This is a genomic window from Pedobacter sp. SYSU D00535, assembly GCF_017355855.1.
Taxonomy (GTDB): domain Bacteria; phylum Bacteroidota; class Bacteroidia; order Sphingobacteriales; family Sphingobacteriaceae; genus Desertivirga.
Genome location: NZ_JAFEWD010000013.1, coordinates 57,672 through 115,342, shown reverse-complemented (window position 1 = coordinate 115,342; position 57,671 = coordinate 57,672). Strand labels below are relative to the sequence as shown.

The window sequence follows — 57,671 nt, the reverse complement described above, 5'->3', positions numbered from 1 at the left end:
CGGGCCAACACATTCGAAGCCAATCGGTTGAACGACCGAACAGAATTTAAAAAAGAATATAGCAATTAAAAAACCGTGACGGGTTCCCGGGGTTTAACTTATACCTTAAAATTCAGCTATGACTGAGGATAGTAAAGCCAAGGCATTTGCCGAAGCAGTCGACAGCCTACCTATAGAACCTAAAAAAAAGTTAGGCTTAACCGATGCCATTGCATTAATCATAGGGATTGTAATTGGAGCGGGAATTTTTCGTACACCCTCCCTTGTAGCTGCCAACTCGGCCGACGAAACTGTTTTTTTCTCTGTCTGGATTGCTGGAGGAGTGATCTCACTCATTGGGGCCTTGTGCTATGCTGAGCTCACAACCGCTTTTCCAAACACCGGCGGCGACTATCACTTTATTTCAAAAGCATACGGCAAAGATCCCGCATTCTTTTTTGCTTGGGCTCGTATAGCAATTATCCAAACCGGATCTATAGCCTTACTCGCCTTCATTTTTGGCGACTATGCCTCTCAGGTTTTCAATATTGGCACCTATTCTTCTATTGCTTACGCTGCTCTTGCAATTATTCTCCTTACACTCATTAACGTGTTAGGGGTACAATTTGGGAGCGGAACGCAGAAGCTTTTGACCAGCCTCGAAGTAGCTGGCCTGCTATTGGTAACAGTAGCGGGCCTTTTTTATGCTGATACCTCCACCCAGGCACAAGGTGTCAGCGGGGCGACTACGGAAAACTCAATAGGCATGGCAATGGTGGTAGTTCTGCTAACCTTTGGCGGTTGGAACGAAGCAGCCTATTTGTCGTCTGAAATGAAGGCAGGCAGCAAACAGATGGTATGGGCGCTGATCATAGGCATTATTGCTATCACCATCATCTATCTTCTTATAAACGTTGCCTATGTAAATAGCCTCGGGCTTGCAGCAATGGCAAAAAGTGAAGCAGTGGGCACCGAAGTAATGAGAGGGAGTTTCGGAAATAGAGGGGCTTTGCTATTGGGAGTTCTTGTTGCCGTCTCCGCCTTAACCTCTGCAAATGCAACGATTTTCACTGGTGCCCGCACCAATTATGCTGTTGGCCGCGACTTCAAAGCCTTCTCGTGGCTGGGGAACTGGAACTATCAGAACTCAACGCCTGTTAATGCTTTTTTGATTCAGGGAATCATATCCCTCGCATTGGTAAGTCTCGGCTTTTTTACCCGTGACGGTTTCGAAACAATCGTAGAATATACGGCACCTGTTTTCTGGTTTTTCTTCTTATTGGTAGGACTGTCGGTGTTTGTGTTGCGCCGTAAAGAACCCGGAAGAGAAAGGCCATTCAAAGTCCCTTTATATCCCCTTACTCCGCTTATATTCTGCCTCACCAGCGCCTATCTACTTTACTCGAGCATTGTTTATACTGGCTTGGGCGCCCTGGTAGGACTCGCTGTACTGCTTGCCGGGCTGCCGGTTTACTACCTGTTCCTGAAGCAAAGAGAGTCAAAGGAAAAACCAAATCATTTACCTGATAAATAATAATACCATGAAAACATCAAAAATTCTATTTGCGACCGTTCTGTTACTGATCTTTGCAAAAGCAGATGCTCTGGCCCAGGTTCCCTATGTCCCCACCCCGCAAAATGTGGTGGACGCCATGCTTAAACTTGCAAAAGTAACAAGCAACGACGTGCTGTTTGACCTGGGGTGCGGAGACGGACGTATAGTCATCACTGCGGCAAAAACCTACGGAACCAGGGGTACGGGCGTCGACAACAATCCCGAGCGAATTAAAGAAGCAAACCAAAACGCGAAAGAAGCAAACGTGACTGATAAGGTAAGATTTGTGGAGGGAGATTTGTTCAAGACAGACCTGAGGCAGGCATCAGTAGTCACCCTCTACCTGCTACCCAGCGTAAACATGCAGCTTAGGCCACTATTGCTGAAGCAATTAAAACCTGGGTCCAGGATCGTATCTCACGCTTTTGATATGGGCGACTGGAAGCCAGACCAAACACGGGAAGTAGATGGAAAGATGATTTATCTGTGGATCGTGCCGAACAAATAATCCTAGGAATACTTAAAGGCGCACCTTCGGTGCGCCTTTTTTTCACTCTCACTGCTAATAGTAAGAATCTATCCGACGAACAACTCTACTTCGACTGAGCTTGAGGCGACACCTCCTTAGAGCCTCTGGACCACCTTTGAGCGATGATGGCCGCAAAGCAAAGTTGCATAGCATGATACAGCATCAGCGGGAGCAACACCAGCCCCGTAGCGTTACTGTCGCTAAACAAGGCTTTCGACATCACTGTCCCATGAACAAGCGACTTCTTGGAACCGCAAAAAATAGCGGTAATACGATCTTCCTGAGAAAATTTGAGCAGCCTCGACAGTACCGAAATAAGATAAAACACCAGGAAAAACAGCCCAGCCATCGCGACAGCAAGAAAGAGGAGTTCATGAAACTTCAGGTTTTCAAAAAGATTCTGGGAGAAGGATTCTGCAAAAGACGTGTATACGATGATGAGAATAATGCTCTGATCATAGTACTTTAAACGTTGTTTGTTTCGCTCAGCAAACCCACCCCACTTTTTATTCAACAGAAACCCGAGTATAACGGGGATCAGCACCTGAACAGTCAGTTTAGTGATAACGTCAGGGAGGTTGCTGGCGCCGTTCTCTTGCTGTAGAGCGATACTCATCCAGACTGGAGTGAGGAAAATACCAAGTATCCCTGAAATACTTGCGTTGAAAATAGCACCCGGCAGGTTACCACCTGCTACAGAAACCATCACCACGGAAGAGGAGACCGTGGATGGAAGACTTGCGAGAAAGAAGGTTCCAAGCCATAAATATTCATCCCCTCTGAAAAACGGCTTTACCAGTAGAATCAGTAGCGGAAACAGCAGAAATGTGCTCAGTTGTACCAGAATATGCAGCTTCCAGTTCGTCAGGCCTGACACCAGTTTGGCTTTACTCAAGCGCAGTCCGTAAAAAAAGAAAATAAGTGTTACTCCCCAGCTTGCAATCTGGGGCAGAGCCAAAGGCGAAGTTTCCAGCCCTCCCTCGGGCCACAAGCGGGCCAGCAGAATCATCACCAGAATACCTGCGATAAAGTAATCAAACCCGATTTTTTTAAGAAAAGCAGAGATGCCTCCTAAGCCTGCAAGCGTTTTCGTATTCATTCGTTATTTATGGGTGCCTGTTTACGCACGCCTTTTTGTATTTAAAATCCAACAGGTACTCTACTTGGCTGACAAAAGCACTAGCTTATAATCCGGCTTCCCGTCCAAATCCACCTCGTAGGTAACCATCCCAGGCCTCGAGTAATCTCTTGCAAGCCCTGCGGCAATTGTTGCAGGATACTGTTCTTTCTTCAGACGGTAGTTATGGGAAAGCATTACAAATCATATCTTTTTCATAGTTTTTCTTTGTTTAACAAGGAAGTAAAAGAAAAAGATTGTAAAAAGAAAAGGTCGCAGCACTAGGCCACGACCTGTATAGTAAGATCTCTATCCTCTACTGGTTAGCCGTTCCTAGAAGACTTTCTTCTTGTTCACAACCACGTTCTTTAGTTGGAAGTTATCTATAATAGACGTGTTTATATCTACAAACTTTTTCGCCGTCACGTCGATGTTCTCGAACCTAAAGTCTGATAACTTGTAACCGAAGCCTTTAGAAGGCTTGACTTCTTTCGCCGCTCCCACGTTAAAAAAGTTTTCGCAATCCAACTTTATATTACGCATAGTAATATGGTGACTTGTTGATGTTCCTGATACTTCCTCTCCTTTCAGGTCGAAGAACTGGGTCCAGGGCCGAATGAAAATGAAGTTGCCAATATCGTGGCCTTCGATGTCTTCTACCAACACATACTCGTAATTTTGAGGAGTGTCCGGCCGCATCTTCAGCCAAAGCAGGCGCTCCGCATGGTTCACTTTGATGCGTCTCAGAATAATATTGCGATCGTGGAGCGACTCACTTCCGAAAGTCAGCGCACCATGACAGAATCCATAAGTGCAGTCTTCAATGATAATATTATGATTAGCTCCGTTATTAGGATCCTTATCGGCACGAGGACCTTTACCGCCTTTAAGCGCTACAGCGTCATCGTTTACAGACATATAGCAGTTTTTAATCAGAACATTCTTACAGGCATCAATATCAACAGCGTCCGTACTCGGAGCTTTTACGGGTTCTTTAGGCGAGTAAATGTACAGGTCCAAGAGCTTTACATTTTCTGATTTATACAAATGTGTAGTCCAAAATGGGGAGTTTATCAACCTCACTCCCGAAAGCTGAACATTTTTACAATTGGATATATACACAAGCCTGGGTCTCATCTCATCCATATTAGTACAATTTGGATTAAAAGCGCGTCTAAGCCAGAAAGACCTCCAGTAGCGCAGTCCATTGCCATCAATAGTTCCTTTGCCGGATATTGTAAAGCCGTCAAGGCCATCCGCATTTACCAGTGCAGCAAAGTATTTCAGGGTTTGCCCCTCCATACGCGTCATCACCAGGGGAAAGTTGCTGATATCATCGCTGCCTTTCAGACGGCCGCCTTCTTCCAGATGCAAATGCGTACCCTTTTTGAAAAACAGCGAGCCGCTAAGAAAAGTTCCTTTTGGAATAATCACTACGCCACCGCCGTTCTCATGCGCTCTGTCGATCACAGCCTGCAGAAGTTTCGTCTGGATAACGGTACTGTCGTTAACAACGTTGAAATCTGTGATCCGGTAGTGTTTCCCCAATTTGTTGATGTCCGTCGGTTTGTTTTGGCGGAACCATTCTGGTATCGGTGTTCCATCCGGAAATACTTCCTTTGCCAAAGCTGTAAAGTTCAGCGTAATGGAAACAATAAGCAGCAGTGCAAGCCTCAGTTTTTGCGTAATCATTAAGTTCTTCTTCTTGTCTAAATTGGTTAAGGAATATTTTTAATTCCGTTGCTAAATATCGGCCAAATTTATAAAATGAGAAAGTATCGTCGGAGAATGATGTGTAATAACATCGTTGCTCACCTGATGTCTTCACTCTATCTCTTTCATTAGGTTCTCCTATATCATAAATAAGGCGAAATAATTTTGGAACAATCATTCCAATTTGTACTTTTGGAACAATCATTCCAATATTACATGATGAAAAGATTTCAAGGACAAACCGTAGTTATCACAGGTGGCAATAGCGGCATCGGGTTCGCAACGGCCAAGGCGTTTAAGGAGCAAGGCGCCCAGGTTATTATTACAGGACGCTCTGCCGAGAAGGTTGAGGAGGCAGCCTCCAAATTGGGAGTTAATGGTGTGGTCGCGGATGTGGCCGACCTTTCGCAACTGGACAGCCTTGTAGAACAGGTGCAGGGAGCCTATGGACAGGTTGATGTATTGTTTGTAAATGCGGGAATTTTCGTGCTTGAACCGGTAGGTGCAATTAGCGAGCAAAACTTCGACGACCTAATGGATATCAATTTTAAAGGCGCTGTGTTCACTACCGAAAAATTTCTACCAGTTTTAAAAGATGGAGCGGCAATAATTGCTCTATCTTCTATCGCTGCATACACCGGATCACCCAATTTGGCTATTTATTCAGCATCGAAGGCCGCCCTGAACAGTTACGTGAGAACCGCCGCTATCGAGCTTTCGAAAAGGAATATACGAATCAACGCTGTTAATCCCGGACCAACAAGTACGCCTATCTTTCAGAAACTCGGTTTTCCTGAGGAGCAGACCGCACTTATAAAAGATCATGCAAAATCTCAAATCCCCCTCGGTAAACTGGGAGAGCCAACGGACATAGCTGAATTAGTGACCTTCCTTGCTTCCAGTTCTGCCAGCTTCATAACGGGGGGCGAGTTTAATATTGATGGTGGGATGCTCATTAAAACCTGATGCACTTATAGTTCTAAAGTGTATTTTTGAGACATTTACAGGAGCGGAATGGCAAGAAATAAGCAATTCGACGAGGACGAAGTATTGCAGAAAGCGGTACACATTTTCTGGTGCCAGGGCTACAATGCAACTTCGATTGATGATATAGTTAAGCACCTGGGTATCAACAGAGCCAGCTTGTATGATACGTTCGGAGGCAAGAAGCAGCTGTTTCAAAAAGCCGTCAGTAGATACGTCGAGGAAAACACCCGGGCGCTGAACGCGCTACTTAGCACCTCCTCCTCGGTAAAGGAAGGTATCCGGACCTTGTTTAGCATAGCTATTGAGCAGGCAGTTGCGGACCCTGAGCGCAAAGGCTGCCTGGTGGTAAATACCTCAACAGAACTGATGCCTAGCGACGAGGAAATTGGAAGCCTTCTATCCCTGAATAAAGTAAACTTTGAAGCCATTTTGACTGAGTATTTGAAACGAGGTCAAGAATCAGGGGAGATTAACAGCAGTAAAGATATCCAGGCTACTGCCGCCTATCTGGTTACGTTCTTCAACGGCCTGAAAGTCTCGTCAAAAGTAAACCCTACCAAAGCTTCCTTATCTGCTACCGTCGAACTTGCTTTGTCTGTTCTGGACTAGAGACAACTTCTCAGTGAATAAAGCAATCGTTTTTATTCACTGAGAGTTCGTATGAGTCTTCCTAATCAAATATTCGATTGCTTACCCTTGCCCTGTGCAGATCCTTTTGCAGGATACTCAAGTGAGCCCTTCAACTCGTCAATTCGGTCAGGATCAAACTTTGGTATCTGGATTTCTCCGGCAGCGCGCCATTTCTCCACCTGGGCTTCGACTTCGGCCTTTCTTTCTTCCGGCAGCTCCTCATCCCGGCTCAGGTAAACAAGCTGCGAGGGCAGAGCAAAGGCAGTTCCGCTGGCACCTACTACGTCCATCATCCGTAAAAGCAAATCTTCCTGAATCTCGAGAAACTCGTCGAAATCAAGCGCCTTGATGTACGCATAAACTTCCAGCTTCAGCGCATCCGCTCCAATTTCCACAAAACGCACCCGGGCGGGGGAAGGGTCTACCTTAGGATGAGCGTACAAAATGCTACGCAATTCCACCAGCAGGTAGCGGATTTGTTCGGGGTTGGTTTCAAATCGCAGCCTGAAGCTGGGATTGAACAGGAACTGATCACGCGTAGCAAAGGTCTCAATTTTCTCGGACGAAAAATCTCCGTTGGGAATGGTTACCATCGTGCGATTAATGGTGCGGATACGGGTAGATCGCATCCCAATTTGTTCAACAGTACCGGATATATCTCCAACCTTGCAATAGTCGCCCACCCTGATGGGCTGGTCGGCAATGAGTGTAACACTCCCGACAAAGTTTTCTACAGTTTTCTGTGCTCCCAAAGCCAGGGCAATACCACCTATCCCCAGGGCCGCTAAGCCTGTAGTCACGTCAAAACCCAGTGTGTCGAGCACAAGAATAATAGCCAAAACGATCAGTGCTACTTTTGCTGTCCTTCGTAAAAAAAGTATAGCGGAGACGCCCGCCTGATTTTGATGGTGTGATAGGCGTCGCTCGAAGAATCGGGTAGTGACCCCGAGTAGCTGCCACAGCAACAGCATTACAGCAATGATGGCCACAATTACCATAATGTTGCTTGATCCCTGACGTAAAATAATGGAGATCCCGGACTCTTGCATCCCTGCGGAAAACAACCAAATCGTGATATAAATCCTTATAGGGAGCGCAAAGGCTTTAATAATGCCTGCAGTTGGTTCAACTTTGGCTTTGGGATAAAAAAAAGGAATTAGAAAGAGTGCAAGATGGGTAATGCCCCAGGCTAAAAGATAAGCGATAAGCAATAGCAGAATGGCGCCCAGCCAATGAGAAACTGGCACCCCTCCCCATTTAGTTCGATCGAGAACGGGTGGTGAAATACGATCGATGAACGGAGCTATAGGAGCTTCCTCCACTAGAAGAGGTACTCGCTGGATAGTTTCTGAGGAGACCAGCCAAACTGGCGCACCCGTCGTGTCTTGTGTTTTTTCCAGTAAGATATCAAATTCCTCGTTGTTTATAGAGGCTGTTCCCACCTTCTCGAGGCTGGGACCCAGATTGTCGTCATCTGCTCCTGCAGGATCATCACTAATCATTGAATAAGGCAGGATATGCCCGCTGTTATCGAGCAGTCGTTGAAGAGAACGAGCCAGTGCCTCCCTGTTCTGATTTCTTTTTAATGCAGAATCGATTCGCAGGTACATAGAAGCCCGGGCATAGTTTTCTGAAGCTACCGCTGCAATAAAACCCTCTACCGCTCCCCTGGGAGTGCGGCGACCGAGGGAATCGGGTAACCAGGCAGGCTCAGCATTAGCAGAACTGCTGGTATCATTTGATAGCAATTCTGCCTGCCCCATGGTATCGGCGGCAAAAGCGAATAAAAAGAAACTTAACAAGCAGTAGGGGGTAATTATCCTACGAAAAAAATTCTTCACAGATCTAATGTTTAATGTTCCACACGATTGGCGATGGGCAAGGTGTAGAGCTCAGCTTGCCATCCTGTATCAATTGCTCATGGAACAGCTTCCACGGCCTTGCTGTTTCAAAAAGGAGTCTTTTTCGAATAAGAAATACTTTAACAATCAAAAAGCTTCCCCTTGGGTTGAGGACATTGCAAACAGAAATAACGTTACTTTATCTTCACGATTCCCTTTCTGTATAGATCGAGTGATGATTGCAAAATCCGGACGATAGTTTTAAAATGTAAATCTGTTTTCGAATTAACTCTCAAAATTTTCATCCGCGAGCGGCTCCCTTGTTCCAACTCCGGATCTTCAAGATACTTCCCCTCCACCATCAGAACATAGGGTTCCCCGGTGTTTTTATCGGTCCACAAATAGCAAAAGTGCTTTCCACGATAGCAAAAACATGGCATCCCATACTTTCGAGTTTCTGTAATGTTCATGTCCTGATCCAGAATCAAGGTTCGCAAGGCAAGCAGGCAACTCCTCACCGGTTCTTCCTTTTTAAAATAGAAATTATGAAGTTCCTCGATCATAGTAAAATAGGTTGATAAGCCTGCATGCCGTCTATAACCTTGATTCGATTTAAAGTAAATTTACTCGTTTACCAGCCTCCTTATTCTAATTTTTTTGGCTGCATAATTATGTAACCAAATGGTTTTATATTTGCAGGTATAGTACCAGATATGGAGTTAAGACGAGATGCTTGTGTTACAGAACCTTTGCTTTAACCGTAGACTTAGCGGTCGCATTTATTTTCATTTTTACATCTCCCACGGCCATGCTCATGTTTAAAATCATGTCGCTAGTAGTATCTGTAATATAATTTAAAGGAATATCATAGATCATTTTACCAGTACCAGAGCCTGTTGCAGTCGAATTAGCCTGCTCTGCTTTCATATCCAAAGTAATAGCCTGGGTATAGTCAAAAAAAGCCTGCTTTTCTTTGACTTCTTTCAAGGTATAATTAATCTTAACCACCAGGTTCAAGCTGTTGGCTCCGGCTGGTACAATCATGGGCAACTCCTGGGTAAAAGTATCTCCCTGCTTCATCGGTTTATCGGGAAACTGAACAGCATTTAGCAACTGAGAAACCATTTTCTCTATCGCCTCTTTCATCTCAGCAGAAGAACTGCCCTCTATCGCTTCAACACTCAATTTGCCGCTTTCGGTGGCATAACCCTTAATCTTCAGACCGCTAAACTGATTCGGTTGTTTCATTTCCTTTCCCTGCATGTTCATTGTTACATCCATCTTATTGTAGCTGATGGTCAGTGGAATCCGCCTGTCAGCAGTTAGTTGGCCGGTTTGGGTAGAAAGGCTCATCTCCTGAAGCATGTCCATTTGCATGGGAAGCTCTAGCCCATTCGATAACATTTGATTCCGTTTTGCGGTATCACCGAGAAAGTCCATCTCCATTTTCATATCGTTCACCATCTCGGTGGTGTACGTTTTATTGGGTAAAAACTTCATCCGAAAGTCCACCTGTTTTTGCGAAAAGGCTGAAAGGCTGAAAACGGCGGCGAGCACAAAAATCGATACGGTTCTGGTTAATTTCATGAGTTAAATATCTGAATTAATCTGTGAACTACTATGCACAGTTACATGATTTCTATTCCACTTATTGTTTTGTCAGAACCTTTAGCAAATCCGCATTCCTCCTATTTAACCGGAAGCTTCCACTTCTCAATCAACTGATCATTAAGACCACCCTCTCTGGCATTGGGTGGTACGAAGTAGGTTCTGCGATCTAAAAGTATTCAGAAAGATAACTGGATTGTCGCCCCTCGAGTATAAAAACAAGTACAACAAAGAGGCAGTGAACGAGTAAGTGTATGGCACAATGACATTGGGTTACAGAAAGCAACCAATAAGCGGAGGTCTGCTATTCAGGGCCGGTGTATCGCCAATTTTTACAAAAGATAGTTTTATCCCCTATTGGCCCTATATCGCCTTCGGCTATGCTTTCTGAGGAATAAAGATCTATCACACTTATCCTGCTGGCAGTCGCTGTATTTCTTCTGCGACTTGATACTGCCCGACTTCAAAGCCGTACCGTCCTGTAGCGGGTGTATTACTGCCCGCGGTTTGCTTTTTTCACAATCGATCTGACCTCCTTGTCGAGCTGCTCGGAACTTTGCCGTAACATTGACACAACGTTCCTCAGCTCATCAGACATTTCCATTTGCTCTATGAGCGAAACCAGTCCCAGAACATTAGCCAGGGGAGCTCTGACCAGATGAGCTTGATCAAAGGCGACCTCGTTCAATGCTGTTCTTTCATATGTTTCTCAGCCTCAGTCTCCAATTTCTTTCTCAGCAACTCGTTTTCATACTTTCTTCGATGGTCTACCCGCATTTTATCGCTGCACTAAACAAAGCAGGGAATGAGTTTGAGGCTCCCTGTATATTCAATTTATTCCCAATGCTTCCCGGTGCAATTTCAGCAAGGGTTCTACAAAGAGCTGATAGTAAAACTTTCCACCTTTGCTTAAGCTGTTGACATAGGGCTGTCACCTTGGCACCGCACCTTTGCTGTGTAAACTTTTGCACATGGAAAACCTGAATATAGTTCTCGGGGCTACCGGGCAGGTAGGCTCCTATCTCATCAATGAAATTAAAAGAAAAGGTCACCCGGTAAGAGCAGTGGTGAGGAATCCAAAAAAACTGCGGGACAGGACTATCGAGACCAGGATAGCCGACCTTTTTGATGCTCGACAGCTTATGGAGGCATTTAAAGGCGGAACAACTGTTTTTATTTTAACACCTGAAAATCCGGCTTCCCATGACATCATCGGTGAAACGCAACAAATCGTAGATAACTATAAACTAGCTATTCAAGCCGCAGGAATTAAAAAAGTGATAGGCCTTTCTTCTGTAGGTGCACATGCCGACGGAAACACGGGTAATCTAGTGATGTCTAAACTATTAGAAGAGGGTGTTAGAGACGTAGATGCAGAAATAATAATTGTGCGGCCATCCTATTATTTCAGTAACTGGTTAGGTTACCTGGAAACGGTTAAACAATACGGCCTGCTACCATCTTTTTTCCCTGCTGGTTTGAAAATCGAGATGAATTCGCCCCTCGATTTGGCGAAGTTCATTGCGGAGAAAATGATTACCCCTTCAACTTCGACCCACCAAAAACTTTTTGAACTAACGGGACCTCAAAAATACAGTGCGGCCGATGTCGCGAACACCCTTTCGACATTACTTAATAGAAATGTCACGGCTCAATCAATACCGAAAGAAAAGTGGAGCGAAACACTGTTGTCTGTGGGTTTTTCTGAAAATTCGGCAAGAAATCTGGTAGACATGACCCAAGCGGTTATCGACAACAAAACGGTCCCGGAATATGCCAGCGAAACCATTAAACTTCCCACAACTCTCGCATCGTTTTTAGAGCAACAATTGAAGCAGTAAAGGAGATGGAGTGTGAAGCAGATCGAAGACCAGCAACAAAAAAGTAACCTTTTCAACTACTCCTCGTTGAATCGGGTATGGACCAATTATTTACGATTGTTTATTTGAGTAATGCAACCGAGGCATTAAGCTCTGAGGAATTAAAAGACATACTAACGGTAAGCCGCGCCAACAATTCGAAAATGGGAGTTTCGGGAGTACTGATCTATTGTGACGGCAATATTCTTCAAGTTCTGGAGGGTTTAGAAGAAAATGTGTTGAAGGTTTATGATAAAATTAAAACTGACCCGCGGCATACGGACTTGATAATTCTTCAACAGCGTGGTATTTCCGGCCGTAGTTTTGAAGATTGGTCTATGGGCTTCAGAGCAAGCAGTAAAGCGGAATTTGAGCAGATTGAAGGCTATCTTAATCTTCGAAAGCAGGTCGAAAACAACGGTAACGACAGTCTGGACCAGGTGAAGACTTTACTGGTAGATTTCATTAACAACAACCGTTAAAGACGCCTATTGGCGCCGAATTTGCTTTTAATCCCCCGCAATTAACAATAGCGGGTTCTTCGACAGCCCGTCATGTTTAGTATCTGATGCCGGAAATCGGCTGCACTAATTCATAATAGGTGCCTTTGATACATTGAAAGATGGATTATTATTAATTCTTTGTTTCCAGACTAACTATTTGCTGAAGATCAAAAGAATGCAATAAACTCAAATAGTTACAACGCGTTCTGCAGGTTAACTTTTAAAACCGTACCTTCGCAAACTCCTGAACCAAAAAGGATTCAGAGGTTTAAACAACAAAACAGGCTTTTGCCTGGTTCCCTTCTTTTAATAAAATCATTGAAAAAGATTACCGATTACAGAAAGCTGTTTGGAGTAGCAGACGACGCAGGATTGCAGGAGTTAAAAACAATTTATCGCCAATTGATGAAAAATTGGCATCCGGATAAGTTCCAGGATAGTGAAGAAAGTAAGGCTGCGGCTGAAGAAAAGAGCAAGTCAATCATCGAAGCTTATCATTTCCTGGTAAGCATCGCTCCGGAAACGAAAGAAAAAACAGCTTCAGCATATGCCCTTACCATTGCTTCTGCTATTCTTGATTTCCAATACCGAGCACAAACGCTAACAATAAGCTTTGCAGATGGCAACGAATATGAGTATTTTAATTTGCCTAAAAATGTATATGTAAAGTTCATTAATGCGGATTCTCCCGGACGTTTTTTCAGAAGACATATTTCCGGTAGTTATCTTTACAGAAGTACATCCAGATTAGCAGCTACAGCTTAAGTATTTATGCCAAAAGTCGCCCATAAATTCAAGCATATTTTACCCCACGAGGGCACCGAAATTTTGATCCTCGGCACTTTTGTCCCTGAGGGTGAAGAGGATACCGATTTCTTCTACGGAAGACCCCGGAATTACCTGTGGCATTTATTGCCTATTTGCTGGAAAGGGCAGTCTTTGAAAGAGGCTCCATTAAGTGAAAAGCAACATTTCATGCAGAAACGCAAGATCGGCTTCGCTGATCTTATTGATGCACTTGAAGTACCGGAAGGTGAAGAAACTAACACAGACGATGCATTTGTCGATACGCATGTACAGCAATGGAATGACATTATTTCGATCATCGACTCGCTGCCTGCACTGAAATCAGTATACTTTACCCGGAAAACCTTCAATGGTATTCCTAACCTCAAGGTACAAATGGCTGTGATAGCAGCACACTGTAAGCAAAAAGGCATCCGGATTTGTAAACTGGAGACCCCGGCCCGACATTTTAGTGTTGAAAAGCAGCAGCAGTGGATCGATACTATTGTTAAGCAGACAACTTGTTTGAAAGTTTGAGTTTGGGATTTAAAACAGCTTAAGTGCAGGAGAATTAAGGGTGAGACTGGCCCGCAAATTGCGCGGAAAACATCAAGGGGTAAGCGGTTTACCACTATATAAAATAAAAACTACATCACGCGCGTCTAACGATGCGTATTAATTAAACTATGGCAAGATCAACAGAAACATTCAGTAAGAAAGAAAAAGAGAAAAAAAGATTAAAGAAAGCTAAAGACAAGAAAGAGAAGGCCGAAGACCGTAAAGCTAATTCTGATAAAGGAAAAAGCCTAGAGGAAATGTTTGCCTATGTAGATGAGAACGGAAATATCACCTCCACTCCTCCTGATCTGAGCAAGAAGAAGAAAGAAATCAACTCTGAGGATATACAAATTGGCGTGGCCAGACAAGAACCGATACCTCACGATACCGTTAGAAAAGGTACTGTGACGATGTTCAATGAGTCTAAGGGCTTCGGATTTATCAGAGACCAGCAAACACAGGAAAGTATCTTTGTTCATATTAACGGACTCATCGACCCGATCAAAGAGGGCAATAGTGTCACGTTTGAAACCGAGCAGGGTCTTAAAGGACTAAACGCTATAAAAGTTAAAAAAGCCTAGGTAATCATGGTACCAGGCTGGCGCACGCGGGGCCGCGTGTGCTATTGCTTGTGTCAATGTTCTTAACAAAGCTGCATCTCCTTGTCGCCGCAGGAGACTTGGTATTGTTGTGGCCACCTAAACGGTTTGAGACCGAAAATTGAACGCCCCTAGTTCCCTGTCTGATCTTTCTAGCGATATAGACTTCCATAGCCCGCATCCATAAGCTGCCTTTTCGCCCGGGTTTCTGCTTCCCTAGACCATCCCTAGCATCTAGTAACAGATCCAAACTGGCTTTCTGATTGTGCAAATGGTTTAACTACTTTTGATGCATGAGTAAGGTCTATCAAAACGTTATTGCTCCGGGAGACGTTGCCGGATTATTGATCGCTGTGAACGAGACGGTAAAATTGTTCTTCACCCATTATCCTGAACAGCTTCCTGAAAAGTCGATGATCTTTATTCCTAAATACATGATTGGTTTCCTGGTTAAGGGCATAAAGGAGACGCAGCTGTCTCCGCCGGCAACTCACTTCCAGGAACCTTTTAAGAACGGAGGATCCTTCTACTTCGGACTCCCTATTTTTTTTAATCACGAGGACTCTATTGTGGTAATGGCAGAAGATGCCCTCAGCTATCCGGAAGATAATCAACCGATGATCAAGCTCTATTTTGACGACAGAACGGCACATACCGCTTAATCCAGCATTGAATATCCCGGTCACTTTCGCCCTCGAAAACAGATCGGATAACTACTCGAGGAAGAGCGAACATCTACTCAACTGATCAGACGATATGTTATTCATATAGCTTTACATGCTGGACTTGCTTACATTTGAAAATAATCCATCTCGATTCCAATGAGCGAAGGCACCATCCGTTTAAATAAATACATCAGCGAAAGCGGGCTATGCTCGCGCAGGCAGGCAGACAAATACATTGAGAACGGAAACGTATCTATTAACGGCAAGAAAGCAAAAATCGGGGATCAGGTATCACCCAGCGATCGTGTGGTTGTAAATGGAAACCTCATAGAACCCAGAAGATCAGAGGACGCAATTTTTATTGCCTTCAACAAACCTGTAGGAGTAACAAGCACAACCGAAGAAAACGTAAAAAACAACATTGTAAGTTATGTCAATCACAGCGAACGCATCTTTCCTATCGGTCGCCTGGACAAGGACTCGCAGGGACTGATTTTTCTTACCAGTAATGGCGACATTGTCAACAAGATCCTCAGAGCCGGCAATAACCATGAAAAAGAGTATCTCGTCACTGTAGACAAGCCGATCACCGATCATTTTATTGAATCAATGGCTGTTGGCGTTCCTATTCTGGGGATCATGACCAGAAAGTGCACCGTCACCAAAGAAAGTACCTTTGTATTCCGGATAATACTAATTCAGGGTTTAAACAGGCAGATAAGAAGGATGTGCGAACACTTCGGATACCAGGTTACCAAACTGGAGCGCACAAGAATAATGAATATCAGTCTTAAGGGTTTGCCTTTAGGCGAATGGCGGGAGTTAACCGAAGAAGAAAAGGCAGGAATCTTTAGGCTCATAAAGAACTCTAAAACTACGGAAGAGGCTTCGAAACCCACGGGCTCTGCAAAGAAAACAGATCGGCAGCAGCCTGGTAAGAGTTCAGCAGGTACAGCTAAACAGGGAAGATCGAGGCCGGCTACGAAAAGCTTCAGCAAAAGTGATAAGCCGGCAGGGGCACATGGAAAAAGCAAACGTCCTTCAAAGAATCCAGGCAAAAACGTGAAGAGCAGAGCCCCAATCAAGGGAAAGTCGTCAAAACGTGGATGACAAGCTCCAAGAGCGCTTTCCCACGTTAGCTGATACGAGACTAAAACAAAAGCCCAACCTCTTTCGAGACTGGGCTTTGTTCTTTAAAGGCCACCGTTCCCCTTCTAGGGCTTTCGTCTGGCTTACTTCATCGGCGTGCTAACTGATTGTATCGATGTTATTCCCCAGATTTCGGTAATTGATCTTTTCCTGAGGATTGGTACCATTAAGGAATTCTTCCACGTTAGTATAACCATCTCCATCGGTATCCAGAGCGCCGTCTTTCACGTTTTTCGGATCAAGCTTATATTTAATTTCCCATTGATCAGGCATACCATCGTTATCGCTATCAACAGGCACTTGCGCCGGATTGAATGTTAAGTTCGGATAACCTCCCACTTCAGATATATCTTTAATGATACCGGTTGCTGTCATCGGTTTTCCTGTACGCACCATTTCTGTAACACGAGTATCCACCGCATCACGCTTCGGTAAGGTAGCACCTGCTTTTGCCAGTACAGACTCAAAAGCTGCCTGCGCTGTTTGATGCGGTGCAACTGGCCAACCTACAAAGGGCGTATTTACACGGGCCAGATTCTCGGGTCCACGCATACCAGCCCAGTTATTGTTGGTTGCTTCCTGGTTGCCATGCATAATATTGCCCGCCACATACCACTTTCCGGGGCGATTAGCTGCTTTAGGATACCAATCTCCTTCTTTCCACGCACTTCCAGGGGAGTACATGCTCCGCTGTTCGATACGCGCAAACACTCCCCGCATGTTTTCATTGGTAGCAGGCCCTGGTTTAAAATAGTTATTGATGAGGTTGATCTCAGAAGTTTCATCGCCACCATCTACAGAACGATGACGCCAGTTGAAGACAACATTGTTCCGGAAGTCAAAAGGACCTGACATTCCAATGGAAGGGTTGCGCGCAGTATTGCTGGCAAACAAGTTGTGATGGAATGTAGAAGGATTTCCTCCCCAGGTTCCGCCGAAGGCATGCCCTCGGGCATCCAAAGCTTCGCTGGAAATGGACCATTGTATCGTCACATGCTCTGCCGGATCTTTTATTTGTGTCTTTCCATCTAAGGACGGTCGCATGGTTCTATACATCGACATATTTTCATCCATTCCCCAGCTTGTAGAACAATGGTCGATAATCACATGATGTTGTGGGTATCCCCCGATATTATCATCACCCTGCCCACCGGTGGGGACTCCACGGCGTACCCGCAGGTGCCGGATAATTACATTGTACGTATTAATATTAAGTGTACCAGCAATACAGATACCATCACCAGGGGCGGATTGACCAGCAATAGTAATATCTGGATGATTGATATTTAAATCATTCGCAACTTTTAGCGTGCCCGCGACGCGGAATACCACAATACGTGGTCCTTTTGTCTCTAAAGCAGCGCGGAGGCTACCAGGACCGCTATCGTTCAAATTAGTAACAGCGATAACTCTTCCTCCACGGCCTCCTGTGGTAAACATACCGCCTCCCCATGCCCCGGGAAATGCAGGGATTACAGCTTCGGGCAACCGCGGAGGATGCGGAGGAATTTGTCCGGCTTCGGGTTGTCCATTTTGTGCGAGTACGTCCAGACCTGGACCTAAAGAAGCAAGCAAAAGCAAGCTAGCGCTGAAAATTTTATAGGATCTTCTCATCATCGGTTAATTCTTGATAAAATATTATCATTAGTTTATAATCACTGCTAAATGTATATTAAAGTGGTTTGAAATGAGTGTAACAATTACGTTTAACAAGACAAATTAATTGGATACGACCGGCGGTACGCCGCTCTTTCTCTACTAGAAACTTTGAATATCCTATAGTTTCGGGGATCATAAAGAAGTGTTTTTCTAGCTGCATTGTCGGGTAACAAATAGCTTGGAAATTAATCTTAGCTAAAACTCTTATGAATTCTACTATAGTTAAGAATGGCCTTACCATTGAGTATTCATTGGTAGGATCAGGAAACCCGGCCCTCGTCTTTTTTAACGGCTTTAGGATGCCTTTAGACAGCTGGGATCCTGTGGTCAAACAGCTTTCTCATTCCCACACTACCCTGCTATTTAACAGGTTCGGCATTGGTAAAACCTCCAGAATAGATCTGCCTCATACCGGGAGCAGGGTATTAAGCTTAGTGCAGGATTTGTTAGAGACTTTAGCTATAGAACCGCCTTACATCTTAGTTGCACATTCTCTTGGCGGATTGTTTGCTAACCTTTTTGCGAGGATACATCCGACAGAAGTTGCGGGAATTGTGTTTGTGGATAGCACCCACCCAGAGGAAAAAACAGCACAAACGGCGTTGAAGCCCCCTGCTTTGATTACACGAGCCGTTGAAGGCTTAAAACGGGTCGAAAAGCTGTTTGACCCCTATAAATACTCGGAAGACGAGCACTACGAAGATACCATCGCGGAGATCGACAAAAGCAGCCCTTTTCCTGCAATCCCCATTACTGTAGTGACAGGAACAAAGAAGTTGCCCTTTGTGCCACAACGTAGCTTCCAAATTCATTTGCATTATCAGGAAAAATTATTGGAGCTCTCTCCCTATTCGAAGCAAATTCGGGCGAACAACAGCGGTCACTTCCCGCAGATTACCGAACCGAACCTTGTAAAAGTTGCTATCGAAGAAATGCTAAGAAGGGTAAATCCGTAAAATAGAGGTTTGTTTCGCTATGGCTTGTAAGTCCTTAACATCATCTTATCGGCAGCAACTTAGAACATTTCTCATTATCACAAGGAGCAATTCGATATCAGCCTGGTCAGCCTAACCTTTCCCATAAGCTTCCCGTTTTATTCACCCGACGCCACCGGGATAGTTGCTTTTATTGGAGATCAGATCTCATCTTCCCCTCTGGGAGGCGGATAGTCTCCCTTAGCAAGTATTCCAGTATCCTCCAGGTATTCATTATACTCCTTCTGCACGCACTGAAGACTACTGATTACCTGCTCAACATCTTTCCTTGCTTCACTATTCTCAATGTAGTTCAAAGCATGCTGAAGCTTTTGTATGTTGTTGTTCAACTGCCCATCTTCCAGCAAACAGCATTTGATATAATCCAGCAGGTACAAATCCACTGTGTATCGTAATCCTGATTTCCGAACCGAACCCAGCAAACTACTGATTTCCTCTCCCGTTAAATACTTCTGCCCTTTATTTTCTTCTTTCATGTTCTTAAGGTGTCAAGCAATCTGTCTTTCAACAACCTCCAACTATTTCTTTTTGTTTCATTGTTGCCTTCAGCTGCCAGAAAACCCTACAGGGTAGCATGAACTAATATTGCTATTCCGCCACTATACTTTCCGAATCGATTAATTCCTGTTTATGGGGAAGCGCCTTATCTCCCATCACTCTTCATATTATCACCATCCTTAAAATGCAGCCTTCTAAAGATTAATCCGGACAGGATAGTCAAGATACCGACTACCAAAAAAGTATATCGGAATGCGTTATGAATGTCGTTATGAATTAACTTCACATCCCCCTCAAAGATTTTCAGCACAATCAATCCGAAAGCAACACCGAAACCGATGGCTAACTGCTGATTCACGGAAACGAGTGAATTCCCACTACTGGTATGGTACTGTCGCAAGTCGGCAATAGAGATGGTGTTCATGGCAGTAAACTGGATGGAGTTGAAGAAGCCAAGAATGGCGATGATAGGCATGTACCAGTAAATAGAAGAATGGGCCGGAGGTATTGCCATACTACAAATTAGTATACCGATGATGAATGTATTAGTCATTAACGTACCCCGGTAGCCAAACCTGTTCAGAATTTTGATGACGGCAGATTTTCCAAACATGGCGGTGATAGCCATCGGAGCAACAATCCAACCAGAAGTTACAGCGGACCGGCCATAGGCAATCTGGATCATCATGGGTAGTAACAAGGGAATAGAGCTGATGCCTAGTCGTGTAGCGAGATTACCTAAAATTCCTACCCTGAAGGTCCTTACCTGGAACAGGCTCAACGGAAAAATAGGGTTATCGTCACTGGAAGCGTGGCGGTAGTAAAAATACAACATCAGAAATCCGGATAACAACATTACTAAGACCGGCGTTACATGCACCGTATTGCCAAACAGCTCCAGGGCAATGGAGAGCAGCAAGGAGGCAGCGGCAAAGATCAGGAAACCCTTCAGATCAAAATCGATGATCTGGGACTTGTAGTCGGGCATGAACCGCAAACTTAGGGCAATACCTAAGAGAGCGATCGGGATATTGATTAGAAAAATCCAGTGCCAGGATAAATAGTCCACCATATAGCCCCCTACCAGCGGCCCGAGAACAGGTCCGATTAATGCTGGAATAATGGCAAAATTCATAGCCCTGAGCAACTCATGCTTGGGAAAAGTTCTGATGAGTGCTAATTTCCCGACGGGAGTCATCAAACTACCACCCAGGCCCTGTATCATTCTTGCAACAACCAATTGTGGGAGGCTCTGCGCCAGCGAGCAGATGAGCGAGCCTGCACCAAATAAGATTAAGGAAAAAATAAAGACTTTCTTGGTACCGAATTTATCCGAAAGGAATCCGCTAACGGGCATGAACACAGCCAGGGTAAGTACATAGCTGATAATGGCATTCTGCATGTCGAGGGGCGATTCGTTCAAATCCCTGGCGATTGCGGGCAGCGACGTGTTCAAAATGGTCGAATCGAGCATTTGCATGAAGATGGCAGTCGCCAGAATAATGGGGAGTAGTTTTTTAGTCAATTCGGGTGTCTGTACTGATTCCTTCAAATCCATATCCATGTTGTTCAAGAATGCGCGATGCAGGGAGTATGCAAAAGGCGTTCCTGATTCCTCCAGTGAGGTGAAGGGAAAGAATTCAGGCCGGATCAGTCTCTGATGCTGCCGGCTAGGTTGTATCGATTCTTTCTATTACATTTATAAACATGGCGCAAGGACGCAGAGAGGAAATATATGATCTTAGGCCGGCTAGTCGGGACTAGATAAAAGGTATTGCAGATCCTACTAGATAAAATTAACCAGTAAACTTTAAGTTATGAACCAGAAAACCTTTACTAACAAGTACTTTCTCTTAAGCCTTGTCCTTATCACCTTTGCCTCTACCCTAAGGGCGCAGGAGAAATTTAAGTTAAGCAGTGCAGCCTTTGAACATGGTAAAGCGATCCCCGCCGAGTACACATGTGTTGGGAAAGATATATTGCCGGCTCTTAGTTGGAGCAACGTTCCTAAGGGCACAAAAAGCTTTGCAATCATCATGGACGATCCCGACGCACCCAAGGGCACCTGGGTGCATTGGGTAATCTACAATATACCGGCAAATTTAACGCTGTTGCCAAAAGGCAGTGCCGCTGCAGATGTTAAAGCTAAGGACGGGGTAAATAGCTGGGGATCGACAGGCTACAATGGTCCTTGCCCTCCCAATGGCACCCATACTTATGTCTTCAAGATTTTTGCTCTGGATAGTGTTCTGGACACATCCGACATGACCAAAGATCAGCTTCTTGAAGCGATGAAAGGCCGTGTGATTGCCCAGGCGCAACTTGATGGAACATTTGAAAAGCCGTAGGTGGGAGTAGCGCTTTTCTGGGAATTCTTTCTTCTATTGGCACCACTACTTCCCTTGAAACACCTCCTCTGCTATATTTGAAAAATGAAAAGAGCAATAGTTGCGATCTCTGCCCTCCTTCTCTTCACCTCCTTTACAGAACGTAGTATATTGAGCTGGATGGCAATCGGCGATTCCATCACTTATCTGAATGACCATCTTGCAGAAACCGGGAACAGAATCACTAAAGGATATATGACGCGGGTGACTGAAAAGCTTCGGCATATTAGGTTCAAGAACTACGGCCATAGCGGCTGGACAGCTTCCAGAATGGCGAATGCTTTCGACAAGCAGGGTATTGAAAAAGCAGATATTTACACGATTTATTATGGGACTAACGACTGGAACAGCTCTGTTCCTATTGGTAGCCTCGACGATTACCGGGGCAATACCGGCGCTAAAACCCTGTACGGCTCCTACCGCTTGATGGTAGACAAAATCCGAAAATTGAACTCCAATGCTAAAATCCTCTTAATCACCCCAATGCAACGGGTCGATTTTGTCTCTATGAAAAACTTTAAAAACAATGCTAAAGGCTCCTATGCTCCCCGAAACGGCCGCTTTTTGTCTGAATACGCGGATGCCATTCTGGAAATTGCAAAAATTGAAAAGTTTGACGTGGTGGATCTGTATTACAAAAGCGGAATGAACCTGAAACGAATGGTGAAATTCAAGCGATTGAAAGACCCGACCACCGGAGAATATAAGAACTTCAAATACCCAGCATTTATCGATATCCCTTTCAACCCTGAAACGGACGACTATCCTTATCCTGTAGAAGCAATTGACCTTACCTATGATGGTCTCCACCCCTCAGACAAAGGAATGGCTGTGATTTCCAAAATGCTGGTGAAGGTGATGAAAAAGTACTAAAAGGTCAACTCGAAGGCGAACCGCAGCAACTTAAGCGAGGAACAACGCACCCGTTTTTCATAAAGATTTAATATCTGCTGCTATCAGGCTTAGATCATTATTCAGCTGGTGACCACCCTTTTCGACCTCCCGCACGGTTGCATGTGGTAACTTCTGCGCATAAGTCTCCAGGTGTGAAAAAGGCACCTCTTCATCGTCGCGGCTGTGATAAAGAAAAACAGGTACATTTACAGGTAGCCTCGAAGCGAAGCCCTCCTGCAGTTTAAGCCCCTGCTTCCAATCTTCCTCCCCAGCCCAAAATGGTGCAGCAATCAAAAAAACACCTCGAATCGCTTTTTTAATGGTCCTTTCGGAAAGACACTTGAGTATAAATGACGCGCCCAATGAGTGCCCGACTAAAACGAACTCCTCCTCCATCGCGTCAAGCTGGGTCTGAATTTGTTCCGGCCAACCGAAATCGGAACGGCTTTCGTCTGTAGTCAATTTGGGGTAGCGGACTTCATATTCTTCTCCCAATGTTTGCCTTAACGAAGCAACTAGTTCCGCATCTGCCTCGTATCCCTCATCACCTGCGCCATGGATAAATATTAGGAGTTTTTTCATAGGGTTGTATGTTTAAAGTTCTTCTTCTTCTGGTAGAAAGCAATCAAAGCAGCGGTGGACAAAACAACCAGCTTGGTCTACCCCCGCTTTGATCAAGGGTTTCTATAACAGTTTGATCTTAAGAATCGCCGGCTTCAGCCATGGTCCGCTGAATCGTACCATTACTTCTTCGCCGGTTTTACCCTTCGATTGAAGGTAGACCATCATCTTTCCGTGGAAAGCACGCTGCTTGTTGTCGGTATAGTCGCCCATATCTGCATTATTTCCCGCTTCCATACCCAGTAACCTTGCATTTCCCGCGATTTCACAAGTGATCTCATCATCGGCCATTGCTACGGGAATACCGTCCTCATCAACTAACTGCAATTCGATTTGCGCTACGCCGTCTACTGCTTTAACTTGTAACTGTTCGCCCTGAAGAGCTTTTATGGCATGAGAACGTTTGCTGGACTGGAGCTGGTGACGCACTGTCTCCTTTCCTTTCGCATCCATGCCTACTAACTCAAGTTTGCCCGCCTCATAAGGGATATCCCAATAGTAAATGCCCGTTTTCTGGTCATAGTCTTTCATCTGACCTACAACCTTTCCATTTAGCTCCAAACGCGCTTTTGCAGCATTGCTGTAGCCCATTACCCGGATCATCTGGCCGCTTTGATAATTCCAGACGGGCCAGGCATCCATGGAAGGCGCCTGATTTCGTTGGGGTCGCTGCTCTGACTCGAGCACAGACCAGGCATCGCTGGCAGCGGCTCCTCCCATCAAGGGGTAGGTACCGATATAAGCAACAGGCTTGTCGGCCCAAAGGGACTGGCGGAAATAGCCTCTCGGTTTAATAAAACCGGCAAAATCAAGTAGTCCCGAATAGAATCCACGTGATGGCCATCGGCCCGATTCACCCAGGTAGTCGATCCCGGTCCATAAGAACTGCCCGAAAATATGCTCGTTATCCACCACGGCTTTCCAGGCGCCAAAATCATGACGGTTCTCACTTCCGTAGATAACCCGTTTAGGGTAGCGCTTGTGGTCTTCGATGTAACGGCTTTCAGTGTAGTTGTAGCCTGCAATATCAAGTGCAGAAGGATACGCTGTCTCGTTCGACATGGCTACTCCAGCCAAACCAGCAGTCACCGGCCGACTCTGATCGTATTTTCTGACCACAGCTGCAAGTCGTTTGGCAATGTCACCTAAGCGCATCGCATCAGGTGCATCCTCTTTGTAGCCTCCAAAGATCGGCTGCGTAAAGCCTCCCTCGCGACTGCCATCCAGCACCGGATGCGAGTATGGATCGTTTGGATAATCTACCTCATTGCCAATGCTCCAGGCGAAGATCGAGAGATGGTTGCGGTCTCTTTTAACCATGTCCGCCAAATCCCGTTCTCCCCATTCTTTGAAGAAGTCGAAAGATCCCTGATATCCCGGAGTTCCTACATTCCAGCCCTCCAGCCATTTACGCTTCGGAAATTCCCACTCATCAAAAGCTTCGTTCATCACCAATAATCCCAGTTCGTCACACAGCTCGTATAAAGAGGTAGCTTGCGGATTATGGCTCGTGCGGACCGCATTTACCCCAAGGGATTTCAATGTTAGTAAACGACGCCGCCACACTTCCGGGTACACTTCTGCACCCAGCACCCCTGAGTCGTGATGGATACATACCCCTTTCACCTTCATCTGTTTACTGTTCAATGCAAATCCCTTGTTGGGATCGAACTTAAAGGTGCGGAAACCGGTAACCACTGTGGTACTGTCAATTAGCTGATTGTTTTGAATAACAGAAGTGCGTAACCTGTAAAGGTGAGGTGTTTCTAAGCTCCACAATCTGGGGTTGTTCACTGAAAGTTCAGTCTTGATCTCCTGTCTGCTGTTCTGGCCCAGCGTTACTTTGTTCGTTTTTTTGGCCAACACCGAACCGTCTTTGTCCAACAGCTCAGTAACCACAGATAGGGGAGCACCGGAGGACGACTCGTTAGTTAAGGCTGTTTGTACGTGCAGAACTCCCTTGTTACCCTTTACTTCAGGATAGGCATAAACGCCCCATTGTTCGAGGTGAAGGGGATTTGCTTTAACCAGGTACACATCCCGGTAAATACCTGAGCCGGTGTACCAACGTGAATCCGCATCCTGACTGTGATCTACCCGGACAGCGATCTGGTTTTCTGCTCCATATTTGATATGGGGAGTAATATCGTAGCTAAAGGAAATGTAGCCATTAGGACGTTTGCCCACCGACTGGCCGTTTACAAAGACTTCGCTTCGGTTATACACCCCTTCGAAATAGAGGTACAGTTTCTTCCCCTCATCTTCTTTGGGGATGCTTACATTTTTTTGATACCAGCCTATACCGCCGGGAAGAAAGCCGGTGGCGCTGGCGAGCGAGGGGTCATAGGTCTGCTTCACGGTCCAGTCGTGCGGAAGTTGCACCGTTCTCCATGATTTGTCTCGCGCTTCTATCGTCTTTTTAAGGTCTGTTTCACCGAGGTGAAAGCGCCAATCGGCATTGATCTTTTCCGCCTTGCCGAAACCTGGCTGGGCTGAAAGATTTGCGGCAGCAAGCAAACTAAGGGCTAGGGTTAAAATTGGTCGTTTGATAATTTGTATCATGGTTTTTGTGTAGCTAATGCTCTGTTTCTTTGGCGTAGCCTGAAGAACGAAAAATAGGAAAAACTTTTATAATGCCATCAAGACATTTAACCTAATTACCTGAGCCGCTTTCAGTTAATACCTACTATTGGAGGCTACAAGCCGACTAAACTGATAATGATAAGACTCTGATGGCAAGTCTAAAATTTGTGGTCTTGCTGGAGTTATCAAGTGCAAAGTGAGTGCCTGATACTGATATTGGTTTAGATCAGGGGAGGCCTTATTTACGTCCACCCTTCTTTGACGAGCTCGCCTGGTCGTTATAGTCCAAACACAATTTCAGCCAGTACTCGAATTCCTTCTGAGTGTTAAAACCTGTTGGATCGACATAACAATAACCTTTCAGCTCCTTTCCTCTCATGATCATCGTTCTAAAGCCCGGGCGTTCTGCCACTTCATCCTGCAAAGCCGCATCGAAACGGCACATCAGGTCCTCTCCGCTCACGTTTACACACATCTTGCCATTCACCAAAAATGCGACCCCACCAAACATGGTCTTTTCTTCTATTTCCAGGTCAGGAAAGTCCGCCAGATATTCCCTTATGCGGTCTGCAAGTACAGAGTTATAAGCCATAGATCCAAAATTGAAGTGATGATCAAAAATAGATATTTTGATGGCTGCAGCAATAGCCGAGCGTCTTTTGACTTCTTCACTTAATGAAACCCTAAGCATTTCTCCTCTACCATAAAGAAGAACACTGTAAATAAACCACTTGGGTTAAATATCGTACAGAATTTAAACCATAATTTACAACACCTGAAACAAGCTTAAGGAGCAGATTGAATACCATCACGGTTTCGCCAAAAATTATTACTTTTCGGCAAATATGAAGTCCGTCAAAAAGGTATCCGTTTATTTAGTCCCCCTGCTTCTCATTCTACTGACAACACTCATTAAAGTAAACATGACCGAGGTGCTTGGAAACCGAACACCCTTCCTACTTTATACTACTGTAGTAATTTTTGCCACCTGGTACTCCGGCTGGCTGATTGGACTCATAACGAACTTTGTCTGTATCCTACTCATTATTTACCTCTTTCTGGAACCCATCTATTCCTTTTCCTTTGCGCCAAGGCTGTGGGTTCATATCTTAATTTTTGCATCCCAAAATATCTTTTTGTCGATGATGGGATATGCATTGAAGAAGTCGCTGAAGAAAAGCCGGGAAGCCGAATCTAAGTTGAAGCTATTGCTGGAAGAAGCCTGCGACCTGCTCGTGTTAAGAGATAAAAGCGGGAAAGCCACTTATGTAAGCCCGCGGGTTTTTGAGATGACCGGCTATACCCCGGAGGAATACATCAAATTGGGATTTGATAAACTGGTGGAGCCTGAATACCTCGAAATGTTTACAGGAAAGCTGAATTTGCTGCTAAAAAGCCCTAATGCACATGACGTAATCCGAGCGGCTTTTAAACGTAAAGACGGGCAAGTCATCTGGCTGGAAGGCGACGTATACAACTATTTGGAGAGACCTGGAATTAATGCGCTCGTTTCCCATATCAAAAATGTGACCGTTCGGGTAAAATTGGAGCGGCAAAAAGATGAATTTATTGGGATTGCGAGTCACGAGCTAAAAACGCCGATTACTAATATTCAGGGCTTTACAAAGCTGGCCAAATCAACGCTGTACGACAAACCCGAAAAGGCTAAGGCCTTCCTCGATCGCTCCGAAAATAACATTCAGCGACTGAGCAGGCTGGTTAATGATCTACTGGATATCTCGAAGATTAATACAGGAAAACAAACCTACCACTTCGAGACCTTTGATCTAAGCAATTTAATGGAAGAGACGGTTCAATCCTTTGCGCTAACCCATCCCGAACATCGGTTTGAACTAATAAATGAGCCAAATGCACTATTGAAAGGAGATCGGTTTAGGCTAGAGCAAGTAATTATTAACTTAATCGATAACGCGATCAAGTACTCACCTGCTAGCCGCGATATCGTCATCAGCCAACAAATTGCGAATGGCAGATCAGTTGTTTCGGTGCAGGATTTTGGAATAGGGATTTCGGAGGAACACCTGCAAGCTGTCTTTGATAGGTTTTACCGCGTGGACTCTTCTGCCATGAAATTTCAGGGTCTGGGACTGGGCCTGTTCATTGCATCAGATATCCTAAAGCAACATGGCGGAAATTTGTGGGCAGAGAGCAAATTAGGGGAAGGTTCCCGGTTTTCTTTCATTGTCCCACTCGCGTCTTTAGCGGCAGCGAATGCAGACACCGATGGAAGCAGCTACTTCAAAAATGACTCTATATCGGTCAGCTACAATGCCCTGCAGAACTGGCTGGAAGTTAGATGGCTTGGTTACCAGACTCGGGAAACGGTAGAAACTTCCGGTTTGATCATCCTGGATTTCGTTAAAAAGACACAGTCGAAGTATGTACTTAATGACAACTCGTTGGTGAAGGGGAACTGGAGTGATTCATCAGACCATGGCGGCAATATTTGGTTTCCGATGATGGCGGCGGCAGGGGTAAAATACTTCGCATGGGTCTTATCGGAAGACAAGTTTAGCAATATGGCCGCATACAAATCCTCCGAAATGAATAAGTCGGACGTCCTGGTAAGATTTTTCAAAGAAGAGGCTGAGGCGGCAAGCTGGCTTGAGGAGGTAAAATCGGAACTGGAAAAGCGCTCCGCCTGATCGACTGACAAGCATCCTCAACCTCTTTTCATTTTCTATAAATGCGATACAGGGGACTATTGAAAGCTTATATGCGCTATTCTCGACATGTTTAAACCGTTTTTATCCGGAACAACCAGCTTTCCGTTCTTCCAGTAAACTCCAAAATCGTTTGCCACTCCGCTGAGGTATAGATCCTCTCCGTATTTGTAAGTTCTTGTTGCCGTATAAGTAGTATGCCCGGCAGGTGCTTCCAGCACTACTTTGCTGGTTGTCGGCGTAGCCGGCTTTACATCAATTACCAAACAAGCCAGGTCCCGTGCATCCTTTTTCGCAGCTACGTAAAAGCGGCCATTCTCGAATACCCCCTGCGCTGAACTGATACTTCCTGTTTCTGCACCAAAAGCTGGTGTATAGCCTTCCGTTTGAAACGGCCGTTGTACTACCGGAGCGTTTTTACTAAGCTGTAGATAAAAGTATTCCAAAGATTGATCGGCAACTGCCAGCAAATGACATTGGTTATTCTCAATATAGGCTGAGCCGATCTGAAGGTTGTTCCACAAATATTCTTCTTCATTCAAAGCGATTTCGTAGGTCGCATAGAGCACATCATTTTTCAAATGCCTGATGATCGTTTTCCCCTCCGTGACCTGATCGCTGTAAACCTGAGTCACGGTGAGCAGATGAATATCGGGACCAATTGCCTGAATATAAACAGGAATTCCATGGGCCCCGACATTAATTGCAGTTCTTGCTACACTGTTCCCGTCGTTGCTGATCGTGTAGTAATAAAAATTGCCTAAATCCGCTGCCAGTATATAAATATCATTGGTGATCGGATTTACAGACCAGCTGTTAATCCGCTCCTGCTGAGCTAAATTGAGCGTCTTTTCAGAAAGAATTGTTTTGGCCGTTCCCTTCCACATAATGGCTTTAGAAGAAGCAGGAGAATGGACATCCTCAAGCCCAAAATAGATATGCTCGCCATCAACTTTATGCACAAAGTTCATTTTATAATGCGCGTCGTTGCGGATAGGCAAAAAGTTTAATTGACGCTGTTCGGTCCACAAAGCGGGCAGTATATTGTTATCTCCGGTTTGGGCCCAACCCAGCACCTGAAGTTCTTTGGCTTCCTGCTCGTTTAGAGGCTCTTTATCTTTCTTACATCCGGTAAGCGCAACGAATAAGGCGCATAAAAGGAAAAAGTATCTCATCAAAATTGTTTACTCTGCATGACGAGTGAAAGGACCGTTTTGCTACAAGGCCGCCTGGTTTTATTGCTGAGTGACAAAAAATCGCCAGAACCCTGGAGTTACAGAAGATTAAAACTACTCTCACCTGCTTAAGCTGTGTCTTTACTTGAATGAAAGTGCTACCTGCTACGGCTTTCTTGTCACCCACGTTTGATGTTTTCTGCATGATCGTATTAAACCACCGTATCTATTCCTGACAATCAGTCTAGGGAGGGAAGATCCTTCTTCCCTCTGATTAATAGTCTCGTTTTTAGATAGTATTTTACAATATCATGTAAATATCCTACAGAATACACTTTGCCTGCTTAAGTAGATTTGATTTAAACGAACTAACTAAGAAAATTATAACCGGTCCTTCCATCGATGAGAAATCAAGGGATGGAGGCGTAAAAGCAATGCTCCTCAAAGCGACGGCCAGTCAACCTTATTGATTATCAATACCTGTGGCGGGGCTTTGTTGCAGATATTAAGCAAACCATTAAACCCATTGTAAACAATGCAAGAATTTACACTAGATCTGAACATTGCGGCGCAAATGCCCTTGCGAAAAGACTGGCGGATTGGTACCGTTGGTGCCGGAGCAATTGTGAGAGGCTGCCATCAGGTAGCTTATCGCAATGCAGGGTTCAATTCCTATGGGATTGCTTCCCAAAGCAAGGCCCGAGCAGAAGAAGTCGCAACAGAGTTTGGCATTCCGAACGTGTATGATTCCTGGCAGCAATTGATAAGGGATAAAAACATTGAGATCCTTGATATTGCTGTTCCGCCAGACAAACAACTGGAAATAGTACGGGAGGCGGTTCAAGAGAACGACCATATAAGGGGAATCCTTTGCCAGAAACCGCTGGCGATGAACCTTCAGGATGCAAATGAAATCGTTCTGCTATGTGAACAGGCAGGTGTTAAACTGGCGGTTAACAGCAACATGCGGTACGACCAGTCAATACGAGCACTGAAAACCCTGCTGGAGCATGATTACCTGGGCGAGATCGTTCTTGCGACTATAGATATGCGGGCAATACCACATTGGCAGGAATTCCTGCAACAGTACGATCGCCTGGAGATGTTAAATATGGGAATTCACCACATCGATACGTTTCGTTACCTGTTTGGCGATCCTGAAAAAGTAACGGCTACAAGCCGCAGCGATCCCCGCACTAAATTTCCTCATATCGATGGTATTTCCCAGTATACTTTTCAGTATAACAGTGGCCTGATGGCCACAAGCCTGGACGATGTCTGGGCCTGGCAGGGAGAAGGTACGCAAAAGGACATGTACATCCGCTGGCGGGTAGAAGGATTAGAAGGAATGGCTATTGGCGAGATTGGATGGCCAAAATTTCCGGAGAAAGGATTAAGCACCTTGAAGTTTACGAGTCGCAGGCATCCCGACCAATGGATTGAGCCAAGCTGGGATACTGTTTGGTTCCCCGACGCTTTTGAAGGAACCATGGCTTCATTGCTCTGTGCGGTTGAAGAGGACAGGCTTCCGGAGATAAACGGTCGCGACAACCTGCATACCATGGCAACCATCGAAGCGCTTTATCTATCGCTCAAGGAAGAACGAACTGTAAAACTATCCGAAACATTACTAACCCTTAAATAAGCCAAATGATATCAGTAGGAATTTTTAATGGATATTATCCATACACCTTGGCAGAAACCATTGCTAAAGTAAAAAAGGATGGATTTAACTGCATTCAGCTTGATCTGAGTTTTAAAGACTTTGACCTGAACGACCCGCACACACTTCCACAAACGCTGACCGTAGAAAAGGCACGTAGCATACGTAACGCTTTTCGCGATGCCAATATTGAGATTGTCGCCATTTCCGGATATACCAACCTTATTTCTCCCGATCCTGAAAAGAAGCGCAAGAATATAGAATATGTGAAAACACTCTTGAAGTTTGCACGCGAATTTGGCACTCCGTACGTCATCAGTGAAACCGGGACCTACGAACCAAGCAGCGACTGGGTTTTTCATGAAAAAAATGCGACAGAAGAAGCTTTCCAGGAAATCAAGGCGGTAATTGAAGAGTTGGCCGAATATGCCTATAAGCACGACGCGGTCTTCCTCGTAGAGAACTACGTCAACAACGTCATCGGCAGTGTGGACCAGCTGCTAAGGTTATTCCGGGAGGTAGATCATCCGGGATTAGGACTGCTGATGGATCCTACCAACTATTTCAATGGAGCCAATATAAAGGATGTGGATGGGGAGCTCTATCGCATCTTCAATGCCTTACAAGACAAGATCAGGATCGCCCATGCGAAGGACATCAAACAGGCAGAAAGCAGTGAAGAAAAGCATGCTGCTATCGATGCCGTAGAGTCTCATACTTTCCGGGGTGCCGGAGATGTAGAACTTCCTGCTGCAGGCCTCGGCGTGTTGAACTACGAATTGTATTTAAAGCTGCTCTCTAAAAAACACCCGAATATCCCCATTATTATCGAGCACCTGGACGAGGATGACATACCGCGGGCTAAACGCTTTGTAGATGAAGCGTTGAAGGCAGTTGGTGCCTAGCATCCGCTAACATCTCAGTCTTTTTCGTAACTCCCTTGAATACTTACCTAAAAAAATTAACACTATGAACGACTTAAAGTTAACTTCCGAACAGAAAGAACAATACAACAGGGACGGCTACCTGATCGTGAAAAACTTCCTGAGCGAGGAGGAAGTGAGTTTGCTATACGGCATCGCCACTGGCGACGACGTGCTAAAAAACAAGGCCTTCGATTTTAACGATCAATCCGGTAAACGAACCAAGCTTACCCTTTGGTTCACTCCGGGAGATGATGCCTATGGCTTGCTAACCCGTAGTGAAGCTTTGGTTCAATCCGTACAGGATCTCCTTGGTCCGGGCGAAGTTTGTCACTTCCACTCCAAACTGATGCAGAAAGAACCACAGGTAGGCGGCGCATGGGAGTGGCATCAGGATTATGGATATTGGTACAAGAACGGTTTTTTGTTTCCTGATGCCATGATAAGTGTGATGCTTGCACTTACTGAGGCGACGGTTCAGAACGGATGCCTGCAAGTGCTGAAAGGCTCCCATAAGACGGGCCGCTTTGAGCACAGTTTTGCAGGTGAACAACAAGGCGCTGACATGGACTTTGTGAATGAAGCACTCAATCGCTTTGAGCGCGTGCATGTGGAGCTGGAACCGGGAGACTTATTGTTCTTCCATAGCAACACCTTACACATGTCTGAAGCGAATAGCTCCGATAAGCCCCGCTGGTCTATGATATCCGCGTACAACCTCAGCTATAATAAGCCGTTCAGGGAGAAAAACACTTCCTGCATCACGCCGGTGCAAACTGTTCCAAATAATGCGATTATGTCGTCTGAAGTAAGAGGTTTGTCTGCTGACAGAGACTTCCTTCAAAAAGAAGATGAGATCACACTGAAAGTAAAATAATCCTAACCCCGAACAAATACCTTGGAGTTTAAATTTTTTTGCCCCAGATGGGGATGTGAACATATCAACTGGGAGCTGTTTTGCCAAAAGGTAAAGGCTGAGGGCTATGATGGTGTCGAGTACGGTATCCCGAACGACGTTGAGCTAAAGGAGCTGGATGAAGCCTGGAACGCGTTTGAAAAGTATGGACTGGAAGTTATTCCGCAGCATTACGGAACGTATGACGCGGATTTTTCCCGTCACTTTGATAATTATGCGGGCTGGTTAGACATGGTCCGGCCCTATAAAGCACTGAAGATTGACTCGCAGACTGGTAAAGATTACTTCTCATTCGAGCAGAATAAGAGGCTTATAGACCGCGCTAACGAGCATTCAAGGGTGTCTGGCGTGCAAGTATACCACGAGACGCACCGCAACAAATTTCCTTTTGCCGCTCATATCACCTTCGATTATCTCAGCCGCGTTCCTGATTTGCAGATCACCCTTGATGCTTCACACTGGGTAAACGTGGCAGAATCGTTTCTGGAAGACCAGCAGGAAGCAATGGACCTGGCGATCAAACGGACAGAGCATATTCATGCTCGCGTAGGATACCCGGAGGGCCCACAAGTTCCCAACCCGGCTGCTCCCGAATGGGATGAAGCGCTGCAGCACCATTTAAGATGGTGGGATAAGGTAGTGGAACGGAAGCGGTCAGAGCAGGATAGCGTCGTGACCATCACGCCCGAGTTCGGCCCATACCCCTATATGGTACATTTACCCTATTCGCAAAAGCCTATTTCCGACCAGTGGTCGAATAATGCTTATATGCTAAACTTACTTAAACAACGATATAAGATTGGTTAGTGGATGAACATAAAAGGGTGAGAGGAACTTTCACCCCTTATGTTCAAATCGCCTGCATATAAAAGCTCCTGCAGCCGAAAAACGACTACACATCTACTGGAACCCCGATGCAAAAGAAGCTCAGGAAACCTTCTTAAAGTATTTACGCTTGTATTCTAGTGGAGTAAGCCCGGTGATCTTCTTGAAGTGACGGTAAAAGTTGGACACGTTATTGAAACCGCAGTCAAAACATATAAATTCTGTAGGTAACTTATCTTCTACCAGCGCCCGGCAAGCGTGGCTGATTCGGATCTCTATCAGGAAATCGTAATAGGTCTTCCGGGTCATTAGCTTAAAGTAGCGACAAAAAGAAGTCACGCTCAGGTTACTTATCGAGGCTATTTCATCGAGGGTAATTTCCCTATTGTAATTCGCCAGTGTGTAGTTGCACACTTTATTCAGGCGCAGCGCATCCTGCTCGTTGGATCGGTAAAACACGTTTTGGCCGCTGATGATGGGAGCAAATTCGTCGGTCTCAGAAAGCACCTCCAAAATGGAAAGGAAGATAATGATCCTTCGAAGGTTGGTGGCATGCAAAGCCTCGAGCATTAACGCTGCCACTTTATCGCGGGTAGTGCCCTTGATATCCATTCCGCTTTTCGCCTTTTCAAACAACTTGGGTAGCAGGTAGGCTTCTGGCAAGCTGAGCATGTATTTACCCAAACAATCAGGCAGGAAGTGAATAACAATCACCTCCACTTCAAGTTCCGGATTGTGCTGGTAGTACTGATCGCTTGATCTCCAGGTATGCGGAAGGTTCTCGCCCAGAAGCGATATCTCCCCCGGAGAGAAGTTGCTGATGCGATCCCCGATAAACCGGACCCCTTCCCCCCTGATAATATAGTGCAGTTCCAGCTCCGGATGATAATGCCAGATCCCTACAAAGTTAGGCCTTGTATCATGCCTGATGCTGAACGAGCTCTGCGGCCCTACCGGAACTTTATGAAATAAAGGTTTCATATCTACCGCTGGTATAGTTTTTTTTATTGGTTGATATCACGAGAGGTCTATATCCAAATCTAAATAAAAAGAATGAAGTAATAGGCAACTGAACAGCTATACTAATCGCATCAATGGCGGTCGAGCTCCCAGTCAAGCGGAAACAGATAGAGCATTCCCTACCGGTATCTAAATTTGAACAAATGAGCATAGAATTTGAACGAATGCGCTTGGCACGAATCAAATTATTCTGCTACTTGCACTACAGAAAATCCGCGGTTATAAACCAAACTAACATAAAAAATATACAGCTAGATGAGTATCATGAAGCGATCATTTTTAAGTTTCCTGCTTTGGCTGACATTTACAGGCCTCTTTGCACAGGAAGTGGCCGTAAGCAGTCCCGACAAACAATTAAGACTTAGTTTCCAGATTAGTGATGGAAAGCCTTTTTATTCCGTCAGCTACAAAGGAAAGCCCATGCTGGAAAACTCACCGCTCGGATTGACAACCAATGCAGGCGACTTTAGTTCGGGTATGAAATACCTGGGCAAGACCGAAGGCACTGTCGATAAAAAATACACCCAGGATCGGATCAAGACAGCCGAGGTACACTATGTTGCCAATAAGCTTAGTCTGGACCTGGAGAACGCTCAGGGTAAGAAGATCACTGTAGTATTCCAAGTGAGCAATAATGATATTGCCTTCCGATATGAACTTCCATCCTGGAAGGAGACCCTGGCTTGTGTGGTAGAAAAAGAAGCAACCGGATTTAAGTTTCCTGCCGCTACTATCACCTTCCTCTCCACCATGATGGACCCAATGGCTGGCTGGGCCCGCACCACTCCCAGTTATGAAACCCCTTACGTGGCAGATGCACCAATGCGCAAAGAAAAACCTGCGAAGGAGGGATATATTTTCCCAGGACTATTCGGGGTGGGCAATACCGGATGGGTGCTGGTTTCGGAAACAGGCGTAAGCAGTTTGTACTGCGCGTCCCATCTGAGCGAGCTGTCAGAAGACGGAGTTTACACGGTAGCTTATCCTAATCCGAAACACAATAACGGATTCGGAAGTACAGGCGCCGCATTGTCATTACCGGGGGTTACGCCCTGGAGAACCATCACGGTTAGTGACAATTTGAAGCCCATTGTGGAAACCACCATTCCATTTAGTGTCGTAGAGCCCCTGTACGAGGCTTCCCAGAAGTATAAATACGGCAAGTCTACCTGGAGTTGGATCATCTGGCAGGATAACAGTATGAATTATGCAGACCAGGTAAAATTCATCGACCTGGCTGCTGATTTGAAATACGAGTATATTCTGATCGATGCATTATGGGACTCAAACATCGGTAAGGAGCGGATGCGCGAGCTGATTAAGTATGCCCAGACTAAAGGCGTAGATGTGTTCCTGTGGTATAACTCTAATGGTGGCTTTAATGATGCTCCGCAGGGTCCGCGTAATAAAATGAACACGTCAGTAGCCAGAAAACAGGAAATGAAATGGCTGCGTGAACTGGGAGTAAAGGGGTTAAAAGTGGACTTCTTTGGTGGCGATAAGCAAGAGACGATGCGTTTGTATGAAGATATCCTTTCCGATGCCAATGATTACGGTCTGATGATCATTTTTCATGGTACCACCCTGCCAAGAGGCTGGGAACGGATGTACCCCAATTTTGTAGGAAGCGAAGCAGTACTGGCCTCCGAGATGCTGGTGTTCAATGAAAGTACCCGAAAAGAGGAAGCATACAACGCGACCTTGCATCCCTTTATCCGGAATGCGGTGGGGAGCATGGAGTTTGGGGGAACGCTGCTGAACAAATACCTGGTCAAAAACAACCAAGCGAGAAATAAGCGCCTGACCAGCGACGCCTTCCAATTGGCAACAGCGGTTCTATTTCAGAATCCGGTTCAAATGTTTGGGATCACCCCCAATAACCTGAGCGACGTTCCGGCTTTCGAGATCGACTTCATGAAGCAAGTTCCCACCACCTGGGAAGAGACCGCCTTTATCGACGGTTATCCTGGCAAATATGTGGTACTGGCCCGCAGATCAGGTGATAAGTGGTATGTTGCCGCGGCAAATGGAGAAAAGCAGGTAAAAGAGTTAACAGTGACGCTGCCCATGCTTGCCGGCCGGGAGTTGAACCAGATATACGACAAAGAAGGCGGTGATGCCGCTATACAAAAAATAAGAGTTCCCAAAAACGGAAAAGTGAAACTACGGTTGATGCCCGGTGGTGGTGCTGTTATTTTTTAAAAGCACTCCCTTACCTGACTAACAAATTTTCATGATAGGACAAGCAAGCCTGCGGCTGGAAGCCATAGGCCTGCTTGTCTTTTCTGACGAGATGTACATCGTGATAGGCAAATCCCACAGCAGCTTACTCCGTTTTACCTTTGAAGACTGCATAGATGGCCATTGCGTGCCCATGTCCAAGTGAAAAATCTTCCTTTAGCCAGTTAGTGATTTCGGTAGCTTTAACGGTCGGAACGAGCTTTCCATCCTTTAGGAAGCCTTTCTCTTCAGCAAGCTGTTTAAAATCTTCCGGACCTTTACCCGTTTTGCTTTTGATATTGTCGAGGTATGCTTGAAATGACATAGGATGCTGATTTAGCTATAGTTCTAAAGGTGAAAACAACTCTAAGTTAATACGACGAACATAAGATCGCAAATAATTAAGAGGCTAGTTGCGGGAGATGGCGTGACTAATGAGACAATGTCGTGAGCTTCTTGAATCCATAACTGGCGGGAATAGAATCGATTAAAGGCGCTAATATTCTATTCCTTCAATCGCTGAAGAGAATACCGGCCGCACAATAGGCTTAAAAATCCGTAGAGCGTATTTAAAAAAAAACCGCAGCTAAAGCTACGGTTCACTATCAGGATCAGGTATTCTATCCGTTCCTAGTATCCTTCATCGATTTGGATGTAGGTAGAAGAGTCAATTACAGCATGGTACCAGGTAAAGGCATCATTGCGGGCTGTAAATTTGTAGTAGTTATCTCCACACACGCCAAAGTCGAAGCCTGCAGGAAAATACCCGCTATTAAACTCAATCGTATAAGTGCCAGCAGGCAAGGAGCCCAACACCTGTGAAGTAAAATTTGAATCATCAGTTTCAAAGTAAAAAACCTCGTAAGTGCTTTCGTTAGTAAAAGTAAGTGTCCAATTATTATAATTTCCGCTGTAGGGAAGCAGAATTCCCACCTGAACGTTCTGAGCTAATGTTTTTTGTACACCTACAATCATAAAAAGGCATGCAACAGCAACAGTTAGTAACACTTTTTTTGCTTTCATAATTTTAAATTTAAGTTTTAGAGTTAGTTTATGTTTGTTTCCTGATAGACAAAGTAGACCGGTTAGTTCATAAAGTTAGGAGAAGCTCCAGCTCCTCCCTTATAAGAACTTAACCAAATCCTATAGGATGTTGCCACGAATTACCTTTATTGAATTGGTAGGAATTGTAGGTGCATATCCCGGAGCAATACGAGAAAAAAAGGAAAAGAAAAGCTGACCTAGTTAGTTTGATGAAACTAATTCAGCCACAGCGGAGTCGACCTACGATAAGTCTGGTAGCTAACTATGCCGGGGATTTGTCCGAGGCTCCACAACCACAAGAATAATACCTGCGAGACTCCCTTTTACGCTATTTCACCCGGCTCCACACCTCATAGATTTTAGCCCCTTTCGAGCTTAAACCGCTATGATGCCATTCGCCGTTTTCCAGTTTTCCATCAAAGGTCAGAGAAGCGCCGACGCGGGAGCTATCCCGGGAGAAAAACTCGATATTCTCGGTGTATTTTCCGTTCCGGAAGGTATAAGTCCCTCCGCCTGTTCCTGAAAACTCCTTCGTTTCAGGATTGATGGCTGCCCATTGAAAACGGGTTCCCGATAAAATCTTATACGTTTGGCGGGCACCTGTTTGATGAATTGGACTCAGCTTTCCATCCTGCATGCGGGAAGTGATGCGCCATGTGCCGGCCAGGGGAGCCGAGCCGTCATCTAACCGTGTCCAAGTCAGAGTTTGACCATTCACGAACAGCCTCAGCGTCGTTCCGGTGATCGATGCCGAAGCGTTGAACTTCTTCCCAACTTCTTCTCTATTTACAGTGCTGAAATAAATTTCGGCGGTCAGATCCTCTGCATTTTGCGTATACCTTCCTCCCTGACTGAAAACGAATCGTTTATTTTCCTTGTTATAAGCAGTATGGAAGAAAAAGCCGTCTTGCAGAATTAATACGTGCTCTTTGTCTGCCTCTTTTGTTTGCCAGGCGCCTGTGATGGCTGTACTGTTCGATTGAGCAGACGAATCAAAAAAGGAGAACACCATCAGTAATACAATCAGAATACGTTTCGTTTTCATATGCGTTTTATTTGGACGTTTAAAGTTAGCGAATCAATCGCTTTTATTACTGATCCGGAAAACTATTCAGTATCTAAACATTTAAACTTCAACTTCCCTGCGGAAGCTTCTGGTCAACTTATAAGAACGGGCCTTGGGAAGAAAAACTTTCTTCCTAAGGCTTAAGCTAGCCGTCCAGCGATTCGAACAGGCCAGCCGTCCGGTGATTTTGAACAGATGATTCCGTTTTATCCTTTCTGATTCTTCTATTTACTCAGGGAGACTGACTCAATCGCAAAACCCAACCCTTTCCCATTTTGAGATGCAGTTTTATCACCTGTCACACTTATTTCCAGCTTCTCCAGATCTGCCAGCTGCATCGTGTTGGCAACAGAAGGTTGAAATAACAGTGCATGGAAACCTGGGTAGGGCCTGGGTAGGAGCAGCGCAGCGTCTGGAACAAGAGATGCAAGTGGCACACGAACTTCCGTCAAATCATTTTTAAGGTCAAGTGGGAACGAATACGCCTGGCCATCTTTATCTATCAATGCAATTTTAAGTTTGCATGGTTCTCCCGTAGTACTTTTAGCCTTAACCAGTAGATGGGTGAACGTAGACAGATCAGCCTGCCTTCCCTCTAATTTATCTCCGATGAAATGCTGGAAACCGAGGATGTTTTGCGCGGGCGGCTTGGTTGTGTAAACAGAATAAAGCAGCTGACTTGGTTTATCCGAGGCGGTATAACTTACGCTTATGTTTCGGTCCCAACTTGGAATGAGCCGGATATTTTGGTCCTCAGTAGCGTTATAAAGCTGCAGAGTGCCCCCGGCAGGAGCAACAAATGTCTTCCAGGTCTCCTGCTGATAATTATCCCAGGCCCAGGGATCTCCCTTATGGTTGCCCGGGAAGACTCTATAGTCGTCACCACTTTTCACGGCAATGCGGTAGTTCAGAAGTCCCGGTTTGATGAATTCCGCCGGTAATAGAGCCCTATATTCATTGTTCTTTCCAGGTTCCATCTCGATAGTCTTGTACTCTCCCCCCAATTGGTTGATGTACAAGGTCACCTTGCTTTCCGCACCAACACCCACGACCAACGCCTTCAACTGCAGGGCTTGATTACTGCTTACTGTTGCATAAGGCTCGTGGCGAAGGAACACCTCTTTACTTACCGGCTCCGGAGCCACAAATTCATTTAAACCCAATACTCCCAGGCTAGACGAACGGGAAAAGTCCTTGCCCGATTTACCCTTTTTTACTACCAGGTAGGTACCTGGGGTTATCGTAAATTGTGAGTTGCTAGCGGTTGTTGAAAATCGATTATTCGGATTAAGAGGCCTCAGCTCAAATATAGCTCCCAGATCAGGCAGAGCTATTTTCATGGTCTGATTTTTCCATTCAATGCGAGTGACCTCCTTTTGAGGCGATGCTTTTTCAAAAGGATCCCGGATTTGAACAGCATCCGGCATCACCTCCAGGCGCCAGATACCATTTTCCAGCTTGTCCAAAAAATAAGCACCAGAGCCACTGTACTGAACAAGCGAAGAGCTTCCTACTCCTGCAACATGCTTCAGTTTTGATGCCGACAAAGGTTTCGAATTGGTTGAATTAGAATAGTAGAATTCTTGCTCTGCATTCATCTCGCTCAGTCCCAATTTATAATCGATCCGAAAGTTCCCGAACTGGTTGCTTGCAGGATAACTTCCATAGCTTTTCCCTAGAGGAACCGAGTGAAAAGCTTTGCTGGCAATCAGGAAACTGATTGCCTTTGCCGGCGTATAAGCAAGATTCAAATAATGGGTCTGGTACTCGGTATTGGCATACGCGGTAGCCATCGGATCATACGCAAATTGGGTTGCCCATTGAAACCGGGCAGTTCGAAAGCTTCTGGCCATTGCCGGATACATTACTGGCTGAAGAATATCTCCTGCATCGAATTCGTACACCATTCTTGCCTTATTTGCAAAGGCAGGTATGGTATCAAAAGGAATGGTGTATTTGTCTACGTAAGGAAGGTAGTTACCTTTGAGGGTTTGATTTGCTACCAGGCCGCTTGGATACCACTGGAAACTCACGCCATTAATATTCGCGTTAGCAACGGCATCGGCATAAAAAGGAGATTCGCTGATGTTATAAAAAACAGGCTTTGTCCAGCCGGTACTCCTGATAGCAGCAGCAAGGCGATTAATATAGTCACTGGCGCCGCTTTTCGGACCGCTGTGATGAGGCTCGTTATTGATCTCGGTCGCTATAATATCTGGATCATCCCTGTAACTCAGTTTGGTGTAGGGGTTTACATGCCTGAAAAACTGCTTCATATAATTCTCCTGGGCCTTTATTGCCTCTTCTTTCACAACAGAGGGACCTTTGCCGTATTTGGCAGAAAAGCCAGGTGTCTTTTCGTCTCTCTCGGGATATCCATTTCCCCAGAAAGCAATGGGGGTTACCAGGATCTTGATCTTCCGCTTTTTCAATTCAGCAATCAGGAAGTCAAACAAACGTAAGTGTTCATTTTGGAGCAGGTTGCCGGCAGAATCGGTAATCTCAGTATCCCAGACATGGACGCGGAAGGCGTTCAGCCCAAGGCGGGCCATATGATAGACGTCCTGCTTCATAGCGGTTTTAATGTCGATGCCCAACAATTTATGCGAACGGTACCCGTAAGCAAAGGGAACTGTGTAATTCACTCCAAAAAAAGAAGCTTCCTTGTTGCTTCCATTCCAGCGAATGGTCCCTTTATTATCGACATAAATCCCCGCGTTTTCCTGTGCAAAAGTACTGCTGGCCCAACCCAACAGTACAAATACAAACATCAGGGCACTGAAAATTCTTCTCATATTTTTTAACAAGTTGATAGTGTGTGTGTCCTCTCTAATCCTTAAAAGCATCGAGTGCTACTGTTGGCCGTCCACTGTCGTCAAAAGCGCCTAAGCGGTAGCCCTTCCATCCATTGTAAGCCTGGGGCTCCCAGTACAATACGCCGAGCCCTTTCTGGTTGGGAAGCGATTTTACTTTGGTAATCAGATCGGAGATGAACGCTTTTGCAGCTGTAGCTTCAGACATCGGCATCCCCACCTCTGTAATCATTACTTCTTTACCATAGCGGGCAACCATGTCGTTCATATTGCTAAGGCACTGATTATTTTTCGCCTGCCAGTCAGAAGCGGTTGGATATAAAGACATGCCAATCACATCCCACTGGGCTCCGTTATTTTTCAGTCCATCGAACATCCATCGAAACAAGGAATTATCATACCCGTTGGAAAGATGAACGATCACCTTGGACGAAGGACTCACTTCCTTTAGAGCATTATAACCAGAAAGTACCAGCTCCGCAAAATTCTTCATATTGACGGAAGCTTTTCCCTCCTCCCAAAGCATCCCGTTGTTGGTTTCATTTCCCACCTGCACCCATTCAGGAGTGATGCCGTTGTTTTTTAGACTTGTCAGCACCTCCTTGGTGTGATTATAAACCGAAGTTTTCAACCCTGTAATATTTTGTCCCTGCCAGGCAGCCGGCTTTGTTTGCTGGCCAGGGTCGGCCCAGGAGTCGCTGTAATGAAAATCGATCATAAGTCTGAAACCCATATCCTTGGCTCGTTTGGCTTTATTCAGCACATCGGAAGGATTACTCCAGCCATCTGCCGGGTTGACCCAAACGCGGAGACGGATCGAATTCATTCCTTTGTCCTTAAGAATCTGAAGCAAGTTTTGCTCCGTATCGGCGTTATTGTAAAATTTCACTCCTGAGGCCTCCATTTCGGTTATCCAACTCACGTCTGCCCCTTTCGCAAAAGCAGTTTCTTGTACTGGAGGTTCTGGCTCTGGTTCCTCTGTCGGTATATTATTCTTCTTGCAGCTTGTCAGAACCACCAACAGCGCCAGCCCTATCACCTTGTAAATTTTGCACATACTATCATTGGTTAAAAAAGGATGACTGTACCAGCCTGAGGCCAATACAGTCATCCTGGTAAAACTATTCTATGGAATACGTGTACTTGCCAGCTCCCTGACTCAGATCGAGAACAATTTTAAATGTTCCTGACCGGGGCACGGTGATGTTATTTCCTCCCCATCCCGGAGGCCCTGAGAACGTTATTTTACCTTCATTATCCACCTTATAACTGAGGTCCCAGCCTCCGTTGGCTGTGAAAGCGAGTTTACTTCCGGCAGTTAGCGTGACATTATTCGCCTCCAGCTTTCCTGTTGCCTGATTGTAGGTCATAGGTGTAGCTGAAGTGCTCCAGTTATTGAAATCACCGGAAACATAAAACTGAACAGGCGTATAACTGATCGTCATCGCGTCGAGATCAGCATTTACCTTCAGGTATCCGGGTGCAGGAGTCAGCCAAAGATTACCGCCTCCCTCCGAAAGGGTGGTAGCACTGGTTCCCCATCCATAGATCTTACCGTTAGTGGTCGACTCAAGCTTGAAAGCATCGCCTCCCCAACCATTAGCATTGGGCAAGTAAAGGTATCCCTCATACTTACTGTTGAAATTGGGCGAGGTAAGTACAAAGCCGTTCGTGCGGGCTGCCGGTGTGATCCACGAGTTGCCTCCGCGTACCAATAAAGCGGGGTATATAACCACCGCCTGATAGGGAGTGACAGTCATGGTAAGGGTTGAGTATACCGGCGCTACGGTACTGGCTTCACCGGTTGGCTGGCTTACTTCTGATTTTATGCGCACTGCAAGAGTGCTTTGAGTTCCAGTGGGCAGTTTAAGCTGATTTACCAGCAGGGAATTAAAATCCTTACCGGTAAATGTTTTCTGAGTACTGTCGGTAGGCAGCTTCACCTCAATAGCCTTCCCCCAGGCGTTTGCACCAGTGGTGTCAGAAGGCAGGGCAAACTGCAGCGTGTGCGACTGAGAAACCCTGACACCATAATCAGGAGCCGTAAATTTAAAAGTAACCACGTTATTAGCATCGGTAGCCGCGCTTAATACCACGTTGCTTGCGCTGCTTGTAAAGCCCGGTACAGCCCTGGGAGTCACAAGAACAGTTTGTTCCATATCTCTTTCGCAGCTGCTCAGCAAGAAGGCTGCAAAAGCGATGAACAGGTACGTACTGAATATCTTTTTCATATCTTCTCTATAAATCGATCAATAATCTTTGTTTTGGATCAAGTGCGGATTTGAGGACAGATCCGTCGGCGGAAGCGGGAACACATTGAATTTATCCGACACCGCTGCTCCGTTTCTAACACCGCCTTTCCAAGCCCACAAGTACGCCGCTGTCGTAAACCGATTGAAGCGGATCAAGTCCGTTCGCCTGATTGCTTCGTAGTAAAGCTCCCGTCCTCTTTCGTCAATGATAAAATCCAACGTCATCTGTGATGCCGAAATATTGCCCGCAGTACTTCCGTTATAAGCCCTGGTTCTTAAGGCATTAATATAACCCAACGCCGTACTCGCGTTTCCTCCGGATCCTCCCCTGAGAACCGCCTCGGCATAGGTCAGATAGATCTCTCCCAATCTGAACAAAGGAAAGTCGATATCTGAAAATAACCTTTCAGGGTCTATATGAGGAGCTGGCGCACCTGTCCTTGTCACGTTTCTAAACTTCGTACTTGAATAACCGGCGGTTTCGAGGTATAGTTCAGTCATTTCAAGAGACTGGCCGGTTGTATAGAACTGCGCCCTTCTGTCGGTATTTCCACTTTTATCGGCGAAAAGATTTACAAAATTCTCTGTAAAACGCAGACCGCCCCAGTCGCCGCTGGACCAGGTTATATCTGCCGGAACATTAGCCGGTCCATGAACCAGGTAAGTAGTACCTCCATAATTCTGGGTATACGTTGCATCGTAGTTGATGGTGAAGATGTTCTCGTCTGTGTTCAGATGGTTATCAGCGAGCATAAGTTCCCGGTAGTTGGGATGTAAAGTATAACCCGCCGCGATAATCTTATTACAATAGGTAATAGCATCTGTATACCTTGCAGTGCCCGTATACACCTCGGCGTTTAAATACATCCGCGACAAAAGTGCCCACGCAGCCGCCCTGTCTGCTCTTCCATACTCATTTGTGCGGGGCTCCGCAAGTTCCGTTTCCAGCGCCTTCAATTCTGATTCGATGTAGCTGAACAAGTCTTTGCGCTGGATTTGACGCGGTAACTCGCCTGAGCCTATTTGGTTTTCCTCCGTAACGAATGGAGGATTTGCGTACAGATCCATCAACACCCAGTATTGGAATGCTCTCAGGAATCTTGCTTCAGCCCGGTACCTTCTGATATTGTCGGCTTCGGCACCACTGATCCCTCTATTACTGATACTTTCATCCGAAGCCTGACGGATGAAATCATTACAAAGCGTAATCTGGAAGAAAGAGCGAAAGTACAGGCCGTTAGCAATTGCGTTGATGGAAGACCAGCGCATCTCATGCAGACCCTGTATACCTGCATCATTCGGCCATGACCAGGCGGCTTCATCGGTGGTAAGCTCCTGCAGATTCCAGAATAATCGTAGAAAGTCGGAGTTTCCCTCATCTCTGATGATTTCAACCGGAATGTCCTGGCTACCTGTGGTAGCATTTCCTGTAAGGGCAAAGGCTCCATAAACTTTTGCCAGCGCCTGTTTGTAGCCGAGCGGTGTAGAATAGACATCGTCCGCTACGAGGTCATTGGTTGGTTTCAATTCCAACTTCGTACATGAACCCACCGTCAGAAGGATGAGCACTGCACTTATGATATATGAATAGCGTTTCATGTTGGTATATTCTTAAAGATTAATAGCTTAAATTCAAGCCTACGGAAAATACGCGTGGACGCGGGTAAAGATTAGCATCTACCCCTGATCCAACTTCGGGATCCAGCCCTTTATATTTCGTGATGGTGAAAACGTTCTGAACAATTCCACTTACCTGCAGATTTGCACGTTGGTTGAATAGCTGACCCGCGTTGTAGGTAAGGCTCAAATTATCCATTTTGAGGAAGGATGCGTTCTGCAGGTAATAGTCACTGAGGATCTGGAAGTCGCTGCCTCTGAAACCAGTCTCCAGGTAATTTGCAGACGCGTTGTATATCACCGGTGAGCCGGTTACCTGCCTCAACGTACCCGTTGCGCTATAATTATTATTGTAAGCATAGTTCCCGATGTTTGCTCTCAGCACAAAGCTGGTGCTCCATTTTTTGTAAGTGATATTGTTGCTGTAGCCCAGGAAGTAATCAGGCATGGCGCTTTTGCTTAAGTACCGGTCATTAAGGGTAATTAAACCGTCTCCGTTTAAATCTTCGAATACACCATCGATCGGTTTTCCAGATTCATCATATACCTGCTTCAATAAGTAAAAAGTATTTCTGCTGCCACCAACTGCGTGAAGCTGAGATGTTTGTCCGCCTACTCCACTGGCAATGCCTCCGGTTGGAGCTCCCAGATAATTGGGGTCATTCGGAACAAGTGTGAGGTTAGTGATCTTGTTCTTGTTATAGGTGATATTGAAGGAAGCATCCCACCTAAAATCAGTGCTCCTGATAGGTTGGGCCGTAATGCTAAACTCCACTCCCCTGTTTTCCATGTTCCCGATATTTTGGAAAGCTGTTGCAGAGAAGTTAGTACCAGCAGCCTGCGGCGCGTTAGCCAGGAGATCCTTCGTTTTCTTGTAATAGTACTCGATACTGCCACTGATGCGATTATTTAAAAAACCGTAGTCGATAGCAATATTGGTGGTTGAAGTTTCCTCCCACCTGATATCAGAAACATAGCCGCTGGGCCGGTACATCTGGTAATAGGTGTTACCGAACTGGTAGGTGGCTGAATTCTGACTTAAGTTATAGCTTGCCAGGTAGCCGTAATTAGGAATTCCTTCCTGCTGTCCGGTCACACCATAGCCCACCCGAAGCTTCAGATCCGAAATTACCTCCTGCTGTTTCAAAAACGGTTCATTGGCGATAGTCCAGGCCAGTGCAAGGGACGGGAACAGCCCATATTTATAATCGGCACCAAAGCGGGAAGACCCATCGCGACGCAAAGTAGCTGTGAGCAAATACTTATCGTCATAGCTATAATTCGCCCGTCCAAAGACAGAGATAAGCCGGTTCTGGGGAATGTCATAGGGATAGATCGGATCAGAGTTGGGAAACTTCTCACCTCTGGCATTGTAGCTGGCAAAATTGAAAAACTTAGTTTTAAAGTCGTTATACGAATAGCCCGTTGTCACATCTACCCTACTTTTTATTGATTTGATCTCTTTTGAGTAGTTGAGATAGAAGTCGAGCAACGTGTTGTTCCTGTTCTGCTGATAGCGATTATTCAATCCGCCGGCCCCGCCAACAATGTATTCCGCCGCGGCGCTGTCCGTTACAAATACCGTTCCTTTACCCCTGGCGATATCATAACCCAAATTTAGATTGGCACGGAGCTCAGGAAGAAAGTGAAACTTATAGTCGACCTGAATATTACCGATGCTGCGGACAGGAGTACCAATATCTTCGCGCTGATAAAGCAATCCCAGCGGGTTTCTTCCCTGTAAATTTGCCAGGCCGGTAGCTATGGTAGGGTCAAGATGTTCGAAGTATCCACCGAAGCGGGGACTATTCGTTCTGATCGGCTGCGTGGGATCAAAGCTTACGGCACCGCCAATAGCAGCAGTGTTTGCAAAACGGGCGCGTTGCATATTCCCCTTCAGGTTCACATTAAGGCTAAGATGCTTATCGAAGAACGACGGGTTTAACACCAGCGCCAGGGAGCCCTTTTGCAGGTTATCCGTGCGCAGCACGCCGCTCTGGTTTTGATAGCCTAATGAGAGCCTATAGGGAAGATTTTTTATACCCCCGCTGATACCCAGACTGTTGTCTGTACCGAAGGCCGCCTGATAGATCTCCTTTTGCCAGTTAGTATTGGCTGTCCCCAAACGAGCCTTCAGATTTGCGCTCCCGTGCTCATTTACAATTGTCCGGATCTGGTCGGCGCTAAGTACATCTACATAGCGGGCGACGTCGGATACCGAATTTACCGTATTAAATGTGACCCTTAACCTGTCATCCACCCCCTTTTTGGTAGTGATGATAATAACCCCATTTGCCGCCCGGGCGCCGTAGATAGCTGCAGCCGAGGCATCCTTCAACACAGTAAATGACTCAATATCATTGGGGTTGATAAAACTAAGAGGGTTTGCCGCCCCTGATACGGATGAATTCTCCAAAGGAACCCCGTCTATCACAATAAGGGGATCGTTGCTGGCATTGAGGGATGAACCACCCCGAATGCGAATCGTACTGCCCGCCCCGGGCTGGCCACTGTTAGAAGTTATGGAGACCCCCGGAACTTTACCAACAATAAGTTGTTCAGGTGTGGTGATATTTCCCTTCTGAAAGTCGCGGGAACTTACCACCGCGACAGAGCCGGTCAGGTCGCTTTTTCGCGTGGTTCCGTACCCTACCACCACCACTTCATTTAGTGATTGTGCCTCCTCTCTTAACTGGACATTAATAACGCTTCGTCCGTCGACGGGAACTTCGGCAGTGGTAAATCCGACGAAAGTAAAAATTATAGTGCCGTTAGATGGCACGTTCAAACGGTAGCTTCCATCAGCTGCAGTGGAAGTTCCGGCATTGCCTCCCTTCAGCCTAACGCTTACGCCCGGCAGCGTTGTACCGTCGGAGGCTGAAGTCACAACACCTCTTACTGCTATCTGCTGGGCTGACACATCAGCAATACAAACGATGCTGAGCAATAGCGTAAGCAAAAGCCAATTACTCTTGAAATAGTTGGTAAAACTGTACATAAATAATTAGTTAGGTATATCAAATTGGTTCTGTGAGTTGCTGGCGAACCAGGAAACTACACCTGCAAATAACCACGCTAAGGCGGTTTTAGCCTTATTCTATCGTTCTTTTTTTTGTTTCTATCATACATAATAAAGGAAAGCGCAGGTTTTTAACAGGGAGAGCGGGGACGAGCAATATTTTGTTTAATTTGCCTTAAATATCCTCCAGTTATCCATCGTAAATGCCAGTCGAAAGAAACCGCTTTCATAAGTTAGTATTCGCATTATCCCTAACAATTCAACTACTCGTGCTGGGGCCGGATGTTTACGGGCAAAGACAACGCTTGAGGTTTCAGCATATCACAACGGAGTCGGGACTTTCAAACAATACGGTTCAAACTATTTGTCAGGACCGCCTCGGTTTCCTTTGGTTCGGCACACGCGACGGACTCAACAGGTATGATGGCAAAAACATCAGTATCTACAGAAATGAAATCGGAAACAGATCCAGCATCAGCGAAAACCTTATCAATAAAGTTTTTGAAGATAGAGGGGGAAACCTCTGGATTGGAACAGCCGAGGGTATAGACCGCTTTGCACCCGAAACAGAGACGTTCGAGCACTATAACCCTGATCGAACGCCGACCGAGGTTAGAGACATTATAGAAGATAAGACAGGCCAACTATGGATAGGCACAAACAAGGGGCTCTATCGCTTCGACAAAAGGACCAGGAAGTTCAGCAGGTGGTCTAATCGCCTGAATAGTATCAGGATAAACAGGCTTCTGGAAGATAATTTGGGCTTTTTATGGCTGGGAACCGAAATCGGCCTTTATAGGATTGAGCCGAAGAGTGGGAAATTAACATCTTTTCCTGTAAGGCCGGGAGATCCGGAATCCCTTCAAAGCCGGGTAATTCACGAGTTGTTCCAGGATGGCAAAGGGAGAGTATGGGTGGGGATGAGTGAAGGCGGACTTGCTCTATATAACGGCAGAAAGGCGTCCTTCACGACTTACAAGGCCGACCCTGGCTTTGCCAGCAACCCGCAAACCACCAATTCCTTGCCTCATAACGATATCCGATCTATTACTGAAGTAGAACCGGGGATGCTTTGGATTGGAACAGAAAACGGAGGCCTTTGTGTTTTTGATACTCGACGCGGATCCTTTACTACCTATCAGCCGAACATTGCTGATCCGGCAAGCCTCAGTCACGATTCCATACACTCGCTGCTGAAAGACCAACAGGGAAACGTCTGGGTAGGAACCTGGGCCGGAGGAGTGAACTACTATAGTGCTTCGCTATTGAAATTCCCGCTGTATAATAAGTTCCCTCAGGCAGAGTTTCCCGGGGTGGAGTCTGTGGCCCGTGACCAGGACGGACTTATGTGGCTAGGGGTGGTAGAGAACGGACTCTACAGCTACAATCCGCAAAATAATAAATTTACGTACTACCCTAACCCCAACATCGAGCGGTTTGAGGTAGGCATCTACTCTATTAAAGAGCTTAATAAAGACACCCTTGTTTTAGCAACCCGACGGGGTGGGATGGCATTTTTCGACAAAAAGAAACACACCTTCACGCACTTCCTTCCCAGGGAAGGACGTAACAGCATCGGAGGCCACGAGTTAAACACTGTTCTGGTGGATCAGAACAAAGATATTTGGTCTGGAGGTTGGAATACAGGTGTGAGCAGATTTAGTCACAGAACCAAAACATTTACAAATTACAAGCATAACCCCACGAAGCCAGGCAGCCCGGCCAGCGACTTAATCTATACGATTTTCGAGGACCGGGCGGGACGGATCTGGATTGGAACGGGTGGCGGGGGTCTCGATCTCTACTCCCCCAAAACGAACAGCTTCGTCCACTTCAGGCATGAAAAAGACAATCTAAACACGCTGAGCCACAATACGGTGATCAGCATTTATGAAGACCGCAGAGGCCGGTTCTGGGTAGGGACCTCCAATGGTCTTAACCTGATGGACAGGCAAAGGAGAACGTTCAAAGTTTTTACTCAAAAAGACGGACTGCCAAACGACGTTATCAATAGCATTGTGGAAGATAATGAGGGGAATCTCTGGCTGGGCACTAATAAAGGGATCTGCTGCTTCAACCCAGACAGCAAAACCGTGAGAAGCTTTACTCCAAAAGATGGATTGCAGGGTAATGAATTCCTGATGAATGCTGCTGCAAGGGACAACGCCGGTAAGTTGTATTTTTCGGGGTACAAAGGATTAAATATCTTTCATCCCCGACACATCCGTTACAACAGAGCCATCCCTCCTGTGTTCATCACCAGTTTCAGCATCGGGAACAAACCGGTACCGATCGGTGCCGAAGGATCTCCGCTAAGCAGGCACATCAGCCAAACAAAGGAAATCAGGCTTTCCTACGATCAATCGGTCTTCTCATTCAACTTTGCCGCACTGAATTATATCTCGCCTGAAGAGAACAAGTATGCCTATAAGATGGAAGGCTTCGAGAAAGACTGGAATTACGTGGGCAATAAACATACTGCTACCTATACGAACCTCGATCCGGGCAATTACACCTTCAGGGTGATTGCATCCAATAACGACGGCTTCTGGAATAAAAAGGGGACGGCCGTCACCCTCATCATCAGTCCTCCCTTTTGGGAAACGTGGTGGTTTCGCGTCGTCGTACTGATTCTTGTACTTGCAGCGGCCTACCGGGCCTATCGCTTTAAGAGGACGCTGGAATTAGAAGAGCTGGAGAAAGCGAAACGAGAGGAGATTCACCAAACACAATTGCTGTTTTTTACCAATATCTCGCACGAGTTCAGAACTCCGCTGTCGCTGATACTGGGCCCTCTTGAGAAGCTCCTTCAAGAGAATACCTCTCCTGCTATCGGACAATATTTGAGGACGATGCACCGTAACACACTGCGTCTGATGAATCTTATCAACGAGCTGATGGACTTCCGAAAAGTGGAAGCGGGGGCATTGAAGTTAAAGGTAATGCAGGGGAATATCTCGCTGTTCCTGGACGAAATTGCTGACGAGTTCAGAGACTCAGCTGCGGATAAAAAAATTCAGTTTGAGGTGATCAAAGAGGAAATACCGGAAGAAATCTGGTTTGACCGCCATGTAGTGGAGAAGATCATCCTGAATCTCATCAATAATTCTCTGAAATACACCCCTGAAGGAGGACGAATAACGTTACAGCTATTTACGGATCTGCGAAGCTTTAGTCCCTCGTTTACAAATCGCCTAAACATCCCCAACAGCTACGCGGGGAAAAGGTATATCCACTTGCGGGTGGCAGATAACGGCATCGGAATTTCTAAAGACTCGATCAATCACCTTTTTGAAAGGTATTACAGGATCACCGACACTCATTTGGGTTCAGGGGTTGGACTCGCCTTCGTGAAAAGTCTTGCCACGCTGCATAAAGGTAGCATCTTGGTCTCGAGTGAAAAGAACGAGGGCACAGAGATCGTCATTTCTCTTCCATGTGGAAATGATGACTACTCGGAGGACGAGCGATGGATACAAAATGAACACGAAGCCGGCACCCGGCTGGAGAGCGTCATCAGCTTGCCGGAGGACCCCGAAGAGCCAGGCAGTTGGGATCAGGATTCAGGTAATCAACAAAAGCACATCCTGCTGGTTGATGACAATGAAGAACTAAGGTCCTTTTTAAAAGGCACCCTTGGCGCTGTCTATAAAATCAGCGAAGCGGCAAACGGCATGGCTGGCATCGAGAAAGCAAAAGAGACCTTCCCCGACTTGATTATAAGCGATGTGATGATGCCGGGCATGAATGGAATCGAGTTTTGTCGGCGGGTAAAGGAAGATATCGAGATTTGCCACATCCCTTTCTTGATGCTGACGGCAAAAAACAGTACAGAAGCCGAAATTGAGGGAGTTGAATCGGGTTCGGACTACTACTTCACCAAGCCAGTCAGCATTCAGCTGTTACAGCTTACTATCAAAAACATTTTTGCCCAGAGGCAAAAAATAAGAGACCATTATACGCAGGACCATCATGCAGAAGTGAGGGAGCTGGCGCACTCTACAAAAGACAAAGAGTTTATCGATAAATTACTGAAAATTATTGAGTCTCAACTGGTAAACCCAGACCTCGATATCGATTTTCTTTGCAGGGAGATTGGGATGAGCCGCACCAAGCTGTACCAGAAAATTAAATCCATTACGGGGCAATCAACAGGCGAGTTTGTCCGTACCATCCGCCTTCGTAAAGCCCTGGAGATTATGACGCACGACGATGTTTTGCTTACGGAGGTGATGTACCGGGTAGGAATCCAGACGCAGTCGTATTTTACTAAAGCATTTAAAAAAGAATTTGGCAAAACTCCAAGTCAGTTTTTGCAGGATCTGAAGAAGGCCTGAAAAGCATGTGAAACGCACAAAGCTGTCCGGGCTATTGCTTCAAACAAGAGTTATTCCCAAGTCTTTCCCGACTTAGTAATAGCGTGAGACAAAGGCAAGTGGTACAATTTCCGAAGCAAGGGAAAAATACATTGATGCTACCGATCTAGCCCTGGTATCACTAACTTCGTATTTCTACTTGCTGTTCTGACACACTGGTAGGGTGAACCAAAAAGTGCTGCCTTTGCCCTCATCACTTTCAACACCTATCTTTCCCTCGTGCCGTTCTATAATTTCTTTACAGATGTATAATCCAATACCAAATCCTGGGATGGCCTTTTCATTTCCTGCTACCCGGTAAAACCGACTAAACAGCTTTTCCTGATCCTCAGGTCTAATGCCCATTCCTTCATCTTTTAAACTAAAAAATGCGTGCTCCTCCCTGGTTACACATGCTATATTAATCGTAGTTCCGGGGGGCGAGTACTTGGTAGCATTGCTGATCAGATTGTTTATCACCTGTTCGATTTTATCTTTATCAATATTAACCCAAGTTTCCTCTACAGGCGCAAAAATAATGTGGTGAAAACTTGCTTCGGGCACAATGCTTTCCTCGACCTCTTTTACCAATACGGCCAGATCCACCTTTTTCTTATCAATATGGATTTTACCCGCTTCTAACCTCGACACGTTCAGGAATCCGTTAATGAGTGTGGTCATCTTTCCAAGCTGTCGGACTGCCCGCTGCAGCATGCCCGCTGTAAGTGTATCACCAGCCGCTACCACTTTCCGTTGTGCCACCTGCACGTAGCTGATAGTGGAGGTTAAGGGCGTTTTCAACTCGTGGCTCACCATACTGATAAAGTCATTTTTGCGCTGCTCATTTTCTTTAAGATCGTGGATGTCTATGGTTGAACTAATATAGCCGGCAAAGCTTCCATCTGACCTCAAGCGTGGAAGCCCCCGGGACAGCAACCATCGGTATTCTCCTTTAGCGTCAGGCATCCGAAACTCCCATTCCCAAGACTTTTGCTCTTTGAGTGCAGCTGAAAAAATAGCAAGTACCCGCTCCTTGTCGTCGGGGTGCATCAAATCTACCCAGCCAAACTTCAGCAGTTCATCTCCTGTGATGCCGGTTAACTTGCTCCATGCCTGATTAAAATAAATTGCCCTGCCTGCTTCATCACCTACTGCTATCATCACATCTGCTCCTTCGGCCATCATCCGAAAACGTTCTTCACTTTCCATGATGGCAGCTTCGGCATTTTTGATCTCGGTGATATCCCGTGTTGTACCGGCTACCGCAACTACCTCGCTATTCTCGTCAAGTACCGGCGCCAGGATATAGTCGTAAACGCGCTTTCCCAGATTAGCATGAGGAAAGGATACTTCTCCCCGAAGGGCTTGTTTGGTAGCCACCACTTGGTCAATCTCGCGCTCGTGCATTTGAGCATGCCACTCTTCATACCCGTTTTCACGGAGTCCTTTGCCAACGGCACTCTCCCACGTCTTTCCCCACATATCGAGCAAGGCTTTATTGGCATAGCTGAACTTGTAATTCAGATCAAACACGTACATCAGGTCTGGGGTACCTGAAGTGATAGCCTCATACAGTCGCTTTTGCTGTTCCAGCGCCTCTTTGGCCGACTTTAACGCTTCTTCTGTTTGTTTTCGTTCTGTAATATCGATAAACATTCCTACCGACCCGGTTATATTTCCGTTGGTGTCTGTAATGGGCGCTGCATTCATTGTTAAATACATGCGACTCGTACCCGGACGCTCTATGGCAAATTCATAGTTGAACACCGGCTTTCCGGTCGCCATGGCAACCATTGTTGGGTGCTCTTCGTCGGCCATGGGACGACCGTCGAGGTGCGTATTGTACCATTCGGCCGAATTACTCTTCCTTTCTGGAAAACGTTCACTCGCTGTATCGAGAATCTGATGCGCCATGGGGTTGGAATAGATAATGCGACCTTCCCTGTCTGTAATGCCCACTCCTTCCGCCATATGATCCATTACGCGCTGTAGTTGTTGTTCGTTCTCCTGTAGCAACTGCTTGGCCTTGGTGGTTTCGGTACATACGGCCAAAATCCCCTCCGGCGTCCCGTTTTTTTCTCTGATCGGGTTATAAGAGAATGTCCAGTATACATCCTCTAACCGACCGTTGCGATAGATCGGAATGAGTTGATCCTCAAGAAAGACGGCATCTCCTGTCTGCAGAACCCGCTCGATCAAAGGATTGATCACCGGCCAGACCTCCTTCCAGCATTCTTCGCCCCGCTGGCCTAGGGCTAGAGGGTGCTTACTGTTTTCGGGGCTGCCAAGAATATGCCGGTAAGCATCGTTGTAAAACTGAATTTTCTCTTCCCTTCCCCACCAGATAAACATGGGAAAGCCGGAATCAAGAACCAGGTTCACGGTGGCGAGCAATGGTGCGGGCCAGGCTTCTATCGGACCGAGGAAGGTGCCCGACCAGTTGAACGAGCGGATTCTGTCGGCCATCTCACCCCTGGCATATATGACGGTAGTTGATTGCATGTTGGGTCGCATGGTTTCCTAGGCAAACTAAACAAAAGATCGGAGGTTTGGGATTCCGTAGATTTTTACAGGAGTGTACGAGATAAGTAAACCGGGAATAAATACAATTCATCGAACTTCAGAATCGGCTCCTTCCCGCTTCCTGAAAAATGCTGGCGATAAAACCTGTGCTCAGGAAGCTTCCCCGGGAGAAAAGAGTTCTAACTTGCATACTCCTTACTCTTCCGAAAAAAGAATTGACTTAAAACTTTTGTTAAAGGATAGCGACTCATCTTCGGCACGGATATAAGTACAGTTTTTAATGCAGGAATAAAGGGACCAAACCAAAAACGAAAAACCCGCTTACGATCCACATAGCGCTCATATCTCTTCAAGAACTCGTCCGGAGTGGTAAAGGGCTTACCGGCGAGAAAAGGTTTATCTGATGGAAGGTGTATTAGAAAACTAGTCTTGATTTTATCCACCGATCCCTGCTGATGAATCGGCCTGACGCTCCAGTATCTTGTAATAATTCCGTTAAGACCGGCATCCTCCAGAGTTCTTCGTCGTCTCAGTTTCTCAATAGCAGCGGTCACCACCATTTCATCTCCCTGATGCACGAACGACTGGAAGTTCGAAAAGTAGCGTTTTTCTATCGGGACCAAAAGCTCAGAAAGTTCAGCGAAGAAGGACGGAGGCCCCGCTAAAAACTCTCCTCCAGCCCAGGTCGGCCCGCATTTGTCATTGATTAACCTCTGTTTATTATCCACGATAGTCTTTACCCCCAGCTTGGGAACAACCTGCCGGGTGATGTCGTAAAACAAAGGCTCTTGGTTAGCAGCTGCGCATCGTAATGCAACAGGGACCTTATTAACACAAACAATATCTGAGTCAATGAGGCACAGATAGCCGCTATCTAGTCCGGCCAAATACTTAAACACCTGCAACTTATAATGTGCAGAATAGAAGCGAATTCCTGAAGGCACATTTTGAACAAAAGGAAGCTGAACAATGGCAAAAGGAGGATTAGCCAAGTGCGTCAAAATATACTCCCGATCATTAGTTATAACTGTCAGCGATAACCCTTGTACGGCCAGTGACTCTGCCAGTCTGCAGGCACAGTTGATGTACAAGGCTATCTGGGCCTTTGTGCCTCCTGTTACAAAATTATTTTGAATGCTTTCTTCTTCGAGGGAGATATGAATAAGAGTAAAAAGTTGCATATAAATTAGGTATGATTTGGATAAAAAACACCGCCCGGCAATGCCGCGACGGTGTAAACGTTAGCTCCTTCCTGTTAAATTATTTTAATTACACCTGCTTTTATTGAAAGTAAGAGATGGGTCAGCAAGATAATTGGCCCAGTTCGGTTGTGAAAAGTTCGGGTAAGGACCTTTGATATGCTGCTTTTCGATCGGCCATCTCCAATCTTTCGGAATCAGGATACCGTTCGGGTATACTTTTCCGCTTGGATCAACCCAGGTATCCCGTCCTGAAAGTTCAAATATGGATAGATCGTATCCTGGTCCGCTTTGAACGTTTCCGGAGGTATAGACTGTAATGAAAGGAATATAGGGCTTGGCCGGATTGTAGGGGAAACTGTTATCGACCGTTAGTACCAGCTCCTTGTATGCGAAGGGAGCACACTTCTCAGTAAGCATGGTATTGGCAAATCCCCAGGCATTTCCGGCAGGTAACGCCGTTTTAGTACTTTCGAAGACGGTAATAATATAGTCGCTTCCGCTTGATACCACATTCTGCGGTTCACCATTTTGCCCGAAGACTCCGGTGATTCCCTGCTTCGGAATACGAATTTTAAACTTATGATCATAAGACGCGCCACGCGCTGTTGCTAAAAAGGTAAGTTTTAATTCGCCGGGAGT

Annotated in this window: 46 protein-coding genes (1 of these 46 only partly in view); 21 read left to right on the top strand and 25 right to left on the bottom strand. The window is 45.8% G+C overall.

Features of this window, described 5'->3' with window-relative positions; translation table 11 throughout:
• The first annotated feature begins 118 nt into the window (after window positions 1-118).
• The gene (locus J4N23_RS19150) at window positions 119-1,513 is read left to right on the top strand and encodes an APC family permease (protein WP_207429452.1); all 1,395 of its coding nucleotides are present in this window, start codon (window positions 119-121) and stop codon (window positions 1,511-1,513) included.
• A gap of 7 nt (window positions 1,514-1,520) precedes the next feature.
• Entirely contained in the window at window positions 1,521-2,042 is a 522-nt protein-coding gene (locus J4N23_RS19145; RefSeq protein WP_207429451.1) for a cyclopropane-fatty-acyl-phospholipid synthase family protein, read from the top strand.
• An 85-nt stretch (window positions 2,043-2,127) separates the two neighbouring features.
• Here the strand turns inward: J4N23_RS19145 and J4N23_RS19140 are convergent, their stop codons facing one another.
• The 3 genes from J4N23_RS19140 to J4N23_RS19130 all read right to left on the bottom strand — a co-directional run bounded on the left by J4N23_RS19140 (window position 2,128) and on the right by J4N23_RS19130 (window position 4,872).
• Window positions 2,128-3,162: a bile acid:sodium symporter family protein gene (locus J4N23_RS19140; RefSeq protein ID WP_207429450.1), complete on the bottom strand. Its 1,035-nt coding sequence runs from the start codon at window positions 3,160-3,162 to the stop codon at window positions 2,128-2,130.
• Window positions 3,163-3,222: 60 nt separating this feature from the next.
• A complete protein-coding gene (locus J4N23_RS19135) occupies window positions 3,223-3,378 on the bottom strand; it encodes a hypothetical protein (RefSeq protein WP_207429449.1) in 156 nt (51 codons plus the stop codon).
• Between the two features lie 135 nt (window positions 3,379-3,513).
• Window positions 3,514-4,872, bottom strand: a complete 1,359-nt coding sequence (locus J4N23_RS19130; protein WP_207429448.1) for a glycoside hydrolase family 28 protein — start codon at window positions 4,870-4,872, stop codon at window positions 3,514-3,516.
• 240 nt (window positions 4,873-5,112) lie between these two features.
• Here J4N23_RS19130 and J4N23_RS19125 point away from each other — a divergent pair, with 240 nt between their 5' ends.
• The gene (locus tag J4N23_RS19125) at window positions 5,113-5,859 is read left to right on the top strand and encodes an SDR family NAD(P)-dependent oxidoreductase (RefSeq protein WP_207429447.1); all 747 of its coding nucleotides are present in this window, start codon (window positions 5,113-5,115) and stop codon (window positions 5,857-5,859) included.
• Window positions 5,860-5,907: 48 nt separating this feature from the next.
• A complete protein-coding gene (locus J4N23_RS19120) occupies window positions 5,908-6,489 on the top strand; it encodes a TetR/AcrR family transcriptional regulator (RefSeq protein WP_207429446.1) in 582 nt (193 codons plus the stop codon).
• A gap of 65 nt (window positions 6,490-6,554) precedes the next feature.
• On the opposite strand, the gene J4N23_RS19115 is transcribed toward J4N23_RS19120, so the two are convergent.
• From J4N23_RS19115 to J4N23_RS19105, 3 genes are all read right to left on the bottom strand, one after another.
• Complete coding sequence (locus J4N23_RS19115; protein WP_370527299.1) at window positions 6,555-8,351, bottom strand: mechanosensitive ion channel family protein; 1,797 nt, start codon at window positions 8,349-8,351, stop codon at window positions 6,555-6,557.
• 194 nt (window positions 8,352-8,545) lie between these two features.
• Window positions 8,546-8,914, bottom strand: coding sequence for a DUF1801 domain-containing protein (locus tag J4N23_RS19110; RefSeq protein ID WP_207429445.1), 369 nt, complete (start codon window positions 8,912-8,914; stop codon window positions 8,546-8,548).
• 175 nt (window positions 8,915-9,089) lie between these two features.
• Window positions 9,090-9,938 (bottom strand): hypothetical protein, encoded by an 849-nt coding sequence (locus tag J4N23_RS19105; RefSeq protein WP_207429444.1) that lies wholly within the window; start codon window positions 9,936-9,938, stop codon window positions 9,090-9,092.
• Between the two features lie 992 nt (window positions 9,939-10,930).
• On the opposite strand from J4N23_RS19105, the gene J4N23_RS19100 reads away from it, so the two are divergent.
• The 7 genes from J4N23_RS19100 (at window position 10,931) to rluF (ending at window position 16,039) form a co-directional block, all read left to right on the top strand.
• A complete protein-coding gene (locus tag J4N23_RS19100; RefSeq protein ID WP_207429443.1) occupies window positions 10,931-11,800 on the top strand; it encodes an NAD(P)H-binding protein in 870 nt (289 codons plus the stop codon).
• Window positions 11,801-11,877: 77 nt separating this feature from the next.
• Window positions 11,878-12,300, top strand: coding sequence for a BLUF domain-containing protein (locus J4N23_RS19095; RefSeq protein WP_207429442.1), 423 nt, complete (start codon window positions 11,878-11,880; stop codon window positions 12,298-12,300).
• Window positions 12,301-12,639: 339 nt separating this feature from the next.
• A complete protein-coding gene (locus J4N23_RS19090; protein ID WP_207429441.1) occupies window positions 12,640-13,086 on the top strand; it encodes a KTSC domain-containing protein in 447 nt (148 codons plus the stop codon).
• Window positions 13,087-13,092: 6 nt separating this feature from the next.
• Window positions 13,093-13,644 (top strand): hypothetical protein, encoded by a 552-nt coding sequence (locus J4N23_RS19085; protein WP_207429440.1) that lies wholly within the window; start codon window positions 13,093-13,095, stop codon window positions 13,642-13,644.
• Window positions 13,645-13,793: 149 nt separating this feature from the next.
• Window positions 13,794-14,246, top strand: a complete 453-nt coding sequence (locus tag J4N23_RS19080) for a cold-shock protein (RefSeq protein WP_207429439.1) — start codon at window positions 13,794-13,796, stop codon at window positions 14,244-14,246.
• 311 nt (window positions 14,247-14,557) lie between these two features.
• A complete protein-coding gene (locus tag J4N23_RS19075; protein WP_207429438.1) occupies window positions 14,558-14,926 on the top strand; it encodes a hypothetical protein in 369 nt (122 codons plus the stop codon).
• A 159-nt stretch (window positions 14,927-15,085) separates the two neighbouring features.
• Window positions 15,086-16,039, top strand: a complete 954-nt coding sequence (gene rluF, locus J4N23_RS19070; RefSeq protein WP_207429437.1) for a 23S rRNA pseudouridine(2604) synthase RluF — start codon at window positions 15,086-15,088, stop codon at window positions 16,037-16,039.
• Between the two features lie 138 nt (window positions 16,040-16,177).
• On the opposite strand, the gene J4N23_RS19065 is transcribed toward rluF, so the two are convergent.
• Window positions 16,178-17,695 carry a polysaccharide lyase gene (locus tag J4N23_RS19065; protein ID WP_207429436.1) on the bottom strand — a complete coding sequence of 506 codons (1,518 nt, stop codon included), beginning with the start codon at window positions 17,693-17,695 and terminating at the stop codon, window positions 16,178-16,180.
• Between the two features lie 248 nt (window positions 17,696-17,943).
• On the opposite strand from J4N23_RS19065, the gene J4N23_RS19060 reads away from it, so the two are divergent.
• Window positions 17,944-18,693, top strand: coding sequence for an alpha/beta fold hydrolase (locus J4N23_RS19060; RefSeq protein ID WP_207429435.1), 750 nt, complete (start codon window positions 17,944-17,946; stop codon window positions 18,691-18,693).
• Between the two features lie 179 nt (window positions 18,694-18,872).
• Here J4N23_RS19060 and J4N23_RS19055 read toward each other — a convergent pair whose 3' ends face one another.
• Both J4N23_RS19055 and J4N23_RS19050 read right to left on the bottom strand, forming a co-directional pair.
• Complete coding sequence (locus tag J4N23_RS19055; RefSeq protein ID WP_207429434.1) at window positions 18,873-19,208, bottom strand: hypothetical protein; 336 nt, start codon at window positions 19,206-19,208, stop codon at window positions 18,873-18,875.
• Between the two features lie 167 nt (window positions 19,209-19,375).
• Window positions 19,376-20,788 (bottom strand): MFS transporter, encoded by a 1,413-nt coding sequence (locus J4N23_RS19050; protein ID WP_207429433.1) that lies wholly within the window; start codon window positions 20,786-20,788, stop codon window positions 19,376-19,378.
• Window positions 20,789-21,047: 259 nt separating this feature from the next.
• On the opposite strand from J4N23_RS19050, the gene J4N23_RS19045 reads away from it, so the two are divergent.
• On the top strand, window positions 21,048-21,578 hold the full coding sequence (locus J4N23_RS19045; protein ID WP_207429432.1) for a YbhB/YbcL family Raf kinase inhibitor-like protein: 531 nt from the start codon (window positions 21,048-21,050) through the stop codon (window positions 21,576-21,578).
• Window positions 21,579-21,662: 84 nt separating this feature from the next.
• On the top strand, window positions 21,663-22,490 hold the full coding sequence (locus tag J4N23_RS19040) for an SGNH/GDSL hydrolase family protein (protein WP_207429431.1): 828 nt from the start codon (window positions 21,663-21,665) through the stop codon (window positions 22,488-22,490).
• 57 nt (window positions 22,491-22,547) lie between these two features.
• Here the strand turns inward: J4N23_RS19040 and J4N23_RS19035 are convergent, their stop codons facing one another.
• The 3 genes from J4N23_RS19035 to J4N23_RS19025 form a co-directional block, all read right to left on the bottom strand.
• A complete protein-coding gene (locus tag J4N23_RS19035) occupies window positions 22,548-23,093 on the bottom strand; it encodes an alpha/beta fold hydrolase (RefSeq protein WP_207429430.1) in 546 nt (181 codons plus the stop codon).
• 102 nt (window positions 23,094-23,195) lie between these two features.
• Complete coding sequence (locus tag J4N23_RS19030) at window positions 23,196-25,694, bottom strand: sugar-binding domain-containing protein (RefSeq protein ID WP_207429429.1); 2,499 nt, start codon at window positions 25,692-25,694, stop codon at window positions 23,196-23,198.
• Between the two features lie 259 nt (window positions 25,695-25,953).
• Window positions 25,954-26,406, bottom strand: coding sequence for a TfoX/Sxy family protein (locus J4N23_RS19025; protein ID WP_242689294.1), 453 nt, complete (start codon window positions 26,404-26,406; stop codon window positions 25,954-25,956).
• 154 nt (window positions 26,407-26,560) lie between these two features.
• Between J4N23_RS19025 and J4N23_RS19020 the strand changes: the two genes are divergently transcribed.
• Complete coding sequence (locus J4N23_RS19020; RefSeq protein ID WP_207429428.1) at window positions 26,561-28,381, top strand: ATP-binding protein; 1,821 nt, start codon at window positions 26,561-26,563, stop codon at window positions 28,379-28,381.
• 56 nt (window positions 28,382-28,437) lie between these two features.
• Here J4N23_RS19020 and J4N23_RS19015 read toward each other — a convergent pair whose 3' ends face one another.
• Window positions 28,438-29,574, bottom strand: a complete 1,137-nt coding sequence (locus J4N23_RS19015) for a hypothetical protein (RefSeq protein ID WP_207429427.1) — start codon at window positions 29,572-29,574, stop codon at window positions 28,438-28,440.
• Between the two features lie 535 nt (window positions 29,575-30,109).
• Here J4N23_RS19015 and J4N23_RS19010 point away from each other — a divergent pair.
• The 4 genes from J4N23_RS19010 (at window position 30,110) to J4N23_RS18995 (ending at window position 33,883) form a co-directional block, all read left to right on the top strand.
• Window positions 30,110-31,219 (top strand): Gfo/Idh/MocA family protein, encoded by a 1,110-nt coding sequence (locus J4N23_RS19010; protein ID WP_207429426.1) that lies wholly within the window; start codon window positions 30,110-30,112, stop codon window positions 31,217-31,219.
• Window positions 31,220-31,224: 5 nt separating this feature from the next.
• Window positions 31,225-32,142 (top strand): sugar phosphate isomerase/epimerase, encoded by a 918-nt coding sequence (locus J4N23_RS19005; RefSeq protein WP_207429425.1) that lies wholly within the window; start codon window positions 31,225-31,227, stop codon window positions 32,140-32,142.
• Between the two features lie 64 nt (window positions 32,143-32,206).
• On the top strand, window positions 32,207-33,037 hold the full coding sequence (locus tag J4N23_RS19000; protein WP_207429424.1) for a phytanoyl-CoA dioxygenase family protein: 831 nt from the start codon (window positions 32,207-32,209) through the stop codon (window positions 33,035-33,037).
• Between the two features lie 21 nt (window positions 33,038-33,058).
• A complete protein-coding gene (locus J4N23_RS18995; protein ID WP_242689293.1) occupies window positions 33,059-33,883 on the top strand; it encodes a sugar phosphate isomerase/epimerase in 825 nt (274 codons plus the stop codon).
• Window positions 33,884-34,003: 120 nt separating this feature from the next.
• On the opposite strand, the gene J4N23_RS18990 is transcribed toward J4N23_RS18995, so the two are convergent.
• Complete coding sequence (locus J4N23_RS18990; protein ID WP_207429423.1) at window positions 34,004-34,882, bottom strand: AraC family transcriptional regulator; 879 nt, start codon at window positions 34,880-34,882, stop codon at window positions 34,004-34,006.
• Window positions 34,883-35,185: 303 nt separating this feature from the next.
• Here J4N23_RS18990 and J4N23_RS18985 point away from each other — a divergent pair, with 303 nt between their 5' ends.
• Entirely contained in the window at window positions 35,186-37,123 is a 1,938-nt protein-coding gene (locus tag J4N23_RS18985; protein WP_242689292.1) for a glycoside hydrolase family 97 protein, read from the top strand.
• A 124-nt stretch (window positions 37,124-37,247) separates the two neighbouring features.
• Here the strand turns inward: J4N23_RS18985 and J4N23_RS18980 are convergent, their stop codons facing one another.
• From J4N23_RS18980 to J4N23_RS18945, 8 genes are all read right to left on the bottom strand, one after another.
• The gene (locus J4N23_RS18980; protein WP_207429421.1) at window positions 37,248-37,466 is read right to left on the bottom strand and encodes a DUF4287 domain-containing protein; all 219 of its coding nucleotides are present in this window, start codon (window positions 37,464-37,466) and stop codon (window positions 37,248-37,250) included.
• Window positions 37,467-37,771: 305 nt separating this feature from the next.
• Complete coding sequence (locus J4N23_RS18975) at window positions 37,772-38,164, bottom strand: hypothetical protein (protein ID WP_207429420.1); 393 nt, start codon at window positions 38,162-38,164, stop codon at window positions 37,772-37,774.
• Window positions 38,165-38,513: 349 nt separating this feature from the next.
• The gene (locus J4N23_RS18970) at window positions 38,514-39,230 is read right to left on the bottom strand and encodes a hypothetical protein (RefSeq protein ID WP_207429419.1); all 717 of its coding nucleotides are present in this window, start codon (window positions 39,228-39,230) and stop codon (window positions 38,514-38,516) included.
• 245 nt (window positions 39,231-39,475) lie between these two features.
• The gene (locus J4N23_RS18965) at window positions 39,476-42,046 is read right to left on the bottom strand and encodes a cellulase family glycosylhydrolase (RefSeq protein ID WP_207429418.1); all 2,571 of its coding nucleotides are present in this window, start codon (window positions 42,044-42,046) and stop codon (window positions 39,476-39,478) included.
• A 34-nt stretch (window positions 42,047-42,080) separates the two neighbouring features.
• A complete protein-coding gene (locus J4N23_RS18960; RefSeq protein ID WP_207429417.1) occupies window positions 42,081-43,121 on the bottom strand; it encodes a glycosyl hydrolase 53 family protein in 1,041 nt (346 codons plus the stop codon).
• A gap of 64 nt (window positions 43,122-43,185) precedes the next feature.
• Entirely contained in the window at window positions 43,186-44,295 is a 1,110-nt protein-coding gene (locus tag J4N23_RS18955; protein WP_207429416.1) for a SusE domain-containing protein, read from the bottom strand.
• Window positions 44,296-44,313: 18 nt separating this feature from the next.
• Window positions 44,314-45,915: a RagB/SusD family nutrient uptake outer membrane protein gene (locus J4N23_RS18950; RefSeq protein ID WP_207429415.1), complete on the bottom strand. Its 1,602-nt coding sequence runs from the start codon at window positions 45,913-45,915 to the stop codon at window positions 44,314-44,316.
• Between the two features lie 19 nt (window positions 45,916-45,934).
• Entirely contained in the window at window positions 45,935-48,931 is a 2,997-nt protein-coding gene (locus tag J4N23_RS18945) for a SusC/RagA family TonB-linked outer membrane protein (protein ID WP_207429414.1), read from the bottom strand.
• 224 nt (window positions 48,932-49,155) lie between these two features.
• Here J4N23_RS18945 and J4N23_RS18940 point away from each other — a divergent pair, with 224 nt between their 5' ends.
• Window positions 49,156-53,289, top strand: coding sequence for a hybrid sensor histidine kinase/response regulator transcription factor (locus J4N23_RS18940; protein ID WP_207429413.1), 4,134 nt, complete (start codon window positions 49,156-49,158; stop codon window positions 53,287-53,289).
• Window positions 53,290-53,463: 174 nt separating this feature from the next.
• Here J4N23_RS18940 and J4N23_RS18935 read toward each other — a convergent pair whose 3' ends face one another.
• From J4N23_RS18935 to J4N23_RS18925, 3 genes are all read right to left on the bottom strand, one after another.
• A complete protein-coding gene (locus tag J4N23_RS18935; RefSeq protein ID WP_207429412.1) occupies window positions 53,464-55,821 on the bottom strand; it encodes a PAS domain S-box protein in 2,358 nt (785 codons plus the stop codon).
• A gap of 188 nt (window positions 55,822-56,009) precedes the next feature.
• Window positions 56,010-57,011: a hypothetical protein gene (locus J4N23_RS18930; RefSeq protein WP_207429411.1), complete on the bottom strand. Its 1,002-nt coding sequence runs from the start codon at window positions 57,009-57,011 to the stop codon at window positions 56,010-56,012.
• A gap of 84 nt (window positions 57,012-57,095) precedes the next feature.
• Window positions 57,096-57,671, bottom strand: partial view of an LruC domain-containing protein gene (locus tag J4N23_RS18925; protein WP_207429410.1) — the 3' end only. 744 nt of this gene lie beyond the right edge of the window; only the last 576 of its 1,320 coding nucleotides appear in the window; its start codon lies beyond the right edge, outside the window; the stop codon is at window positions 57,096-57,098.

What these genes read in the sequence shown, in the direction of transcription:
- J4N23_RS19015 (WP_207429427.1), bottom strand. Translation starts at nt 29,574, where the DNA reads ATGAGATACTTTTTCCTTTTATGCGCCTTATTCGTTGCGCTTACCGGA.
- J4N23_RS18965 (WP_207429418.1), bottom strand. Translation starts at nt 42,046, where the DNA reads ATGAGAAGAATTTTCAGTGCCCTGATGTTTGTATTTGTACTGTTGGGT.
- J4N23_RS19130 (WP_207429448.1), bottom strand. Translation starts at nt 4,872, where the DNA reads ATGATTACGCAAAAACTGAGGCTTGCACTGCTGCTTATTGTTTCCATT.
- J4N23_RS19030 (WP_207429429.1), bottom strand. Translation starts at nt 25,694, where the DNA reads ATGATACAAATTATCAAACGACCAATTTTAACCCTAGCCCTTAGTTTG.
- J4N23_RS18945 (WP_207429414.1), bottom strand. Translation starts at nt 48,931, where the DNA reads ATGTACAGTTTTACCAACTATTTCAAGAGTAATTGGCTTTTGCTTACG.
- J4N23_RS19075 (WP_207429438.1), top strand. Translation starts at nt 14,558, where the DNA reads ATGAGTAAGGTCTATCAAAACGTTATTGCTCCGGGAGACGTTGCCGGA.
- J4N23_RS18980 (WP_207429421.1), bottom strand. Translation starts at nt 37,466, where the DNA reads ATGTCATTTCAAGCATACCTCGACAATATCAAAAGCAAAACGGGTAAA.
- J4N23_RS19025 (WP_242689294.1), bottom strand. Translation starts at nt 26,406, where the DNA reads ATGCTTAGGGTTTCATTAAGTGAAGAAGTCAAAAGACGCTCGGCTATT.
- J4N23_RS19120 (WP_207429446.1), top strand. Translation starts at nt 5,908, where the DNA reads ATGGCAAGAAATAAGCAATTCGACGAGGACGAAGTATTGCAGAAAGCG.
- J4N23_RS18960 (WP_207429417.1), bottom strand. Translation starts at nt 43,121, where the DNA reads ATGTGCAAAATTTACAAGGTGATAGGGCTGGCGCTGTTGGTGGTTCTG.
- J4N23_RS19020 (WP_207429428.1), top strand. Translation starts at nt 26,561, where the DNA reads ATGAAGTCCGTCAAAAAGGTATCCGTTTATTTAGTCCCCCTGCTTCTC.
- J4N23_RS19080 (WP_207429439.1), top strand. Translation starts at nt 13,794, where the DNA reads ATGGCAAGATCAACAGAAACATTCAGTAAGAAAGAAAAAGAGAAAAAA.
- J4N23_RS18940 (WP_207429413.1), top strand. Translation starts at nt 49,156, where the DNA reads ATGCCAGTCGAAAGAAACCGCTTTCATAAGTTAGTATTCGCATTATCC.
- J4N23_RS18935 (WP_207429412.1), bottom strand. Translation starts at nt 55,821, where the DNA reads ATGCGACCCAACATGCAATCAACTACCGTCATATATGCCAGGGGTGAG.
- J4N23_RS18985 (WP_242689292.1), top strand. Translation starts at nt 35,186, where the DNA reads ATGAAGCGATCATTTTTAAGTTTCCTGCTTTGGCTGACATTTACAGGC.
- J4N23_RS19010 (WP_207429426.1), top strand. Translation starts at nt 30,110, where the DNA reads ATGCAAGAATTTACACTAGATCTGAACATTGCGGCGCAAATGCCCTTG.
- J4N23_RS18975 (WP_207429420.1), bottom strand. Translation starts at nt 38,164, where the DNA reads ATGAAAGCAAAAAAAGTGTTACTAACTGTTGCTGTTGCATGCCTTTTT.
- J4N23_RS18970 (WP_207429419.1), bottom strand. Translation starts at nt 39,230, where the DNA reads ATGAAAACGAAACGTATTCTGATTGTATTACTGATGGTGTTCTCCTTT.
- J4N23_RS19085 (WP_207429440.1), top strand. Translation starts at nt 13,093, where the DNA reads ATGCCAAAAGTCGCCCATAAATTCAAGCATATTTTACCCCACGAGGGC.
- J4N23_RS19050 (WP_207429433.1), bottom strand. Translation starts at nt 20,788, where the DNA reads ATGGATTTGAAGGAATCAGTACAGACACCCGAATTGACTAAAAAACTA.
- J4N23_RS19140 (WP_207429450.1), bottom strand. Translation starts at nt 3,162, where the DNA reads ATGAATACGAAAACGCTTGCAGGCTTAGGAGGCATCTCTGCTTTTCTT.
- J4N23_RS19000 (WP_207429424.1), top strand. Translation starts at nt 32,207, where the DNA reads ATGAACGACTTAAAGTTAACTTCCGAACAGAAAGAACAATACAACAGG.
- J4N23_RS19110 (WP_207429445.1), bottom strand. Translation starts at nt 8,914, where the DNA reads ATGATCGAGGAACTTCATAATTTCTATTTTAAAAAGGAAGAACCGGTG.
- J4N23_RS18950 (WP_207429415.1), bottom strand. Translation starts at nt 45,915, where the DNA reads ATGAAACGCTATTCATATATCATAAGTGCAGTGCTCATCCTTCTGACG.
- J4N23_RS19125 (WP_207429447.1), top strand. Translation starts at nt 5,113, where the DNA reads ATGAAAAGATTTCAAGGACAAACCGTAGTTATCACAGGTGGCAATAGC.
- J4N23_RS19005 (WP_207429425.1), top strand. Translation starts at nt 31,225, where the DNA reads ATGATATCAGTAGGAATTTTTAATGGATATTATCCATACACCTTGGCA.
- J4N23_RS18955 (WP_207429416.1), bottom strand. Translation starts at nt 44,295, where the DNA reads ATGAAAAAGATATTCAGTACGTACCTGTTCATCGCTTTTGCAGCCTTC.
- J4N23_RS19150 (WP_207429452.1), top strand. Translation starts at nt 119, where the DNA reads ATGACTGAGGATAGTAAAGCCAAGGCATTTGCCGAAGCAGTCGACAGC.
- J4N23_RS19135 (WP_207429449.1), bottom strand. Translation starts at nt 3,378, where the DNA reads ATGCTTTCCCATAACTACCGTCTGAAGAAAGAACAGTATCCTGCAACA.
- rluF (WP_207429437.1), top strand. Translation starts at nt 15,086, where the DNA reads ATGAGCGAAGGCACCATCCGTTTAAATAAATACATCAGCGAAAGCGGG.
- J4N23_RS19055 (WP_207429434.1), bottom strand. Translation starts at nt 19,208, where the DNA reads ATGAAAGAAGAAAATAAAGGGCAGAAGTATTTAACGGGAGAGGAAATC.
- J4N23_RS18930 (WP_207429411.1), bottom strand. Translation starts at nt 57,011, where the DNA reads ATGCAACTTTTTACTCTTATTCATATCTCCCTCGAAGAAGAAAGCATT.
- J4N23_RS18990 (WP_207429423.1), bottom strand. Translation starts at nt 34,882, where the DNA reads ATGAAACCTTTATTTCATAAAGTTCCGGTAGGGCCGCAGAGCTCGTTC.
- J4N23_RS19095 (WP_207429442.1), top strand. Translation starts at nt 11,878, where the DNA reads ATGGACCAATTATTTACGATTGTTTATTTGAGTAATGCAACCGAGGCA.
- J4N23_RS19060 (WP_207429435.1), top strand. Translation starts at nt 17,944, where the DNA reads ATGAATTCTACTATAGTTAAGAATGGCCTTACCATTGAGTATTCATTG.
- J4N23_RS19105 (WP_207429444.1), bottom strand. Translation starts at nt 9,938, where the DNA reads ATGAAATTAACCAGAACCGTATCGATTTTTGTGCTCGCCGCCGTTTTC.
- J4N23_RS19145 (WP_207429451.1), top strand. Translation starts at nt 1,521, where the DNA reads ATGAAAACATCAAAAATTCTATTTGCGACCGTTCTGTTACTGATCTTT.
- J4N23_RS19065 (WP_207429436.1), bottom strand. Translation starts at nt 17,695, where the DNA reads ATGATGAGAAGATCCTATAAAATTTTCAGCGCTAGCTTGCTTTTGCTT.
- J4N23_RS19040 (WP_207429431.1), top strand. Translation starts at nt 21,663, where the DNA reads ATGAAAAGAGCAATAGTTGCGATCTCTGCCCTCCTTCTCTTCACCTCC.
- J4N23_RS19100 (WP_207429443.1), top strand. Translation starts at nt 10,931, where the DNA reads ATGGAAAACCTGAATATAGTTCTCGGGGCTACCGGGCAGGTAGGCTCC.
- J4N23_RS19045 (WP_207429432.1), top strand. Translation starts at nt 21,048, where the DNA reads ATGAACCAGAAAACCTTTACTAACAAGTACTTTCTCTTAAGCCTTGTC.
- J4N23_RS19035 (WP_207429430.1), bottom strand. Translation starts at nt 23,093, where the DNA reads ATGAAAAAACTCCTAATATTTATCCATGGCGCAGGTGATGAGGGATAC.